Genomic DNA, 57,440 nt, shown 5'->3' on the forward strand with positions numbered 1-57,440 from the left:
TGGTACTGCAGGGGGGACCCTGTGGGAGAGTAGGACACCGCCGGACTTCTTTTAAACAGAAAAGCCACCCAATGTTGGGTGGCTTTTCTGCGTTAACGTGCGTTCGAGATGTGAGCATGCGTCAGCGTGATCGCGACAAGACTCGCCGTCGGAGCTCTGCGTGGGCTCTTATCGCTTGAGCCGCGACTCGAGCACGGATGCGGTCTCGCGCACGGCGTCGGCGAGCACGCTCTCGTCGAGATCCGCCCCCGCCCAGGTCACCGCGACAGCGGCGACTGGCCAGCCGGCGTGATCGCAGACGACCGCACCGACGCTCCGCAGACCCTCTGCCACCTCACTTTCCTCCGTCGCATAGCCGCGTGCGCGCACCGTGCGCAGCAGTTCGCGCAGCTCAGACGGCTTCCGTGGACCGAGTCCGGTGCGATCGGGGAAGGCAGAGGCGCTCGGATAAAGAGCGCGGACCTGCTCGCGGGGGAGCGCCGCCAGCATCGCTCGCCCCGACGCGGTCAGGTGGGCCGGAAGCCGCACTCCGACATCGGTGATGAGGGCCTGGCGTCGAGGCGCACGCTCCTCGACGATGTAGAGCACATCCCCGCCGCTCATCACCGCGAGGTGCGCGCTCTCGCCGAGGCGGTCCGACAGCGCCGCGACGAGCGGACGACCGAGACGAGCGAGGGGCTGCTGCCTGGCATACCCGCCGGCGAGTTCGAACGCCGAGGTGCCGAGTCCCCAGCGCTGGTCCTCGCGCAGGTGAAGGACGAACCCGTGCGCCGCGAGCGTGGCCAGCAGGTGATAGACGGTCGAGCGCGGCAACCCGAGTTCGCGGGCGATGGCCGACGCGGCGACCGGGGCAGGGCGCCCGGCCAGATAGCGCAGGATCCGCAGCGTATTGTCGGCCGCCGGGACCTGCGTTGCGGCATCCGCTCTGTCTGGGATCACAGACACAGGATGTCACGAACCGCTGTCGCCCGCGACCCGGCGGGTGTGGAATCGAGACATGACCGAACTGCCCCCCGTCCTCGTCGGCGATGCCCCGCTGAGCCACGCCGATGTCGTCGCGGTCGCCCGACACGGCGCCCCCGTCACGATCAGTCCCGCAGCCCTCGACCGCGTCGCGGCGACGCGATCGGTCATCGACGGACTCGCTGCCGATCCGAACCCGCACTACGGCGTCTCCACCGGATTCGGCGCGCTGGCCACGACGTTCATCGCCCCGGATCGCCGACTGCAGCTGCAGGCCAGTCTGATCCGCTCGCACGCGGCAGGGACCGGTGCCGAGGTCGAGCGCGAGGTCGTGCGCGGGCTCCAGCTGCTGCGACTGCAGACCCTCACGTCTGGGCGCACGGGCGTGCGGCCGGTCGTCGTCGAGACCTACGCGGCGCTGTTGAACGCCGACATCACGCCGGTCGTCCGGGAGTACGGCTCGCTCGGCTGCTCGGGCGACCTGGCACCTCTCGCTCATATCGCGCTCGCCACGATGGGGGAGGGAGACGTGCGTGACGCAACCGGCGATCTGATCCCGGCATCCGAGGCTCTCGCTGCCGTGGGTATCGAGCCCCTCACCCTCGTCGAGAAGGAGGGGCTCGCGCTCATCAACGGCACCGACGGCATGCTGGGCATGCTCATCTTGGCGCTGCACGATCTCGAGACCCTGCTGCTCACGGCCGACATGGCGGCGGCGATGTCGGTGGAGTCGCAGATGGGCACGGACGCCGTGTTCGCAGCCGACCTCATGGCGCTGCGCCCCCAGCCCGGACAGGCCGAGTCGGCCTCGAACCTGCGGTCGTTCCTGCGCGATTCACCGATCGTACACAGCCACAAGGGGCCCGAGGACGGCCGCGTGCAGGATGCGTACTCGCTGCGCTGCTCGCCCCAGGTCCATGGAACCGCGCGCGACACCATGGGCTATGCCTCGACCATCGCCGAGCGAGAGCTCGCCAGCGTGATCGACAACCCGGTCATCACTGTCGACGGCCGCATCGAGTCGAACGGCAACTTCCACGGCGCCCCTGTCGCTGCCGTCCTCGACTTCCTGGCGATCTCCGTGGCCGATGTCGCCTCGATCTCCGAGCGGCGCACAGACCGGGCTCTCGATCCGGCACGCAACCACGGTCTGCCTCCGTTCCTCGCAGACGAGGTCGGCGTCGACTCGGGGCTGATGATCGCTCAGTACGCCTCCGCCGGCATCGTCTCCGAGCTCAAGCGCCTCGCCGTGCCGGCATCCGTCGATTCGATCCCCTCATCGGCCATGCAGGAGGACCACGTGTCGATGGGCTGGGCCGCGGCTCGCAAGCTCCGTCGGGCGATCGACGGACTCGGCCGTGTCATCGCGATCGAGATCCTCACCGGCGCTCGCGCCCTCGACCTGCGTGCCCCGCTGCAAGCAGGGCCCGCGACCGGCGCCGTGCGCGATCTCGTGCGCACCGTCGCCGCAGGGCCTGGACCCGACCGATTCCTCTCCCCAGACATGGAAGCCGTGACCGCAATCGTGCAGTCCGGCGCAATCGCCCGCATCGCAAAGGAGCACGCGCATGACTGACACCACGACTCCCGACTCGACGGCGACCCCTGCCGGATCGCGCGTGGTTCGCGCCACCCGCGGCAACCAGCGCACCGCCAAGAGCTGGGGTGCGGAAGCCGCCAAGCGGATGCTGATGAACAACCTCGACGCCGAAGTCGCCGAGCACCCCGAAGACCTCGTCGTCTACGGCGGCACCGGCAAGGCCGCGCGCAGCTGGGAGGCGTACGACGCGATCGTCCGCACCCTCGACGAGCTCGAACCCGACGAGACGCTGCTGGTGCAGTCGGGCAAGCCCGTCGGCGTCTTCCGCACGCACGAGTGGGCGCCGCGGGTGCTCATCGCGAACTCGAACCTCGTGGGCGACTGGGCGAACTGGCCCGAGTTCCGCAAGCTCGAAGAGCTGGGTCTGATCATGTACGGCCAGATGACCGCAGGGTCGTGGATCTACATCGGAACGCAGGGAATCCTGCAGGGCACGTACGAGACGTTCTCGGCTGTCGCCCGATCCCTCGGCCGGGAATCGCTGAAGGGCACACTGACGCTTACGGGTGGTGCCGGCGGAATGGGCGGCGCGCAGCCGCTCGCCGTCACACTCAACGACGGGGTCGCGCTGATCGTCGACGTCGACGAGTCGCGCCTCGCACGCCGGGTTCAGCACGGATACCTCGACGAGTACACGACCGATCTCGACGCGGCCGTCGCCCGGGTAGTCGCAGCCAAGCAGGACGGCGAGGCGCTCTCGGTCGGCGTCGTCGGCAACGCGGCAGAGGTCTTCCCCGAGCTGCTGCGTCGGGGCGTGCCGATCGACATCGTCACCGACCAGACCAGCGCGCACGATCCGCTCGCCTACCTGCCGGTGGGCATCTCGGTCGCCGAGTGGAAGGCCGAGGCCGAGCGGGATGCCGAGGAGTTCACCCGGCGCTCGCGCGAATCGATGGCGCAGCACGTCGCCGCGATGGTGGCCTTCCAGGATGCCGGGGCCGCGGTGTTCGACTACGGCAACTCGATCCGGGCCGAGGCGCAGCTGGGCGGCTTCGACCGGGCGTTCGAGTTCCCCGGTTTCGTGCCGGCGTACATCCGCCCGCAGTTCGAAGAGGGCCGCGGACCCTTCCGCTGGGCCGCGCTCTCGGGAGACCCCGAAGACATCTACAAGACCGATCGCGCGATCGCCGAGCTGTTCCCCGAAGACAAGGCGCTGCATCGCTGGCTCGAGAAGGCCGGTGAGAAGGTGCACTTCGAGGGATTGCCCGCCCGCATCTGCTGGCTCGGCTACAAGGAGCGTCACCTCGCGGGCCTCAAGTTCAACGAGATGGTGGCGTCGGGCGAGCTGGCCGCGCCGATCGTCATCGGCCGCGACCACCTCGACTCGGGGTCGGTCGCCTCGCCGTACCGCGAGACCGAGGCCATGAAGGACGGCTCTGATGCGATCGCCGACTGGCCGCTGCTGAACGCGCTGCTCAACACGGCATCCGGTGCGTCGTGGGTGTCGCTGCACCATGGTGGCGGCGTCGGGATCGGCCGCTCGATCCACGCGGGGCAGGTCACGGTGGCCGACGGCTCGGCGCTCGCCGCGGAGAAGCTCGAGCGTGTGCTCACGAACGACCCGGGCACCGGCGTCATGCGTCATGTCGATGCCGGATACGAGCACGCTCGCGACATCGCCCGTGAGCGCGGCCTGAAGGTGCCGATGCTGTGAGCACCTCGCTGATCACGAACATCGGTGAGCTGACGACCAACGTCGGCTCACCGGGTGGCGAGCGCTTCGGCACTCTGCACGAGGCGGCGGTGCTCATCGACGGCGATCGGATCGCCTGGGTCGGATCCGCCGCGGACGCCCCGGATGCCGACGAGACCGTCGACGCGGCCGGTCGAGCGGTCATCCCGGGGTTCGTCGACAGCCATAGCCATCTCGTGTTCGGCGGCGATCGCGCCGCCGAGTTCGAGGCGCGCATGGCCGGGCAGAAGTACGCGGCCGGCGGCATCCGCTCGACCGTCGCGGCGACCCGAGCGGCGAGCGACGCGGAGCTGCGCGCGCGGCTGCGCGGATTCGTCGACGAGTTGCTCGCCCAGGGAACGACCACGGTCGAGATCAAGAGCGGCTACGGGCTGAGCGTCGCCGACGAGGAGCGCCTGGTGCGCCTCGCGGCCGAGGTCACGCCGGAGGTCACTTTTCTCGGCGCGCATGTGGTTCCCGCGGACTATGCCGAGCGTGCCGACGAGTACGTCGATCTGGTGGCCGGCGCGATGCTCGACGCGTGCGCGCCGCATTCGAAGTGGATCGACGTGTTCTGCGAGACCGGGGCGTTCTCGGTCGAGCAGTCGCGGCGCGTGCTCGAGGCGGGCATCGCGAAGGGCCTGATGCCCCGCGTGCACGCGAGCCAGCTCGGTCCGGGTGACGGCGTCCGTCTCGCGGTCGAGCTCGGCGCGGCCTCCGTCGACCACGGCACCTACCTGACGGATGCTGACATCGCGGCGCTCGCCGCATCCGACACCGTGCTCACGCTTCTGCCCGGGGTCGAGTTCTCGACCCGCCAGCCGTATCCGGATGCCCGTCGACTCATCGACGCCGGGGTCGCGGTGGCGATCGCGTGCGATACGAACCCGGGGTCGAGCTTCACCTCGTCGATGCCATTCTGCATCGCGATCGCCGTGCGCGACATGGGGATGACGCCCGCCGAGGCCGTGTGGGCGGCGACCGCGGGTGGCGCTCTGGCGCTGCGGCGCGACGACGTCGGCGTGATCACGCCGGGGGCGCGGGCCGATCTCGTGCTCCTGAAGGCGCCCACGCGCATCCACCTGGCCTACCGTCCGGGTGTGCCCCTCGTCGAGCAGGTCTGGAAAGACGGTGTCGCGGTCTTCGCGGCTCACGGAACGGAGAATCATGGCTCTGTCGCACGATGACCTCTGGCCGCGCGCCGGTTCGTGGCACGCGTTCGCTGCGGGGGATGACGCGGATGCCGTGCTGCTCGGCGTGCCCACCTGGCGCACCTCGCTGTCGCCGACCGGCGCGTACGCGACACCCGCAGCGATCCGCGATGCGCTCACCCGTTACAGCTCCACCCTCATGGGGCCGCCGGTCGTCGAACTCGCCGAGGCGCTGCGCGTGCTCGACGCCGGTGACGTGGTCGAGCCGGACGGCGAGCCCGGCATCGCCGCGACGGTCGCCCGGGTTCGTGAGCTCGCAGACGCCGCGCGTCTCGTCATCGCGCTCGGCGGTGACAACGCGCTGACCTACCCGGTCGCGCGGGGCGCTCGGGCCACCGGACTCATCACGATCGACGCCCACTTCGACCTGCGCGACGGTGTCTCGAACGGCTCACCCGTGCGCCGGCTCGTCGAGGATGCGCCGGAGGGCGAGCGGATCGATCCGACGCGGATCGTGCAGATCGGGATCGCGGACTTCGCGAACTCCGCCGCGTACGCCGCGCGCGCGGCCGACTGGGGCATCCGCGTGATCACCCTCGACGAGGTGCGCCGACGTGGCATCGCCGAGGTCGTCGCCGAAGCCACGCGCATAGCCGGAGCGGGCGCAGGCGCCCGCATCCACCTCGATGTCGACGTCGACGCGGCCGATCGGGCCGCGGCACCCGGCTGTCCGGCATCCGTCCCCGGAGGTTTCGCCGCGTGGGAGCTGCGCGGTCTCGTGCGCTCGATCGTCGCGGACCCGCGCGTCGTCAGCGCGGACCTCGCCGAGGTCGACGCGACGGCCGACACCGACGACATGCGCACGGTGCGGCTTGCCGCGCTGTGCGTGCTCGAGATGCTCGCGGCCCTCGCGGGGCGCTGACCTGCCGCGGCGTGCGATCGCGGCAACAAGGCATCGGGCATTCGCTCGTTCGCATCGGGTTGTTACGCTCGAGCGATGTTCGACGATGAGGTTGCTCTCCCCGGCGGGAACGCTTCGGGCGAAGACACCGTGCGCGTCGGTGCGACGGTGCGAAAGCCGTGGTCGAACTCCACGGAATCGGCGTCACGGTACATGAGCTGGATCCGCAGCGCAGGAGTGGATGTGCCGGACTGGCGCGGTCGCGACAATGATGGGCGTCAGGTGCTCGAGTTCGTGTCGGGAGATCTGGCGATGAATCTGGGTCCGCTCGCCGACAGTATGCTGCGACGGGTCGGGGCGATGGTCCGGCAGATTCACGATGCCAGCAGCTCGTACGAAGACAGCGCCGCCACCTGGGACGTTCTGATTCCCCCGCCTGGCCCGGCGGATCTGGTCTGTCACAACGACCTCGCTCCCTGGAACCTCATCGTCGGCGAGGGGCGACTGGTGTTCATCGACTGGGACGGGGCCGGTCCCAGCACTCGGCTCTGGGACCTTGCGTATGCGGCGCAATCGTTCGCAGTTCTGGATGAGTCTCAACCGGTATCCCATGCCGCGCGCCGTCTTCGTGCCTTCGTCGATGGGTACGCCGCCGACGCGGATCTCCGGGCTGCGCTGCCGGATGCGATGCTCCAGCGGACTCAGGCGATGTACGAGCTGCTCCACGACGCGCACACGCGCGGCCGCCAGCCGTGGGGGACGATGTTCGTCGAAGGACATGGCGACTTCTGGTCGTCGACCGCGCAGTACGTCGCGCGCAACATCGACGCCTGGCACGACGCCCTCACAGACGACGGACGGCCGTCGCGGCGAGCAGCCCCGCGGCCGGGATGAGGTTGATGCTCAGCCCGGGTTGTAGAACCGTTGCGACGATCAGCATGACGGTCGCGACGATCCCCAGAATCCACGAAAGCGGCCCGGTCGGCACGGGGCTCAGCAGGCCGATCACCACACCGATGACGCTGAGGAGCGCTGCAGGGCCGACCGCGCCCAACCAGTACTCCGCGCCCGTCATAGGTGCGTACTCGTCGTGAACGTGCATCGTCGACCCGTACCAGGTCAGTCCGAGGATCCACGCGGTGGACAGAGCAGCGAGAAGCACAAGAGCCAGTCGCGCCGGGCGATCGTGAGGGACGAACAGGGCGATGAGAGGGCCGACGACCACGACGACGAGCCACATGATGCCGAGGAGCCCCGCAATGCTGAGGTATCCGATGCTGTCGCTGCAGATCCAGGTGCCCGCTCCCTCAGAGCCGGGCGGCTGCATCCCGCAGTTGTGGTGCAGCTGGTCTCGCACGAGCTCCAGGGCCGAGCTCGCGAGGACGAAGGCGATGACGCCGCTGGCGAGCACAGCCAGTGCTGCAAGTGCTCGGCGCCCCCATCGTCCACCCGCTTCCCTGCGGGATGAACTGGTGACTGTGTCGGTGGCGCCCATAGGTGTGGACCCTAGCAACACGACCTGGATCGGGAGCATCCACCCGACGGATGCTGCGGCGTCAGACCCCGGGGATGACCAGGTGCGCGATCGTGAAGATGGCAAGACCCGCGAGCGCACCGACGAACGTGCCGTTCAAGCGGATGTACTGCAGGTCACGGCCGACCATGAGCTCGATCTTCTCGGTGGTCTCGACCGGGTCCCATCGCTCGACGGTGTCGGTGATGATCGACGCGATGTCGTGGCGGTAGCGGTCGACGAGGAACACCGCGGCATCCGACACCCACGTGTCGACGCGGTGCTGCAGCGCGGCATCCGTCGTCAGCCGTTGGCCGACCTCCTGCAGGGCCTGAGCCGCGCGCACGCGCAGTCCGCTCTCGGGGTCGGCGAGGGCGGCGAGCAGTCCATTCTTCGCCGTGTTCCACGCCTCGGCGGCGAGGGCGCCCACGCGCGGGCTGTCGAAGAGCGACGACTTGGCGTTCTCGAGCTTGGCCCGGGTCTCCGGGTCGTTCTGCAGGCTGTCCGCGAGGCGGGCGAGGTAGCCGTCGACAGCGATGCGAGCCGGATGCTGCGGGTCCGCCTGCACAGCACGCACGAACTTCACGGCTTCGTTGTAGGCGGTGTCGTCGACGAAACGGTGCGCGAGCTTCGGCACCCATCCCGGGAGCCTCCGCGAGATGAGCCCCGAGAACGACTCGGCGTTCGCGTCGAGCCAACGGCCGATGCTGTCGGCGGCGAGGTCGACGGCTCCGTGGTGGGCGCCGGCCTCGACGATCTTCTCTAGCCAGGCGCCGGCGGGCGGGCCCCACTCGGGGGAGACGAGGTGCTCACGAGCCAGGTCGGTGATGAGGTCGCGCACGTCGTCGTCGCTGAGGGCGTTGAGCACCGCAGTCGCGATCGTCGCTCCCTCGGCGCCCACGCGCTCGGCGTGGGCGGGCTCGCTCAGCCATTCGCCAGCGCGCTGGGCGATCGCGGTGCTGGCGAGCTTGGTGCGCACGACGCTCGCCTCGAGGAAGTTCGTCTCGACGAACTCGCCGAGGGTGCGGCCGATCTCGTCTTTGCGGCTGGGGATGATCGCGGTGTGCGGGATCGGCAGGCCGAGAGGGCGCCGGAACAGCGCGGTGACTGCGAACCAGTCGGCGAGGGCGCCGACCATCCCGCCCTCCGCGGCGGCACGGACGTAGCTCAGCCACGGCTGCCGCTCCTGGAACGCGAACGCTATGACGAACACGACGGCCATGAAGATCAGCGCACCGAGCGCCACCGCCTTCATCCGTCGGAGGGCGCGCAGGCGCACCTGATCTGCGGGAGACAGTAGCGCCATCGGTGTTCGCGGCATGACGTCATCCTTTCACGGGGAGTTCTCGGTGAGGTCGGCTTCCGGCGTCGCGGCGACCGACGTATCGCCGGGAAGACACTGTGTAGTACTCTCACTACATTGAGAATCGGGGTCGATCATGGTCACCATGAGTGCGCGAGAATTCAACCAATCGGTAGCGAGAGCGCAGCGGCTCTCCGAAAGCGAACCGGTGATCGTCACCCGGCGTGGTGAGCCCGCGTACGTCCTGTTGAGCATCGAGGACTACGACCGAATGGTGGCGTCCTCCCCGCAGCGCGCGTCTCGATCCTTCCTCGACATCGTGGGGCCACCGCCTGGAGTGGTTTTCGATGACGGCGACGAGTTCGAGCGAATTCTCACCGACATCCGGAAGAACACTCCAGATCGCCCACCGTTCGAGTTCGACTGATGTACCTGCTCGACACGAATGTCATCTCTGAGGGTCGGCGCCCCGACAGAGGTGACCGCGGCGCGCTGGCGTGGTTGGATGCGCTGGACGCCGACCAGTGGTGGGTGAGCGTCGTCACGGACTACGAGCTGGAGCTCGGCGCGGCCGGGATGCGTTATCGCGACCCTCGACAGGCCGCGCTGCTAGATCTGTGGCTCGCGCACGCCCGACGTGGGTATGCGGCACAGATACTCCCGGTCACCTCGGAGATCGGTCGGATCTGCGCAACGATCCAGGTGCCGAACCGGCGCCCGTTGACCGATGCCCTCATCGCGGCCACCGCGCTGCATCACGGGCTGACACTGGTCACCCGAAACGAGAGGGACTTCGACATCCCGGGGCTCGCCGTGATCAACCCGTTCTCGGGCTGACAGTCGCAGGACCCGAGTACCCTCGAAACGTGATCGAAGACATCAAGAAGCGTGCATTGCACCGCACCAGCATCCTCGAGGGTCAGATGCGCGGTGTCGCGCGGATGATCGAGAACGAGGAGTACTGCATGGACATCATCACGCAGTCGCGCGCGATCCAGCGCTCACTGGAGTCCCTCAACCGCCTGCTGCTCGAGAACCACCTGCGCACGCACGTGACGCACATGTTCGACGAGGGTGGGGAGGAGCGCGACAAGGCCGTCGACGAGCTGCTCAAGGCGTTCGACTTCGACCGCAAGTAGAGCCGCGCTCCTCCGTTCCGATCAGCGCCCTCCGTCGAAGACCTCGCCTTCCATGGCGTCGTAGCCCTCGGCCTGCGGGTCGCCATGCGAACCGCCCGACAGTGCGTACTCCTCCTCGGGGGAGAGGATGAGCCGGTGCCGGAAGAACAGGCCGAATCCGAGAAGGATGATCGCGTAGACGATCGCGATCGCGATGATCGCCGGGCCGAAGGTCGGGTTCAGCAGGAAGCCCACGAAGATCAGCACGGCGATCACCAGAGCGATGACGGCACCCGGGATGCCCCACGGGCTGACGTACGGCCGGTCGACGTTCGGGAACTTCTTGCGCAGGATGATGAACGACACGAGCTGCAGGGCGTAGGCGACGACGGCTCCCCAGACGGCGATGTTCAGCACGATCGCACCGGCGACGGTGCCCGCGCCCTCGGAGTCGACCGCGGTGAGCACGTCGAGCACGATCAGGGCGACGAAGCCGATGGCGGCCCCGACGGTGAGCGCGACCCACGGCGTCTGCCGCTTGCCCGTCAGCGAGAGGAACCGCGGGTAGTAGCCGGCGCGAGACAGCGAGTACATGTTGCGTCCGTAGGCGAACATGATGCCCTGCAGCGAGGCGAGCAGGCCGATGAGTGCGAACAGTGCGAGCACGGCGGCGAGCTGGTCGCCGACGATCGCGCGGAAGCCGTCGAGCAGCGGTTCGCCGGCGGTTCCGGTCGCTTCGGCGCCGAGCACGCCGGTGTTGAGGAAGAGCACCAGGAGGCCGGTGACGATGAGGGTGCCGCGAGCCCAGAACCCCGCCTTGGGGATGTCGCGCGTCGGGTTGTGCGATTCCTCCGCAGCGAGCGGGAGCTCTTCGATGCCGAGGAAGAACCACATCGCGAACGGCAGTGCGAACAGGATCGGGAGGACGCCGTGGGGGAGGAATGCCGTCTGGCCTTCGTCGGGAACGATGTCCCACAGGGCATCCCACGAGAACGCGCCCGAGAAGATCGCCATGGCGGAGAAGACGAGGATGATGCCGATCGAGATCACCGACACGATGATCGCGAAGCGGAACGAGATGGCGGCGCCCGCGGAGTTCAGGGCGATGAAGACGATGTAGAGGATGAGGTACCAGACCCATCCGGGCAGTTCGAGTCCCAGCAGCTCGCTGGTGATCCCATTCGCATACGACGCCGAGAAGTAGACGATCACCGCCGTGGTCGCGACGTATTCGATGGTCTCGGCCGCGCCGGTGACGAGGCCGCCCCAGGGGCCCATGGCGGAGCGCGCGAACGAGTAGGCGCCGCCGGTGTGCGGCATCGCGGCCGCCATCTCGCCGATGGCGAAGATCATGCCGTAGTACATCGCGACGAGGATCGCGAAGGCGATGAGCATCCCGCCGAAGCCGGCGAAGTCGATGCCGAAGTTCCACCCGGAGAAGTCGCCCGAGATCACCGCGGCGACCGCGAGCCCCCACAGACCCCAGACTCCAGCAGACCTCTTCAGGGTGCGTTTCTCGAAATAATCACTCCCGGCGCGTGTATAGGTCGCTCCGGCGACCTTGCGGGATTCATTGCTCTGCTGGGACATCCGCTCTCCGTTCGCATGCGTGCAGGCGCCGGGTGCACCTTGCGGACGATTGTGACAGTCAATGGTGGTTTCGTCTACCTTTAAACGTCGAGGTGATCTACTCTGAGGGCGAAGCCGGTCGGCCGATCGCTTCACAGCACGAGAACGGAGCGTCAGATGGCGGGCAACCTGAGCATCGAACAGCTGGATGCCGGCATCGCCGCCGGCGAGATCGACACGGTGATCGTGGCATTCGCCGACGCGCAGGGTCGACTGGTCGGCAAGCGCGTGTCGGCGCGGCTGTTCCAGGAGGACATCCTGGCCCACGGTGCCGAGGCGTGCGACTACCTGCTCTCGGTCGATGTCGACATGAACACGGTCGACGGCTACGCGATGTCGGGCTGGGATCGCGGTTACGGCGACATGGTGCTCAAACCAGACGCCGAGACGCTGCGCAACATCCCGTGGCTCGACGGCACCGTGCTGGTCATGGCCGATCTGGTGTGGCAGAACGGCGAGCCCGTCGGGCCGTCGCCCCGGGCCATCCTCGACCGCCAGCGCGACCGTCTCGCCGAGCGCGGGTGGACCGCGTACTCGGGCACCGAGCTCGAGTTCATCGTCTTCGACAACACCTATCGCGATGCGTGGGGGCGCAAGTACGAGGGACTGACACCTGCCACCGACTACAACGTCGACTACAACCTGCTCGCGTCGACCCGCATGGAGCCGCTGCTGCGCGACATCCGCAACAGCATGGACGGCGCGGGGATGTACTGCGAGGGCGTGAAGGGCGAGTGCAACTTCGGTCAGCAGGAGATCGCGTTCCGCTATGCGGAGGTGCGCGAGACGGCCGACCAGCACGCGATCTACAAGAACGGTGCCAAGGAGATCGCGGAGCAGCACGGTCAGGCGCTCACGTTCATGGCCAAGTTCAACGAGCGCGAGGGCAACAGCTGTCACATCCACCTGTCGCTGCGCGATGAGTCGGGCGCTCCGGTGATGGCGGGCGACGGCGAGCACGGCTTCAGTCCGGTCATGGAGCACTGGATCGCCGGCATCCTCGCCACTCTGCGCGAGTTCACCCTGCTGCTCGCGCCGAACATCAACTCCTACAAACGGTTCGCGAAGGGCAGCTTCGCCCCGACCGGCGTGGCGTGGGGCATCGACAACCGCACATGCGCGCTGCGCGTGGTCGGCTCAGGCTCGGGCCTCCGTGTCGAGAACCGGGTGCCCGGCGGTGATGTGAACCCCTACCTCGCCATCTCGGCGATCATCGCGGGCGGTCTGCACGGCATCGAGAACGAGCTGCCGCTGCCCGAGCGGTTCACGGGCAACGCCTATGAGGCGGGCGTCGATCATCTGCCGACGACGCTGCGCGAAGCCGCGAAGCTCTTCAGCGAGTCGACCATCGCGCGTGCGGCGTTCGGCGACGACGTGGTCGAGCACTACCTGAACCAGGCGCGCATCGAGGTCGAGGCCTACGACGCGGCCGTCACCGACTGGGAGCGCATCCGTGGCTTCGAGCGCCTCTGACCCGGCGCCGCTGATCGGCGTCACGACGTACCTCGAGCGGGCGCAGCAGGGGGTGTGGGACGTCAGGGCGGCGTTCCTGCCCGAGCAGTACCTCACCAGCGTCACCTCCGTCGGCGGCATCGCGCTGCTTCTGCCTCCGCAGGATCCGGATGCCGCTGATGCGGCGATCTCGGGCATGGACGGCCTCGTGCTCTCCGGAGGGGCGGACGTCGCGCCCGAGCTGTACGGCGAGGACCGGCATCCGCTCACCGACCCCGCCCGGGTCGACCGAGACGCGTGGGAGCTCGCGCTGTTCCACGCTGCTGAGCGCCGCGGCATCCCGGTGCTCGCGATCTGCCGAGGTCTGCAGCTCGTGAACGTCGCCCGCGGAGGCACCCTGCAGCAGCATCTGCCCGAGTCGCTCGGCACCGAGAAGTACCGCATCGGCGGGGGTGTCTTCGCCGAGAACGACGTCGAGGTGTCGACCGAGACGCCGCTCGCCGAGATCATCGGCGAGACCGAGATGCGGGTGCACAGCTACCACCACCAGGGCGTCGATCGCCTGGGCGAGGGTCTCGTCGCCGCAGCGCACTCAGACGACGGACTCGTGCAGGCCTTCGTCGACACGTCGGCCGGTCACATCGTCGGCGTTCAATGGCACCCCGAGGAGAACGCCGAGGACCGGCGACTCTTCACCGATCTCGTCTCACAGGCCCGTGCGTTCGCCGCACGGCGGAAGGAGGACGCACGATGAGCGCGTTCACAGTCATCAACCCGTCGACCGGTGCGTCGATCCGCGAGATCGCGCGCGCCGACATCGGCGAGACGGATGCCGCGATCGCCCGCGCCGTCGCGGCGCAGCGCCGGTGGGCGGCGCTCGCCCCTGTCGCGCGGGCCGATGCCCTCCGCGCGTTCGCGCGCACGGTCGAGGCCGCGGTCGAGGAGTTGGCTCAGCTCGAGGTGCTGAACTCCGGGCATCCGATCGGGTCGGCCCGGTGGGAGGCGGGCCACGTCGCGCAGGTGCTCAACTACTACTCGGCCGACCCCGAGCGGCTCTCGGGGCGGCAGATCCCCGTGGCTGGCGGCCTCGACGTCACGTTCCACGATCCCTACGGGGTCGTCGGCGTCATCGTGCCGTGGAACTTCCCGATGACGATCGCCGCCTGGGCGTTCGCGCCGGCGCTCGCCGCGGGCAACGCCGTGGTGCTGAAGCCGGCCGAGCTCACGCCGCTCACGGCCATGCGCATCGGTGAGCTCGCTCTCGAAGCGGGCCTCCCCGAAGGGCTCTTCGAGGTCGTCACCGGGTCGGGTTCGGTCGTCGGGCAGCGGCTCGTCGAGCATCCGGATGTCCGCAAGGTGGTGTTCACCGGCTCGACCGAGGTCGGCATCGAGGTCGCCGCCGGCTGTGCGCGTGCGCTCAAGCCGGTGACCCTCGAGCTCGGCGGCAAGAGCGCCAACATCGTCTTCGCGGATGCCGACCTCGAGAAGGCCGTCGCCGCGGTTCCCGGATCGGTGTTCGACAACGCGGGGCAGGACTGCTGCGCGCGGAGCCGGCTGCTCGTGCAGCGCTCGGTGTACGACCGGTTCCTCGAGATGCTCGAGCCGGCTGTCGCGGCGTGGCGGGTCGGCGACCCGTCGAGTGCCGACACCGACATGGGGCCGCTGATCTCGGCCGCGCACCGCGACACCGTGTCGGGGTTCCTCGACGACGCGAACATCGCGTTCCGGGGCAGCGCACCGCAGGGTGATGGGTTCTGGTTCGCACCCGCCGTGGTGCTCGCCGACCCTGCCGATCGGATCGCCCAGCAGGAGGTGTTCGGCCCCGTGGTCGCGGTGATGCCCTTCGACGACGAGGCCGACGCGATCCGCCTGGCCAACGACACCGCCTACGGCCTCGCCGGATCGATCTGGACCGAGAGCCTGGGCCGCGCGGTGCGCGTGTCTCGCGGGGTGCAGAGCGGCGTGCTCTCGGTGAACTCGCACTCATCGGTGCGCTACGCGACGCCCTTCGGCGGCATGAAGGCCTCCGGTCTCGGGCGCGAACTCGGACCCGACGCCGCCGAGCACTTCACCGAGACCAAGAACGTCTTCTTCGCGACCGACGAATCCTGACAGCGACACCCGGCCCGACCTTTTCACTGCAACGGAGAACACACATGAGCATCGATCTGACCCAGCGCCTCAAGGACCGCGTCGCGATCATCACCGGCGGCGCGAGCGGCATCGGCTTCGCCACAGCCCAGCGATTCGCCGCCGAGGGCGCGTTCGTCGTCATCGCCGACGTCGACCCCGTCACGGGTGAGAAGGCGGCAGCCGAGGTCGGCGGAGCGTTCCGCACGGTCGATGTGGCCGACGAGACCAAGGTGAACACGCTCTTCGACGGCGTCGCCGCAGAGTTCGGACGCATCGACATCGCGTTCAACAACGCGGGCATCTCACCTGCCGACGACGACTCGATCGAGACGACCGAGTTGCCGGCCTGGGATCGCGTGCAGGACGTGAACCTCAAGAGCGTGTACCTGTGCAGCCGGGCGGCGCTTCGCCACATGGTGCCGGCAGGTCGGGGTTCGATCATCAACACGGCCTCGTTCGTGGCGCTGCTGGGGTCGGCGACCTCGCAGATCAGCTACACCGCGTCGAAGGGCGGCGTGCTCGCGATGTCACGCGAGCTGGGCGTGCAGTTCGCGCGGCAGGGTGTGCGCGTCAACGCGCTGTGCCCGGGACCGGTGAACACGCCTCTGCTGCAGGAGCTGTTCGCCAAGGACCCCGAGCGGGCGCAGCGTCGACTCGTGCACGTGCCGATGGGGCGCTTCGCCGAACCGTCCGAGCTGGCGGCGGCCGTGGCGTTCCTCGCCTCGGATGACTCGTCGTTCATCACCGCAAGTGCCTTCGTCGTCGACGGTGGCATCACGAACGCCTACGTCACCCCGCTGTGAAGCGGGATCATGTCGCTGTGACAAGGTGAAAGCATGAGCGAGCACCCTCCAGACGGCGATCTCGTCGAGGTGCGCCGGGCGGTCTACCGTCCGCTGCGCCGAGGCAACGCCCTCGAGGATGCGGTCGCTCGCCTCGTGCAGACGATCCGTCTCGGCGTGGTCGCCCCGGGGGAGTCACTGCCGCCCGAGCGCGAGCTCGCGGCATCCTTCGGGGTGAGCCGCGACACCGTACGCGAGGCGATCCGCGAGCTGGCGGACACCGGCTACCTCGTGCCGAAGCGCGGTCGATACGGCGGCACTTTCGTCGCCGATCCGCTGCCCCAGCCGTCGGATGCCGGGGCCGTGACCACTGCCGAGTTCGACGACGTGCTGGGTCTGCGGCGCGTGCTCGAGACCGGAGCGGTGCGGGCGGCCGCGAGTCGTTCGCTGGACGCCGCGACGCGCGCCGACCTGTGGGCGCGACACGAGGCGGCGCTGCCGGCCGGACCCGAGGAGTACCGCCGACTCGACACTCTGCTGCACCTCGCGATCGCCGAGGCCGCCGGCATCCCGTCTCTCGTCGCTCTGGTCGCCGAGAACAGGGCCGATGTCAACGCGTGGCTCGACACGTTCCCGCTGATGCCGCGCAACATCCAGCACTCGGGAGAGCAGCACGAGCGCATCGTCACGGCGATCCTCGCCGGGCGGCCGGAGGTCGCTGAAGCCGCGATGCGCGATCACCTCGCGGGCTCCGAGGCACTGCTGCGCGGCTTCCTGATCTGAACCCGCGCAGCAGCGGCAGGGTCAGGCGTCGGCGTGCTCGTCGGCGACGGCGAGGGCCTCGTCGATCACGGAGAGACCGCGCACGAGCTCCTCCTCGCTGATCACGAGCGGCGGTGCGATGTGCACGCGGTTGAAGTGCGTGAACGGCCAGACACCGGCCTTCTTGGCGGCGGTGGCGAAGGCGGCGACCGGCGCAGCATCCGCTCCACTCGCGTTGAACGGAACCAGCGGCTCTCGTGTCTGCTTGTCGCGCACCAGCTCGACGGCCCAGAAGAGGCCGCGACCGCGCACCTCTCCGACGCTCGGGTGCGCGTCTACCCACGAGCGCAGGGTCGGCTCGACGATGCGCTCGCCGAGGTCGCGCACGCGCTCGAGGATGCCGTCGCGGCGGAACACCTCGAACGTCGCGACACCTGCGGCGCAGGCGAGCGGATGCCCCGAATAGGTGAGTCCGCCGGCGAAGGGCGTGGTGTCGAAGACCCGTGCGATGCGCTCCGAGATGACGACCCCGCCGAGCGGCACGTATCCCGAGTTCACGCCCTTGGCGAAGGTGATCAGGTCGGGGCGCCCGTCGTAGGCGTCGATGCCGAACCACTCGCCGAGTCGTCCGAAGCCGACCATGACCTCGTCAGCGATGTAGACGATCCCGTAGCGATCGCACAGCTCGCGCACGCCCTGCAGGTATCCGGGGGGCGGCACGAGCACGCCGTTCGTGCCGACGACGGTCTCGATGATGATCGCGGCGATCGTCTGCGGGCCCTCGAGCTGGATCGTCTGCTCGAGGTGGGCGAGCGCCCGCTCGGATTCCTGCTCCGGGGTCTCGGCGTGGAAGGGCGAGCGATACAGGTAAGGCCCGAAGAAGCGCACGGCAGCCGAGTCGCCCGTGTCGTTCGCCCAGCGCCGGGGGTCACCCGTCAGCGAGATCGCGGTCGCGGTCGAGCCGTGGTAGCTGCGGTACATCGACAGCACCTTGCGGCGACCCGTCGACTGGCGGGCCATGCGCACCGCATACTCGTTGGCCTCAGCGCCGCCGTTCGTGAAGAACACCTTCTCGAAGCCCTCGGGCGCGACCTCGACGATGAGTCGGGCGAGCTCGCCGCGCACATCGTTCGCGATCGCGGGCTGGATGGTCGAGAGCCGGCCCGCCTGCTGCTGGATCGCGGCGACGAGGTCGGGATGCTGGTGGCCGAGGTTCAGGTTGACCAGCTGGCTCGAGAAGTCGAGGTAGGCGTTGCCGGCGTAGTCCCAGAACGTCGAGCCCTCGCCCGCGGCGACAGGAAGCGGATCGATCAGGCCCTGCGCGCTCCACGAGTGGAACACGTGACCGCGGTCGTCGGCGCGCACCTGCGCCTCGGCCTCGGGAGCGGGCAACGGGTGGGATACGCCATGGCGGTCGGTGAAGTTCGTCATGTCTCGTGTCTCTCTCTGAGCGTTCAGTGGTTGCTCGGGAAGCCCAGGTCGATCTGCGAGGGCGTGTGGTCGGGCCAACGAGTGGTGACCACCTTCGACCGGGTGTAGAAGTGCACCGACTCGGGGCCGTAGATGTGCGAGTCGCCGAACAGCGAGTCCTTCCAGCCGCCGAACGAGTAGGCGCCGATCGGCACGGGGATCGGCACGTTGACGCCGACCATGCCGACCTCGATGTCGAACTCGTACTGACGGGCGGTGCCGCCGTCACGCGTGAAGATCGCCGTTCCGTTGCCGTACGCGTTGGCGTTGACGAGCTCGACCGCCTCGGCATACGTCTCGACGCGAACCACCGAGAGCACCGGACCGAAGATCTCGTCGTCGTAGACCTTCATGCCGGGGGCGACCTGATCGATCAGGCTGACTCCGATGAAGAATCCCTCCGAGTCGAACTGCTTCGTCGTGCCGTCGACCACGACCGTCGCGCCCTCTGCGGCGGCTCCGGTGACATACGAGGCGACGCGGTCGCGGTGTTCGCGGGTGATGAGCGGGCCCATCTCGCTCGCAGCATCCGTGCCGGGTCCGATCGAGAGACCGCCGATGCGCGAGGCGATGGCGGCGACCAGGTCATCGGCGATGTCGCCCACGGCCACCAGCACCGAGACGGCCATGCAGCGCTCGCCGGCCGACCCGTACGCGGCCGAGATCGCGGCGTCGGCGGCGGCATCGATGTCGGCATCCGGCATCACGACCATGTGGTTCTTCGCTCCGCCGAGCGCCTGCACGCGCTTGCCCGCCGTCGAGGCGCGCTGGTAGATCGAGCGGGCGATGGGGGTCGAACCCACGAAGCTGATGGCGTTCACCCGCGGCGACTCGAGCAGCGCGTCGACGGCTTCTTTGTCGCCGTGCACGACGTTCAGGACGCCATCCGGAAGCCCTGCCTCCTGGAAGAGCTTCGCGAGCCAGACAGCCGCCGAAGGATCCTTCTCGCTGGGCTTGAGCACCACGGTGTTGCCGCACGCGATCGCCGAGGCGACCATCCACAGCGGCACCATCACCGGGAAGTTGAACGGGGTGATCGCCGCGACGACGCCGACCGGCTGCTTGACCGAGTGCACGTCGACACCACGCGAGACCTGCTCGCTGCGCTCGCCCTTGAGCAGGTGCACGAGACCGGCCGCGAACTCGATGTTCTCGATGCCGCGCGAGACCTCGCCGGCAGCGTCCGAGAGCACCTTGCCGTGCTCCGACGTGACGATCGCGGCGAGCTCGGGCGTGCGCTCCTTGAGCAGCTGGCGCAGGCGGAAGAACACATCGGCGCGCTTGATGAGGCTCGTCTCGCGCCACGCGGGCAGAGCGGATGCCGCGGCGGCGATCGCCTGGTCGACCTCGGCCGTCGAGGCGAAGGCGACCTGCTTGGTCACCTGTCCGGTGGCGGGGTCGAAGATCTGACCCGTGCGTGCCGCCTCGGCGGTCTCTGCTCCATTGATGATGTGACGGACGGTGTCCACGGGGCTCCCTCGCAGTGCGTGATCCGCATCGAACACTCTGACCGGGGTTCGATACGCTGGCTTCCTCCCATGATCACAGAGCGCGAAGGGCGGTTCGGGTGTCAGAGCGTAGCGAGATCGGCGGTATCCGGACAGATCGTCCGGTTCGGGGCGTGTATCTCACCGTCGCCGATGTGCTGGCCGAGCCCGCCGTGCAGGCGGGCGAGCCCGACGTGCTCGTCGGGGGTGCGACGTTGGATGCCGCGGTGCGGTGGGTGCACGTCTCCGACAGCGTCGGCGTCGCGCGTCTGCTCGACGGCGGAGAACTGCTGCTGACGACGGGTGCAGGGTGGCCGTTCGACGACGGAGAGCTGCGCGCCTTCGCGTCGAGCCTGCATCGAGCGGGCATCGCGGGAATCGTCTTCGAGCTGAGTGCGGCCCGCGCGGCGGTGCCGCAGCCGGTCGTCGATGCCTGCGCGACGGTGGGTCTCGCCCTCGTCGCCCTGACCCGCGAGGTGAAGTTCGTCGCCGTGACCGAGGCCGTGCACCACGCCCTGATCGCCGCGCAGACCCAGGCGCTGCATGAGCGCCAGCATCTGCACGAGCTGTTCACCGCACTGAGCCTGCAGGGGGCGCCCGCCGATGTCGTGGTGGCCGAGACAGCCAGGGCCCTCGGTGCTCCTGTGGTGCTCGAGAACCTCGCGCGCGAGGTGATCGCGGCCGAAGGGCTCGGGATGCCGATCGCCCAGGTGCTCGACGAGCGAGGCGGCGCCGAGCAGGTTGCCGTGCAGGCGAGAGGAGTGCGCTGGGGCACGTTGCTCGCGCTTCCGGGCCCGCCGCACCCCGCCGGCCGCGTCACCGTGCTCGAGCAGGGGGCGACGGCGCTCGCGTTCGGCTGCATCGCCGACGGCGGCGACGCGGAATGGTCGCTGCTCGCGCAGCGCGCCGTGATCGACGACCTGCTCGGCGCGCGCTTCGCCAGGGCGGAGGACATCGACGCCCGGCTGCGCGCAGGGGGCTTCGCGCTCGCCGAGTGCCAGTGCCACGGCATCGTGGCGCGGGGATCGCGATCGATCAGCGAGCTCGCGTATCGCGCGCGGCAGGCGGGCTTCGCGGTGGTCGCCGCCCGCGTGGCCGACGACGACGTCGCGCTGCTGTCTCTGCCCGCATCCGCTGCGCTGTCCGACGAGGTGCTGCTGCGCATCGCCGGCCCCGACCGTGCCGTCTTCGTGGGCCCGGTCGCCGACGACGTCACGGGTCTTCTCGCCTCGCTGCGCGCCGCGCGCGACCTCGCCGACAGCGACAGGGCCGAGGGTGGGGCGAGGGTGCGCCGCGTCGACGACCGCCCGCTCGAGCGACTCGTCGCCACTCTGCGCGACGACCACCGACTGCACGAGCACAGCGAGCGGATGCTGGCACCGCTGATCCGTCATGATCGCGAACGCCGGGGCGACCTGCTCGATGTGCTCGCCGCTCTCGTCGCGCACCCGGGCAACCGCTCCGCGGCGGCCGCGGCGAGCCACCTGTCGCGGTCGGTGTTCTATCAGCGGATCACGCTGATCAGTGATCTCCTGGGCGCCGACCTCGACGACGGCGAGACGATCGCGGCACTCCACCTCGCGCTGCTGGCGAGGCGGCGCACCGCGGCATCCGACTGACGTCAGAGAACCGACTGCGCGTCGGTGAGCACGCTCCGCAGGATCTGACCGATCTCGCGGAACTCGGCAGGGCCGACCGTCAGCGGCGGTGCGAGCTGGATCACTGGGTCGCCGCGGTCGTCGGCGCGGCAGTAGAGCCCGGCCTCGAACAGTGCGGGGGAGAGGAAGCCGCGCAGCAGCCGCTCGGACTCGTCATCGTCGAACGTCTCCCTCGTGGCCTTGTCCTTCACGAGCTCGATGCCGAAGAAGTAGCCGTCGCCGCGCACGTCGCCGACGATGGGCAGGTCGAGGAGCGTCTCGAGCTCGGCTCGGAACAGGGGTGAGTTCTCACGCACCCGCTCGTTGAGTCCCTCCTCGTCGAAGATGGCGAGGTTCTCGAGGGCGACTGCCGCCGAGACGGGGTGGCCGCCGAAGGTGTAGCCGTGCGGGAACGACACGTCGCCCTTCGAGAACGGCTCGTAGATGCGGTCGCTCACGATCGTGGCGCCGATCGGCGAGTAGCCGCTCGTCATGCCCTTGGCGCACGTGATCATGTCGGGCACGTAGCCCAGGCCGGTGCAGGCGAAGGTGTGGCCGAGGCGGCCGAACGCGCAGATGACCTCGTCGGAGACGAGGAGCACGTCGTGGCGGTCGCAGATCTCGCGCACTCGGGCGAAGTATCCGGGAGGGGGCGGGAAGCATCCGCCCGAGTTCTGCACCGGCTCGAGGAAGACGGCGGCGACGGTGTCTGCGCCCTCGAACAGGATCATCTCCTCGATGCGGTCGGCCGCCCAGCGGCCGAAGGCCTCGAGGTCATCGCTCGGGCCGCCCATCTCCGCCGCGCGGTAGAAGTTGGTGTTCGGCACCCGGAAGCCGCCGGGCGTGACGGGCTCGAACATCGATTTCATCGCCGGGATGCCGGTGATCGCCAGCGCGCCCTGCGGGGTGCCGTGGTAAGCGACGGAGCGCGAGATGACCTTGTGCTTGGTGGGCTTGCCCATCAGCTTCCAGTAGTGCTTCGCGAGCTTGAACGCGGTCTCGACCGCCTCGCCGCCTCCGGTCGAGAAGAACACGCGGTTGAGATCGCCGGGGGCCTCGTCGGCCAGGCGGTCGGCGAGCTCGATGGCCGCCGGGTGCGCATACGACCACAGCGGGAAGAACGACAGCTCGGATGCCTGCTTCGCGGCGGCCTCGGCGAGACGGCGGCGTCCGTGCCCGGCGTTGACGACGAAGAGGCCCGAGAGCCCGTCGAAGTAGTCCTTACCCTTCGAGTCCCAGATGCGGTGGCCGTCACCCTTGACGATGATCGGCACGCCGCTCTTCTCCATGGTCGACTGCCGCGTGAAGTGCATCCACAGGTGGTCTTTGGCCATGGCCTGGAGTTCGGCCTCGGACGGAGTCGTGCGTTGCGTGCTCATCTGGTCCCCCAGTTGTAGAGCTGCTTCTGCAGCTTGGCGTAGATGAAGGTCTCGGTCGACAGCACCCCGTCGATCGGGCGGATGTGGTCGTTGATGAGGGCGAGGAGGTCTTCGTCGTCCTCGCAGACGACCTCGGCGAGGATGTCGAAGGATCCGACCGTGATCACCACATAGTCGATGGCGGCGATCTCGGCGATGGCCTCCGCCACCACTCTGGTGTCGCCCGAGACGCGGATGCCGATCATGGCCTGCCGAGGGAAGCCCAGCTGCATCGGATCGGTCACGGCGACGATCTGCATCACGCCGGACTCGGTGAGACGCTGCACGCGCTGGCGCACGGCGGCCTCGCTCAGGCCGACCTCACGCCCGATATCGGAGTAGGAGCGCCGCCCATCCTCCTGCAGCAGCTCGATGATCGTCTTGGCGACACCGTCCAGCGGGGGATGCTTCTTTGAGGACGTCATGATGCGATCCTCGCACCGGAGCGGGCTGCCTTCAACCGATTCCGCAGAATTACCTGAGTCGCAGCGGGCAAACCGCAGAATATCGCGGTCAGGACTCGAGTGGACCCAACCAGGCGCTCGCCGCAGTGGAGTGCGCCGACTCGGGGTCTGAGGGGTGGAACGCCCCCGCCAGAACGTCGCGGTAAAGCCGCGACAGCTCGTTCGACGAGAAGTACGAGCCGCCGCCGGCGACGAGCATCGCCTGGTCGACGACGTGCTTCGACATCGTGATCGCCCGATGCTTGACGCCCGACAGCAGCGTGAACCACCGGGCGCCGTTGTCGACCTTCTCGTCGACATCGCGGGCGAGCACCGCGATCTGCGGGGGGAGGGCGTCGTACGCGAGGCCCATGTCGGCGATGCGCCAGCGGATGTCGGGGTCCTGGCTGTAGGCGGCACCCGTCTTCTTCGAGCGGCGCTTCTGCGCGGTGAGCACGGCCAGGTCGAGTGCGCGTCGGGCGATGCCGGTGTAGACCGAGGCGAGCAGGATCTCGAAGACCGAGAAGATGCCGAAGACGATCGGGTCGGGATTCGGGCCCGGGGCGATGCGGCGCACCACATGCGCGGCATCCGCAACGGCTCCGTCGAGTCGGGTCGTGCGGCTCTGGGTGCCCCGCATGCCGAGGGTGTCCCAGTCGTCGCCCGTGACGACCGCATCGGTGCGGTCGACGAAGGCGAAGACGAGCTTCGGGGCGTCGGCGCTCGTCGTGTCGAGTCCGTGCAGCCCGAGCTTCGTCCAGACCGGCGCCAGCGAGGTGAAGATCTTCGTGCCGGTGAACGCGTAGCCGCCGTCGGCCGTAGGCGCGGCCTCGGTGTCGCTGCCGAACAGCACCAGATCGTTGCCGCCCTCGCTGATGCCGAAGGCGAAGACCTCGCCGGCCACCGCGCCGTCCTGCACGAACTCGAGGCCGGGCACCCCGCGGTCGGAGAAGACCTTGGCGACGCCCGTCCACACGAGATGCATGTTGATCGCGAGCGCCGTCGCGGGGGCGGCGGTCGCCAGGCGCTGCTGGAGGATCGCAGCCTCGGCGAGTCCGAGACCCGCGCCCCCGCGGTCGGCGGGGACGAGGATCGACAGGTATCCGGCGTCGCGCAGCTCGTCGAGGTCGTGCTGGGGGAACGTGTTGTCGCGGTCGTGGATCGGGGCCCGCTCGCGGATGCGCTCGAGAAGATCGTCAGGAAGGTACGCGGTCGGGTCGAACGTCATGCGAGGGCCTCCGTCAGCTGCCTGATCGTCTCTTCGGGCTTGTCGCGGTGCAGCGAATGCCCCGCGCCCTCGACGACCGACATGGTGATGAGCGGGTTGGCGGCGAGCACCGCGGCTGCGACGTCGCCGGTGAAGATGCTGTAGACCTCAGGATCCGAGCCGATCACATGGGTGGGAACGGTCAGCCGCGCGGCATCCGCCGTGACATCCCAGGGAGTGTTCTGCGCACTCGTCTGCTCGACGGCCCAGGCGCTCGCTCTGTGCACGGCGTCGACCTTGAGCTCCCAATCCTGCGGATGCCAGTGCGGATGCTCCTGCTGAACCAGCTCGACCCTGTTGTCGGCGAAGGCGCGCTCCTGGCTTCGGCGCACGATCGCGGCATCACGGCCGCCGACCAGGATCGCCGGGTCGAGCAGTACGAGACGGCGGGTCCACCCGGGAGCGGATGCTGCCGCCGCCGTGCCGGCGGCTCCACCGAGCGAGTGGCCGACCACGGCATCCCACGGGCCGCCGCCGTCGGGCGCGGTCGCGATCAGATCTGCCGCGTAGGCGGCGACTGAGTAGTCGAGGGCGCGAGGGGCGTCGCCGTGGCCACGCAGATCGACGGCGGTCGCGTGCCATCCGGCGTCGGCGAGGGCGGTGCCCACTCGCCACATCAGAGCAGCGGACGAGCCGAGGCCGTGCACGAGGAGCACTCGGCGGTCGGAGGCCGGGTCACCCCAGGAGATGCGAGGCAGCGTGAGCGGAGCAGGCATGCAGCAAGCCTACGACCGGGTCGTGTGGGCGGGGCGTGCGGAGTTCAGGGCAGCGGTGGCAGGTCGCCGTGGGTGGTCAGCACGCGCGCGGCGGCCGCGTGGCCTGCGCTCAGTCGCGTTGCGAGCTCTGCACCCTCGAGCGTCGCGGCGAGGAACCCGGCAGCGAAGGCGTCACCCGCGCCGACGGGCTCGACGACCTCCACCCGCGGGGCCGGCACGAACACCGGCTCGTCGTCGCCCGAGAATGCGGTGGCGCCCACATCGCCGTCCTTCACGATGAGGAGCGCGCACCGGGGGAGGTGAGCGCGGATCTCGGCCGGGGTCACGGTGCCCCAGATGCGTTCGGCCTCGTCGCGGCCGACGAAGGCGATGTCGGCGGCATCCGCGAGGCGGGTCAGCGTCTCGGCTGCGTCCTGCATCGTCCACAGCGCCCTGCGATCGTTTACGTCGAACGAGACGAGGGCGCCGGCTGCGCGAGCGTCGACGAACAGCTGATCGACCATCGCGCGGCACGAGGGGGAGAGCGCCGGGGTGATGCCTGTCGTGTGCACGATCCGCACGCCGGCGAGCTGCGCGGCGTCGAGGAAGCCGGGCGCCATCAGCGACGCCGCCGACCCGCGACGGTAGTAGTAGACCGACGATGACTCGGTGCCCGGATCCTTGAACATCACGCCGGTCGGAGCATCCGCATCGGTCGCCACCCAGAGGTCGACGCCCCGACGTTCGAGCTCGGTCGAGATGCGCACGCCGATCGGGTCGTCGCCCAGACGCGAGGCCCAGGCGGCCCGGTGCCCTGCCGAGACGAGTCCGACCGCGACGTTGCCCTCCGCGCCGGCGAGCCCCAGGGCCGCCGTCTCGGTCTCGGCGAGCGGGGCGCCCAGGGCGGTGACGAGGCCCATGGACTCGCCGATGCAGATGACCTCGGGGGCGACGGATGCGGGGGAGGGGGCAGAGCTCATGAAGGGGTGACCGCCAGGGGTTCGGTATCGGGGTGAGGACTCGCATCGCGATGACGCAGATCGGGGAAGGAGCGGACGAAGACGATCGAGACGACGAGTCCGGCCGCGGCGAAGAGTGTCGCAGCGAGATAGGCGCCGCGAGGATCCGTCGCATCGACGAGGAAGCCGGCGACGGCTGAGCCGGCCGCGGCGCCGATCAGCTGACCGGTGCCCGCCCATCCGAATGCCTCGGCGGTCTCGCTGAACTTGACGCTCGCGGTCGTGATGGCGAACAGCACGGCGAGGGCCGGCGCGACTCCGATGCCGGCGACGATCAGGGTGCCGCCGAGCCAGAACTCGTTGAGGGAGAACATGGTGAGTGCGAGGCCGACCGTGACGATGGTGAGGCGGCGGGCCATCGCCCAGGGCCCGATGGGGATGTGTCCGAACGAGAGTCCTCCGGCGAGGCTGCCGACGGCGAACACCGCGAGCACGAGGCCGGCCGCCAGGCTGCCGTGCTCGAACGTCGCGACGACGCCGACCTCGACCGCGGAGCAGGCGCCGATGAGCAGGAATCCGATGACCGTGGCGAGCAGCACCGGCGGCTTGAGCACGACCTTGCCGAGCGCGCTGCGGCTTCGCGGGATGCGCACGCGGCCGACCTCGGGCGAGAGGATGAACCACGCGCCGCCGCCGACCAGCACGATCGCCACGAGCAGCAGCCCCACGGCTGTGCCGATCTGCGTCGAGACGAGCGTGATCACGACAGGGGCGAGCACCCAGATGATCTCCTGCAGGGAGGCATCGAGAGAGAAGAGAGGGGTGAGCTGTGTCGAGTTCACGAGCTTCGGATAGATGGTGCGCACCGCGGCCTGCACCGGAGGCGTCGAGAGGCCGGCGATCATGCCGAGCACCATGTAACCCGGGACGTTCAGGGGGAGGAGCGCGAGGCCCAGCACGGCGACCACGCACACGCTGAGCGTGAGGGTGAGCACGCGGCGCATGCCCCAGGCGCCCATCCATCGACTCGTGATCGGGCCGGCGACGGCCTGCCCGACGCTGGTCGCGGCGAGCACGAGGCCCGCCGAGCCGTATGAGCCGGTCTGCTGTTCGACGTGCAGCAGGATCGCGAGCGAGGTCATCCCGTTGGGGAAGCGAGCGGTCAGCTGTGCAGCGATCATGCGCGCCACTCCGGGCGTGCGAAGAAGGTCCTGATATCCCGCCACGGGTCAACGCTACCGGGAGCTGCCGACGCCGGTCGAAGCGGCTCCTCCCCGACACGCCGCGACACGCCCAAACCGAGTTTCCACAGAAAATCCGATGTCCGAGGTCACCCGTATGGTCGCACCTGTGGATGGATCTCTCGCAGGTCGATTCCAGCCGCGATTTCTCGCGGTTCGGAGGTGCTCTCGAGGGGCCTCAGCCTGTGGAAGAAACGGTGGAGAACCTGTGTTGTACCAGTGGCGAGCGGTGGAAAACTACACGTCTGTAACTACTACCCCTAGTGGTCACCCTGAATGTCCGTACCTATATGTAGTATTGAGATCCCGGTGAGGGTCTACCGGAAAACAGCCTGATTCAGATGCAGGCCAGAGATTTGAGGGGAAGCGAAAAGATGTCGATCACGGTCTACACGAAGCCGTCCTGCGTTCAGTGCAACGCCACCTACCGCGCGCTCGACGCCAAGGGCATCGAGTACGAAATCCTCGACCTGTCGGAAGACGCGAGTGCACTCGAGCAGGTCAAGGCGCTCGGCTACATGCAGGCGCCGGTCGTCGTCACCGACGAGGGCCACTGGTCGGGCTTCCGTCCCGACAAGATCGACGAGCTCGCCTCGCGTCTGGCGTGATCCGCCATGAGCGCCGTCGCGACCGCCGCGCCGCTCCTGGTCTACTTCTCGAGCGCCTCGGGTAACACCGCGCGTTTCGTCGAGAAGCTCGGGCTCCCGGCCCGACGCATTCCCCTTCTCCGACAGCAGGAAGATCTCGTCGTCGACGAGCCCTTCGTGCTGGTCACTCCCACCTACGGCGGGGGTGAGGGGCGCGGCGTCGAACGAGGCGCGGTGCCCAAGCAGGTCATCCGGTTCCTCAACGACGAGCGCAACCGGAATCACATCCGCGGAGTCATCTCTGCGGGGAACACCAACTTCGGCGACTCGTTCTGTCTCGCCGGTGACATCATCAGCCGCAAGTGCAACGTGCCTCACTTGTATCGGCTCGAGATCTTCGGCACACAAGACGATGTAGATCGCGTGAGCGACGGATTGGAGCGACGGTGGGTACCGCAGTTGACGAGCAGGCAGGAACAGACTCAGTGACAGACACGGTGGCGTTCAAGATGAACCCGACCTACGAGGGCCTGGACTATCACGCCCTCAACGCGATGCTGAACCTGTACGACGCGAACGGGAAGATCCAGTTCGACGCCGACAAGCGGGCGGCGCGCGAGTACTTCCTGCAGCACGTCAATCAGAACACGGTGTTCTTCCACTCGCTCAAGGAGCGTCTCGATTACCTGGTCGAGAAGGAGTACTACGAGCCGGCCGTGATCGAGCAGTACTCGCTCGAGTTCATCCAGAAGCTCAACGACCTCGCCTACGGCAAGAAGTTCCGCTTCGAGACGTTCCTCGGCGCCTTCAAGTACTACACGAGCTACACGCTCAAGACGTTCGACGGCAAGCGCTACCTCGAGCGCTTCGAAGACCGCGTCGTGATGACGGCCCTCGGCCTCGCCGGCGGTGACGAGAACCTCGCAGTGGCACTGGTCGAGGAGATCATCTCCGGTCGTTTCCAGCCCGCGACGCCGACCTTCCTCAACTCGGGCAAGGCCCAGCGCGGCGAGCTCGTCAGCTGCTTCCTGCTGCGCATCGAAGACAACATGGAGTCGATCGCCCGCGGCATCAACTCCGCTCTGCAGCTCTCCAAGCGCGGCGGCGGCGTGGCGCTGCTGCTCTCGAACATCCGTGAGGCCGGGGCACCGATCAAGCAGATCGAGAACCAGTCCTCGGGCATCATCCCCGTGATGAAGCTCCTCGAAGACAGCTTCAGCTACGCCAACCAGCTCGGCGCCCGTCAGGGTGCAGGAGCCGTGTACCTCAACGCGCACCACCCCGACATCATGCGGTTCCTCGACACCAAGCGTGAGAACGCCGACGAGAAGATCCGCATCAAGACGCTGTCGCTCGGCGTCGTGGTTCCCGACATCACGTTCGAACTCGCCAAGAACGGCGAGGACATGTACCTCTTCTCGCCGTACGACGTCGAGAAGGTCTACGGCGTTCCCTTCGGCGACATCTCGGTCACCGAGAAGTACCGCGAGATGGTCGACAACCCGCGCATCAAGAAGACGAAGATCAACGCCCGCGAGTTCTTCCAGACGGTCGCCGAGATCCAGTTCGAGTCGGGCTACCCGTACATCATGTTCGAAGACACGGTGAACAAGGCCAACCCGATCAAGGGCCGCATCAACATGTCCAACCTCTGCAGCGAGATCCTGCAGGTGAACACGCCGACCACGTACAACGACGACCTCTCGTACGACCAGATCGGCAAGGACATCTCCTGCAACCTCGGCTCGATGAACATCGCGCTGTCGATGGATGCCGATGACCTGGGCCAGACGGTCGAGACGGCGATCCGTGCGCTGAGCGCGGTGAGCGACCAGAGCCACATCCGCTCTGTCCGCTCGATCGAAGACGGCAACGACCGTTCGCACGCGATCGGCCTCGGCCAGATGAACCTGCACGGGTTCCTCGCTCGCGAGCACGTCTACTACGGGTCCGACGAGGGCATCGACTTCACGAACATCTACTTCTACACGGTGCTGTTCCACGCGCTGCGCGCCTCGAACAACATCGCGATCGAGCGCAAGCAGGCCTTCGACGGCTTCGAGGACTCGACGTACGCGTCGGGTGAGTTCTTCGACAAGTACATCGAGCGCGCCTGGGTGCCCGAGACCGAGAAGGTCAAGGAGCTCTTCGCGGGCAAGCACATCCCGACGCAGGCTGACTGGGTGGCGCTGAAGTCGTCGATCCAGGAGCACGGCATCTACAACCAGAACCTGCAGGCAGTGCCCCCGACCGGCTCGATCTCGTACATCAACAACTCGACGTCGTCGATCCACCCGATCGCGTCGAAGATCGAGATCCGCAAGGAAGGCAAGCTCGGCCGCGTCTACTACCCGGCGCCGTTCATGACGAACGACAACCTGGAGTACTACCAGGACGCATACGAGATCGGCTACGAGAAGGTCATCGACACGTACGCCGCCGCCACCCAGCACGTCGACCAGGGCCTGTCGCTGACGCTGTTCTTCAAGGACACCGCCACGACGCGTGACATCAACAAGGCTCAGATCTACGCATGGCGCAAGGGCATCAAGACGATCTACTACATCCGTCTGCGTCAGATGGCGCTCGAGGGCACCGACATGACCGAGTGCGTCTCGTGCATGCTCTGATCCGGCTCTGACCACAAGAAACGACGAAGAACAATGACTCCTCACCCCCCGATCAAGCTGGTCGACAGCGTTCAGGCGATCAACTGGAACCGCATCCAGGACGACAAGGACCTCGAGGTCTGGAACCGTCTGGTGAACAACTTCTGGCTGCCCGAGAAGGTGCCGCTGTCGAACGACGTCCAGTCGTGGAACACGCTGACGCCCGAAGAGCAGCTGCTCACCATGCGCGTCTTCACCGGTCTGACGCTCCTCGACACGATCCAGGGCACTGTCGGCGCTGTCTCGCTGATCCCTGACGCGATCACGCCTCACGAAGAGGCCGTCTACACGAACATCGCGTTCATGGAGTCGGTGCACGCCAAGAGCTACTCCTCGATCTTCTCGACGCTCGCGTCGACGAAGGAGATCGACGAGGCGTTCCGCTGGTCCACCGAGAACCCGAACCTTCAGAAGAAGGCTCAGATCATCATGGACTACTACCAGGGCGACGACCCGCTCAAGCGCAAGGTCGCGTCGACCCTGCTCGAGTCGTTCCTGTTCTACTCGGGCTTCTACCTGCCGATCTACTGGTCGTCCAAGGCGAAGCTCACGAACACGGCAGACCTGATCCGCCTCATCATCCGCGACGAGGCCGTGCACGGGTACTACATCGGCTACAAGTTCCAGAAGGGTCTCGAGAAGGAGACCGAAGAGCGCCGCCAGGAGCTGAAGGACTACACCTTCAACCTGCTGTTCGAGCTCTACGACAACGAGGTGCAGTACACGCAGGACCTCTACGACGGCGTCGGCCTGACCGAGGACGTCAAGAAGTTCCTGCACTACAACGCCAACAAGGCGCTGATGAACCTCGGCTACGAAGCGATGTTCCCCTCCACCGTCACGAACGTGAACCCGGCGATCCTGTCGGCGCTCTCGCCGAACGCCGACGAGAACCACGACTTCTTCTCGGGGTCGGGCTCCTCCTACGTCATCGGCAAGGCCGAGGCGACGGAAGACGACGACTGGGACTTCTGAGAACTTCTCTCTGAGGTTCCAGCGAAACAGCTGGTCAGAGGCCCGGATCCGCGAAATCTCGCGGGTTCGGGCCTCTTTCGTGCCCTCTTCGAAATGACAGAGGAGGACAGAGATGACGAGGAATACCCGTTCGGTGGGGCACGCCGGTGGCACTAGCACACCTCCCTCATGGAGGCGAGAGAGTCCGGCACCCGAAATTCGGGTTGGCGAGCGGCCGGGGGCGCGCCACTTCGTGCCACAGGTGACCTACGGAAGCCCTCACGATGCGCGGAAATATGCGGATCCTGGGTCTCGAGGGCGTCGAGTGGCACGGAGTGGCACGACGGTCCACGCTCGTCCGTTCAAGTCCACGGGAGGGCACGATGACTGCATCTAAGCGAGAGCCGTGGGGCAGTCTGCGCAAGCTCCCTTCTGGCCGCTGGCAAGCGCGCTATCCCGGACCCGACGGGAGGACCTACACGGCTCGGACCGAGGGCGACAAAGCGCTGACATTCCACACGAAGACGGACGCGCGGACGTGGCTTGCCGCCGTGCACACGAAGATCTCGCTCGGCCAGTGGAACCCGCCAGCGGCCGTAGCGGCACGGAATCGCGCCGAAGCCGCTACTGAGAAAGCGCGGTCGATGGGGTTCGAAGAGTACTCGGAGCGATGGGTGCAGATGATCAAGACCGAGCCCTTGCTTGAGCGCGGCGTCCCGGCGCCTGACCGATGACGGCGACGCGCGCAGCCGCACCCACCGTATAGATGGGGCCCATGCCCTGCTGTCGCAGCGCATCGTTGGTGGCATCGTGTATCAGTTCATCATGGATGAGCGCGAAGGGATCAGGGGCACCGTACTGCGGGGTTCCCACGATTCGCACGCGACCTGGTTCACTGCTTCTTGACGACGGTTAGGAGGATGACTGAGTCCTCGTTGGCGTCAAGTGAGTGGAGCCCGTCCGGGATGGTGAGGAGGTCTCCTGGAGATCCATTCCACGACACGTCTCCGAATTTGAGCAGGACGCGGCCCTCGAGGACTTGCAGTGTCGCCTCTCCGGGGCTTTCGTGTTCGGCCAGACTTTCGCCGGCCCTGAGAGCAATGAGTGTTTGTCGGAGTTGATGCTCGTGACCTCCGAAGACGGTCTTTGCGCTTCTGCCGCTGGACGCTTCCTTCGCCTGAGAGAGTTCGTGCCGCGCGAGGGCGATGAGGGAGGTCTTCTGCATGGCGTTTCCGATGTTCAGGTGTCACCGTGCGCGGGGTTTCTCGGCCTTTGGGGAACCAGCCTGACCGACACGGTTTGGGTAGAGCTCGTATCCATTATCTGATCGCCATCCGATTGACTGTGCGAACCTGCCTGTGACGTTGATCACTGGATGGTGGCATTCTCTGATCGCTTAGCGGCGGTTCGCCGCGCGTGAGCCGATTCCTACCAGACGCCCCGGGAGAGTCGGTAACCTCGAGTTCATGGAAGCTGACTGGATCGAGCATCGACGCTCAGACGACGGCGAGCGACTGGGATGGATGGAGCCGGCGGAAGACGGATTCATCGCGATCGACCTTCTTGGACGGCGACGGACTCATGTCGTCGACTGGATGATCGCCGAAGAAACCCTCGACAGGATCGGTCTCAGCTATCTGGCCGAACCACATGAGCTGCGATTGGACGACGGATCATGGCTCCGGGTCCGAATAGCCGAGGTCTCTCCTGACGCGATTCTCCTGAAGAAGGACGACTGGGGTGACACGAGAGCCACTCAGTTGCAGTACTCGATTTCGTTTCCGATCACCGAGGAACAGCTGCGTCCTCTTTATCGGTGAAGGATTTCCCAGTAGGCGGCCGGAACGGTCAGCGACGTTGGTCAGACGAATGCATATTGAAATTTGCATGCCGAGCGTACGGCACTGATCGCCTGCTCGAGCCGTACATCAATGCGTGGGGACCTCGCGGCGACCGCGACGCTAGGCACTATGCTCCTCGCCGATCGGTTCCGTGCCGTCTTCTAACCCCGAGGTCCTCTGCCGACCCAGAGATCTCATGCACGACATCGACCGCTGTCATACAAAAATCGAGACCTGCGCCGACGGACACCTCCGCTCTCGTGAGACCGAACCGACCACCAGGGCAATAGGCATGTCTCACCTAGTTGATCTCGATCAGATCCGACAAGGCTGAATCTCCCTGCCAGCGCCGAATGCACATGGGGACCGGCGAAGCTTCACGCGTCGTCATCCATCGACTATGCGGTGCACCGTGATTACGCCCCGCTCCGAGTGCCGTTGCAGCGCCCGCGAAGAGCTCGACGTGGATTGTGGCGATTCTCTGAGCGGCCAGCCGGGAACGATCGTTCTTGGGCGGGCCGGCGGCCCGGTTGTTGGTGAAGTGTGCCGCAAGCGTTGTACGGGGCCTCGTTTCGGCGGCTACTTTCGGCCGGCTCGCAGGGGTCGGCTCCCGCTTAACGAACGTTAGGCACTCGCCTTCAAGGAGGCGGGATGCGTTGCTCCTGCGCGGAGCCACTCTTTGCGGGATGCTGCGCGCGCCGCAGCGTGTCGGCCGCTCTCAAAGCGCGGAAGGCGTCGACACCCGCGATCGAGGCTCCGCTGTCTAGGCCCGCTGGGTCGTCTCGCTGATGCGGGCCAAGCGTGGCTAATGCTCGGGCCTGGCCGCATGACCGGCGAGATCGCGCGCTACCTGCGCGGTCTCGAATTCATCTCGAAGGATTCCCTTACCCCAGTCAGGGGAATAATGTGTGACGTACTATTGAGGTTGGCACTGCAACGAAGCATCCAGGAGGACAACATGAAGATCCGCACCCCGCGTCTGCGACGCACTCTGACTCTCGCCGCTGCGATCGGCCTGATTACCCTCACTGCTGGCTGTTCGGGTGGCCTCGGCTCCGACGGCGACGACGGTAGCAGCACGGACGGCCCGATCAAACTGGGCATGCTCGCCCCGTTCTCCGGAAGCGAATCGGCGTTCGGCGACTATATGAAGAACGGCGCACAGCTCGCCATCGACGAGATCAATGCCGACGGGGGCATCGGCGGCCGTGAGCTCGAGCTGGTCTACGAGGATGACGCCTGCGACGCGACCGCCGCGGTGGCCGCAGCGAACAAGCTGGTCACGGCGGGCGTCGTCGCCTCAGTGGGCGGCTACTGCTCGGGTGCCACTCTGCCGACCTTACCGATCTTCGACGAAGCCGGTATCCCGATGGTCATACCTGCGGCGAACTCGAACGAGCTCGTCGAACAGCAGCTGCCCGGTGTCTTTCTGATCAACGGGACGGGCACGCAGCAGGCCAAGGCCGCGGTGGCTTATGCCGAGAAGATGGGCGCCGAATCGGTTGCCGCCATTGACGACGCTACCGCCTACTCTTCAGATTTGGCGTCGTCGTTCGTGCAGCAGGCGGAGGATGCCGGCCTCACCGTTGCCTTCGAGACGACCGTCACGCCGGGTGAGAACGACTACGCGTCGGTCGCCACCGAGCTCGCGGCCGCGCGACCAGATCTCGTTTACTGGACGGGCTACTACCAGGAGGGGGGTCTGATCGTCCGGCAGTCGACAGATGCCGGATATGAGGGAGCCTTCCTTGTTGGAGACGGCTCGGTTGACGCGAAGTTCGCCGAGATCGCGGGGGACGGCTACACCGACAACGTGGTGGGCACGTTCACCCAGACGCCGGACATGATCGAGGGCGCAGACGAGTGGATCGCAGACTACGAAAAGCTGGCGGGGGGCAAGCCCGGCCCATACTCCACGCAGTCGTATGACGCCGTGCGCGTGGTGGCCGAGGCGATCGACGTGGCAGGCGGCACCGACTTCGATAAGGTGGTCGCCGCGCTCGAGGGGCTAAAGGACTTCGAGACGTTCGCTGGGCCGCTAACCTTCACCGACGACCACACGCTCTCGGGCGGCGGCTTTGTCATCGTGGGCGTCGATCCCGCGAGCGGGAGCTTCGTTCTCGAGGACGACCTCCAGGGTTGAGAGCGACCGGCGGGGCGGCGCGAGCCGTCCCGCCGGTCGCCATCGCAGCCCCTGACACGCAAGGACATCCCCTCGTGATGCAACTCATCTGGAACGGCCTCATCGTCGGCTCGTTCTACGCTCTCGTCGCGCTCGGCTACAGCATGGTTTACGGGATCATCAAACTGCTGAACTTCGCGCACGGTGACATCTACATGCTCGGTGCCTTTACGGGGTTCGCCACCCTGTCGGCGTTCGGCATCTCCAAAGAATCGTCAATCCCGTTGCTGCTGGTCATCCTTCTGCTGTCGATGGTGACCACGGGGCTCATCGGCGTCGGCATCGAGCGCATCGCCTACCGGCCGCTTCGCAAGAGCCCCCGGCTGGCGGTACTGATCACTGCGATCGGCGTCTCGTTCACCCTCGAGTACGCGGTCCGGCAGATCTTCGGGCCGAACCCCGAGGCCTTCCCGGTGCGTCTGGAGTCGACCGGCTTCGCCTTCGCCGGTATGCGGATCACCGCCGCGCAGATCGTCCTCGTGGCGATCGCCGCTGCCCTTATGCTCGTCCTCGCCCACATCGTCGAGCGCACCCGCCAGGGGCGTGCGATGCGCGCGATCGCCCTCGACCCGCAGGGCGCGCAGCTGATGGGCATCAACGTCAACCGCGTGATCTCCACCGTCTTCTTCATCGGCTCGGCGCTCGCCGGTGCCGCTGGCGTGATGGCCGGCGCGTACTACGGATCGATCGACTTCCTGATGGGCTTCATCATCGGGTTGAAGGCCTTCACGGCGGCCGTCATCGGCGGGATCGGAAACCTGTACGGCGCGATGCTGGGCGGACTGCTGCTGGGGATGCTGGAATCATTCGGTTCGTCGTGGTTCGGCGGCGAATGGCGAGACGTCTTCTCGTTCGCCTTCCTCATCCTGTTCCTCACGTTCAAACCGACCGGGCTCCTCGGTGCTCGCGTCGTCGAAAGGATGTGACATGCCCCGTTCCGCATTCAGAGACGGCTCGGCTCTTCGCGCCCCGGCACCCCGCTTCGACCGCCCGGCCGCTCCCTCCGGTATTCTGTCGTCCAACGCGGGTTTCTTACGGTCACTCGCGACGCTCAGCGTCGTGGTGCTCGCAGTGCTGCCATTCCTCGACGCGTCTCGGTACACGATGTCGATCGCGACCAGCGCGCTGATCTACATCATGCTGTGCATGGGTCTGAACGTCGTCGTCGGCTACGCCGGTCTGCTCGATCTCGGCTACATCGCGTTCTTCGCGGTCGGTGCCTACACGTCCGGCATCTTCACCACCGTGCTCGGCTGGCCGATGTGGGCTGCGCTTCCCGCGACGATCCTCGCCTGCATCATCGCCGGCATTATTATTGGCGCGCCCACGCTGCGGCTTCGCAGCGACTACCTCGCGATCGTCACTCTCGGGTTCGGCGAGATCATCCGCATCACGGCCAACAACCTCGACATCACCGGCGGCCCCTCGGGAATTCACGGCATCCCCACCTGGAGCTTTGGCGATTGGAGCTTCGCCGACGGTTTCACAATCTTCGGCGTCGAGTTCCCGCAGCGCGTGGTGTTCTACTACTTCGTCGCCGCCGTGGTCGTGCTCGTCGGCGTCATCGGTGCGGGACGCCTCGCCAAGGGCCGACTCGGCCGGGCCTGGAAGGCAGTGCGCGACGACGAGGATGCCGCGGAGGCGATGGGCATCAACACCTACATCGCCAAGATCATGGCCTACATCATCGGCGCTGTCTGGGCCGGAGTGGCTGGACAACTGATGGCGACGCATCTGTCGGCGATCAGCCCGAACAGCTTCCATTTCCTGTACTCGGCGTTGATCCTCATGGCGGTGGTGCTCGGTGGTATGGGCTCGACCCCGGGCGTCATCGTCGGCGCTCTGTTCGTCTCACTCGCGCCTGAGCTGCTGCGCGACTTCGCCGAGTGGCGGTTCCTCATCTTCGGCGTGCTGCTGGTCGTCGTCATGCTGTTCCGTCCGTCCGGCCTGTGGCCGGCGACAGCCGTGCTGCCTTGGCTAAAGAAACGAACGCCCGTGCCGCCCGCGACAGCGGGATTCATGGCCGTTCCTCCGCCAGCGGTAAACGAGGATCTCGAGACCGTGGAAGGCGAGGAGAGCCGATGAGCGCCCTGCTGGAAGTAAAGGACCTGCGCCTCCAGTTCGGTGGCGTGAAGGCTGTCGACGGTCTCAGCTTCTCCGTAGAGGTGGGTGAGATCCTGGCTGTCATCGGACCCAACGGCGCTGGCAAGACCAGCGCATTCAACTGCATCTCGGCTTTCTATCTGCCGACATCGGGATCGGTCGTGTTCGACGACAACGCCATCGTGCGCGATGCGCCGGGGTTCCTGCGTCGTCTGCGTCTGGTCGACCTGCTGCAGAGTTTCGGGTTCTACCGGGTGCTGCCCTCGCGCGTGACCCGGTGGGGCATGGCGCGGACCTTTCAGAACCTGCGCCTTTTCCGCGAGCTCAGCGTCCTCGACAATGTTAAAACGGCGATGCACGCGAATCTGCGGGAAGGGTTCTGGGCGACGCTGCTACACACGCCCGCCTATCGTCGCGCCGAGCAGGAGTGCGCCGAACAGGCGCGGGGATGGCTGGACTTCGTCGGCTTCACCGACGACGAGAACCTTTACGTCACTCAGCTGCCCTATGGGGAGCAACGTCGGGTCGAGATCGCCCGAGCGCTCGCCACGAAACCGAAGCTGTTGCTGCTCGACGAGCCGGCTGCCGGTCTGAATTTCAACGAGAAGCAGGCGCTGATGCGGCTCATCCGCCGTATCCGCGACCTCGGCATCGCGGTGGTGCTCATCGAGCACGATATGGGCCTGATTATGGAGCTTGCCGAGCGCATCGTCGTACTCAACTACGGCAAGGAGATCGCGGTAGGTACGCCTGAGCAGATCAAGAACAACCCGATCGTTATCGAGGCGTACCTGGGTGCGGAGGACGAGGCCATCGACGACTCTCGGCTGCCGACCGGTACGGTCGACCTATCTCTGCTGGACCCAGCCCGCAAGGAGAAGCGCTCGTGAGCAGTCTTACGGTCGATGCGGCGGACGTCTATTATGGTCGCGTGCACGCCCTGCGTGGCCTGAGCTTCGAAGTGAGGGAGGGCGAGATCGTCTGCCTGCTCGGCAACAACGGTGCGGGCAAGTCGACGACGATGAACATGCTCTCGGGTCTCGTGCGGCCCAAGTCTGGGGCGGTGCGCTGGGGGGAGCTGGACCTCGTCACTGCCAAGCCGTGGAACATCGTCTCCGCGGGCCTCGTCCATGTTCCCGAGGGGCGCCGGATCTTCTCCACCATGACCGTGCACGAGAACCTGTTGCTGGGTGGGTACACCGTGCGCGATCAAAAGCTGATCGGGCAGCGGGTGGAGCAGGTGTACGGACTGATGCCCCGGCTCGCCGAGCGACGCCGGCAGCAGGGCGGAACGCTCTCGGGTGGCGAGCAGCAGATGGTCGCGATCGGGCGGGCCATCATCGGGGGACCACGACTGCTGCTGCTCGACGAGCCGTCGATGGGGCTGGCGCCTCTGGTCGTGAAGCAGGTCATGGAGACGATCCAGGCAGTAAACGCCCAAGGCACGACGGTGCTGCTCGTGGAGCAGAACGCGAGGGCCGCTTTGAAGATCGCCGACCGCGCCTATGTCGTCGAGAGCGGGCGGACGACGCTCTCCGGCCCGGCCGCAGAGCTCGCCGCCGATGCCCGGGTCATCGACGCCTATCTTGGCGGATGACGGCACCGCATCATGTAAGTATGTGACATGGCACTAAACTATTTCGAGGAGGAGGTGTGTTCGATGCGGATCATCGTCATCGGTGCAGGTGCGGTCGGTGCCGCCTGTGCCCTGAGCCTCGCCGAAGCGGGAGCCGACGTGGTCGTGATCGACCGCACCGGCGTCGCGGGTGAGACTTCCAGTCGATGCGAGGGGAACATCCTTGTGTCCGACAAGCAGCCGGGTGCTGAGGCGGTGATGGCGATCGAGGCCAACCGCGCGTGGCGTGAACTCGCGGCGCGCCTCGATGCTGAGCGAGTGCCCGGCCAGCCCGCGACCGAGTTCGAGGCGAAAGGCGGCGTCGTCGTTGCTTTCGGCGGCGGCAGCGCGACGCTGGAACGCTTCGCCGCCGCGCAACGCGAGATCGGCATCCGCGCCGAGGTGCTGGATGCCTCGGCCCTGCGGGCGGCGGAACCGCATCTCGCCGCCGACGTCGCCCTCGGCGTGTACTACCCGGATGACGCTCAGGTGCAGCCGAGTCTCGCCACACAGGCGATGCTCGCCGGCGCGCGCCGAGCGGGTGCGCGGCTACGTATCGCCGAGGTCACTGACGCCGTCGTCGAAGCCGGTCGAGTGCGCGGTGTGCGTACACGGACAGACCTCATCGACGCGGATGCCGTGGTGAACTGTGCCGGGCCCTGGGCGGGGGAGATCGCCGCTCTGTTCAGCGCCGCCCTCGACATCCGGCCCCGGCGCGGCACGATCCTGGTGACCACGGCCATGCCGCAGCGCGTCTTTCACAAGGTGTACGACGCCGACTACGTCGGCGCCGTCGGCTCGGGAGAGGCGGCGCTGCAGACGTCCACGGTCGTGGAGTCGACACCGGCGGGAACGGTGCTGATCGGATCCAGCCGCGAGCGCGTCGGCTTCTCGGAGGACGGGCTGCTCGCTCCGCTCGCCGAAGTGGCGGCGAAGGCGACGCGGCTGTTCCCGTTCCTGCGCGACACGATGCTCCTGCGTACGTACTTCGGGTTCCGTCCCTACACCCCGGACCACCTGCCCGCCATCGGCGCCGACGCTCACGTGGCGGGGCTGTTCCATGCGGCCGGCCACGAAGGCGCGGGCATCGGTCTTGCTCCGACAACGGGGATGCTGATCGCGCACGCGGTTCTCGGCACGGCGGCGTCTCTCGACCCGAGCCCCTTCCTGCCCTCGCGCAGCACGCTGCAGGGTGTGGCTGCATGAGAGTTGGCGTGCACTTCGACGGTGTGCTGCTCCAGGGGCGTGAGGGCCAGAGCATCGCGGGGATTCTGCTGTCGAACGGCCAGCGAACCTGGCGCAGCACGGGAGGCGGCGACCGGGGCATTTTCTGCGGCATCGGCATCTGCCAGGACTGCGTGCTGACGGTCAACGGTGTCGAGGGCGTCCGAGCCTGCCAGCGCACGGCGTGCGAGGGCGACGTGGTCGAGCGAGAGGGGCAGGGATGAGCAGTACGGCGACGCATCGACGGGTGATGGTTATCGGTGCTGGTCCCGCGGGCCTGGCTGCCGCGGCCTCCGCCTCGGCGGCAGGAGCCCAGGTCGTGCTCATCGACGAGGGTGAGCGCTTCGGCGGCCAGTTCTGGCGGCACCATCCCGATCTCACCGATCCCCGCCTGCAGCATCAGCGACGTCGCTTCGCCGATCTGTCCACGTCCCTGGAGGGCGTGCGGGTCGTGTCGTCAGCGAGCGTCTGGCGGGTCGAGCCAGGGTCGCCCTTGCGTGCCCATGTGCTCGTTGGTCCTGCAGACGGAGCCCAGAGGCTGGCCGAAACTTTCGAGGCAGACGCCGTCGTCGTCGCTACCGGCGCGCACGACCGTGTGCTCCCTGTGCCGGGATGGACCCTTCCTGGTGTCACCTCGGCTGGCGCCGCACAGGCCATCGCCAAACGCGACGGGCTCGCCCCGGGTGTGCGCACGGTGGTCGCCGGTGCCGGACCTTTCCTGCTCCCCGTCGGGCAGAGCGTGACAATGCTCGGTGGCGAGGTCGCGGAAGTCGTGGAGGCGGCCAGCGCCGGCCGGATCCTCCGCGGTTGGGGCAGACGCCCCTGGGAACTGACCGCGGCCGCCGGCAAGGCAGGGGAGCTCGGCTCGTATCTGCTCTCGCTGGCGCGGCACCGCATTCCCTATCGGTTTGGCAGCGCCGTCACCCGCATCCACGGCGAGGGCGGGGTCGAGGCGGTCACCGTGCAGCGCATCGATGCGGAGTGGCGCCCGATCGCGGGCACTGAGCGCACCGTCGAATGCGACTCGGTCGCCCTCGGACACGGCTTCACCCCGCGGTTGGAAGTGGCCATCCAGCTCGGCTGCGAGATCGGATCCGATCGCTTCGTGCGGACCGACTCGCAGCAGGGTACCTCCGTCGCGCGGGTCTACGTCGCCGGGGAGATCACCGGCATCGGCGGTGCCGACGCCGCGCTCTCAGAGGGGGAGATCGCTGGCCTCGCCGCGGCCGGAGTACCGGCGTCGGATGCACGATACCGTTCGCCATTCGCCGCACGTCGCGGCATGCGCGCGTTCGCCGCACGACTGGACGTGCACCGTATCGGCGTCGGATGGACGGCCTGGCTTGAGGATGACACCATCGTGTGCCGATGCGAGACCGTGGCCAAGGCGACGCTCGACGAATACGCCACCGCGTCGTCGCGCGCGATGCGTCTAGCCACCCGTGCTGGTCTCGGCGCCTGTCAGGGGCGCACCTGCGGCCGCAGCGTGGAGGACGTGCTCGGTACGACCTTCAGCATCGATCGGCGCCCCGTGCTCTCGTCGGTGCGCATTGGAGAGCTCGCCGTCGCGATTGCCTCCGACGTCGACCACCGCGCCGACGGCGGACCCTGTCAATCCTCGCTCGAGCCCGGAGGTTCCTGATGCGCGCCCGTCGAACGATCCAAGCCGTGGACTCGCACACCGAGGGGATGCCGACACGTGTGGTCACCGGCGGCGTGGGACGTATTCCCGGCGCCACCATGAATGACCGCCGGCTCTATGCGATGGAACATCTTGACGGATTGCGCGGCTTCCTCATGAGCGAGCCCCGCGGCCACGCCGCGATGTCGGGAGTGCTGCTGCAGCCGCCGGCGCGTGACGACGCCGACTGGGGCATTGTCTTCATCGAAGCATCAGGATTCCTGCCGATGTGCGGTCACGGCACGATCGGCGCCGCCACCGTGCTCGTTGAGACGGGCATGGTCGAGGTCATCGAGCCGGTCACCGAGATCCGCCTCGACGTGCCGGCGGGACTTGTCATTGCCCGTGTGAGGGTGGAGGACGGCCGCGCCGTGGACGTGACCATCGAGAACGTGCCGAGCTTCGTGGATCGCCTCGACGCGCGCGTCCACGTGCCGGGTCTGGGGGAGATCACCTATTCGGTCGCTTTCGGTGGTAATTATTACGCGCTCGTAGACCTCCAGCAGCTCGACTTGCCGTTCGAACGATCGCGGCAGGACGAAATCCTAACGGCGGGACTGGCGATCATGGAGGCCATCAACACCCTTGCACCTCCTGTGCACCCCGTTTTGCGTGGTGCGGATCACGTGCACCACGTTGAGTTCATCGCACCCGGATCTGATGCCGTGCGGTCACGGCATGCGATGGCGATCTACCCGGGCTGGTTCGACCGCTCGCCCTGCGGCACCGGAACCAGCGCGCGCATGGCCGAGCTTCATGCTCGGGGGGAGCTCGGGCTGGGCGTCCCGTTCGTGAACGAGTCCTTCATTGGCACCGAGTTCACGGGCACGCTGGTGGCGGAGACGATGGTCGGAGAACGTCCGGCCGTGGTGCCGACCATCACCGGGCGCGCGTGGGTGACCGGGCTCGGACAGTACCTGCTCGACCCCGACGACCCGTTCCCAGAAGGCTTCGTGTTCTGACATCGCTCCACGTGCGCGAAACCTGCATTCCCTACCGCATCTGGCACGACATTCCGCGCGCCGACACGACACTCAACACCGACACGAGGAGACCACTGTGACTCAGAAGTCCATCGACGAGGTCGCTGCAACGGCCGTCCGCGCTGCACGTCCTTTCGCCCGCACCCCTCTTCACCAGCGCGGTGCCGCACTCGTGGCCGTCGCCCAGGCGCTGGAGGCCGCGGGCTCGGAGCTCATCGACATCGCCAGGCGCGAGACGGGGCTCAGTGAGGCGCGTCTTGAAGGTGAATTGCGACGCACCGCCTGGCAGCTGCGTCTGTTCGCCGAGACGGTCGTCGACGGCGGCTACCTCGACGTCCGCATCGACGCCGCCGACCCCGACTACGTGATCGGGCCGCGACCCGATGTGCGCCGGATGCTAGAGCCGATCGGTCCAGTGCTGAACTTCGCAGCATCCAACTTCCCCTTCGCTTTCTCGGTGGCCGGCGGCGATTCGGCGGCAGCCCTCGCGGCAGGATGCCCGGTCGTGCTCAAGGCGCACTCCGGGCATCCGGAGCTGTCCCGTCGCACCGCGGAGATCGTCGCCGAGGCGCTGGAGAGTGCAGGAATGCCCGAGGGGGTCTTCCAGCTCATCGCCGGGCAGGAGAACGGCGTCGCCCTACTGAGGGACGAGCGCATCCGTGCCGGGGCGTTCACCGGCTCCACTCACATCGGCCGCATGCTGGCCGACATCGCCGCGTCCCGCCCCGTGCCGATCCCGTTCTATGGGGAGCTCGGCAGCGTCAATCCCGTCTACGCGACTTATGCGGATTCTGCTCTGCTCGAGGCGTTCGTCACCTCGATGTCGGGTTCGGCGGGGCAGCTGTGCACGAAGCCGGGGTTCTTGTTCGTCCCGGAGGGGGCCGACCTCACTGCCGTCGCGGATACCGCCGCCTCGGTCGCAGAGCACCGCCTGCTCAACCCCGGCATTGGTCGTGCGTTCTCGCAGCGACGAGACGCCGTGCTCGGGGCGACAGGAGTGACGGTGCTCTCGCGCGGCGAGGCACATTCCGACGATGCCGGTCAGGTGTACGCGACGCCGACCGTGGTCAGCGTCGACGTCGACACGCTTACGCAGAACCGTGACACCCTGCTCGAGGAGTCTTTTGGACCGCTGTCGGTGATCGTGCGCTACCCCGACCGAGAGTCCCTACCGGCGCTCCACGCCGAGCTGTTCCCCGGCAACCTCACCTCCACGGTGCACGCCCGCGCAGAAGAGCTCGTAGATGGCTCGCTGACACCGTTGGTGGACGCACTGGCCGAGACGAGCGGGCGGGTGCTGTTCGGTGGCTGGCCCACGGGTGTCTCGGTGACTCCGGCCATGCAACACGGCGGCCCGTACCCGGCCACCACCGCCGACGCCACCAGCGTGGGCACGGCGGCCATCACCCGCTTCCTTCGGGGCGTCTCTTATCAAGGCGCACCGCAGGAGCTGTTACCGCCGCCCTTGCGAGACGATAACCCTTGGAATGTGCCGCAGCGACGCGACGAGCCCGGGCACTCGCACGAGTGGGGCTCGTTCGTCGGCTGACGAGCAAGGCGCGGCGCATCGACCGCCGATCCGATGGGGTGGGCGCCTCCCGGACGCTGTCGCTGTGGGAACATCACGAGAGTGTTCCGGGATCGTTCACCGCAGAGTGAAACCGTCGGGGAGCGGGTCGCCGGCGTCGAGCTCAAAGGTGCAGGAGCCGACCCGGTATGCGTTTCCCCGCACCTCGGGGATGACGCCGACTGCCGTGCGCTCAGCGATGCGGGCGTGGAAGCGCGTGCCGATGATCGAGTCGTGTGTGAGGGTCTCTCCGTCAGCCAGCTCGCCAGTGGCGGCAAGCAGGGCGACGCGTGCCGCCGTGCCCGATCCGCACGGGCTGCGGTCGACCTCGCCATCGGCGAAGACGGTGACGTTGCGCTGCCGAGGGCCGGCGTCGGTGCGACCGAGATCGTCGAAGAGGACGGTGCCGTACACCCCCGAGAGTCGCGGATCCGCGAGCTGAGCCGACGGGTGGTCATCGAGCGCCCATTTGATCTCACGCCCCGTGGCGATCAGATCGGTGGCGTGCGCCGGGATAACCTCGAGATGGACGGCCGAGGCTGGCAGGGTCGCATAGACTGCGCCTCCGAAGATCAGGTCGACCTCGACGTCGCCGCGCGAGGTGCGCAGCGGGATGCCGCGGGCCAGCACCCGGCTCTCGACGTTGCGGAAGACGATCTCGTCGATGCGCCCGTCGCTCTGGCGCACCAGCGCCTGAACGCGGCCGCTCGGCACGTCGATCGTCACGATGGTGACGCCGTTCGGAGTGTTGGGTACGCGGCCGGTTCGCACGGCCCAGGCGCCGAGGGCTATCGTTCCGTGGCCGCAGGCGGTTGAGAAGCCGTCCTTGTGCCAGAAGAGCACACCGAAGTCTGCACCCGCGTCATCGGGCGGGGTGATGAACCCGCCGTACATGTCGTCGTGGCCGCGAGGTTCCAGACAGAGAAACCGCCGCACGGCATCCGCTTCGCCGGCGATCGCCTCGATGCGCCTCTCGGCCACCGTCGCGCCATGCGTTGGTACGCCTTCGACGATCCGGAACGGCTCGCCGGCGGTGTGCCAGTCCTCGGTGCTCCAGCGCATGCGTCTCCTCAAGTTTCTATGCGGTTCACACGGCGAGCCGGGCGATGGCGAGGTCCTGCCAACCCATGCCGCAGGTCTTGACGATGCGCGGACGATCGGATGCCGCCTGCACCGCCCCTGTGAAGAGCTGGTGCATGGTGACCACGGCGTCCATCTCCAGCGCCGCCGCCGCCACGGCGACGAGGACGTCTCCCGCTTCGGTGGCGGCAACCCGGCGGCTCTCGACGATCACCTGAGATCGAGCGAGCAGGGCCGGGTCGAGTTCGGCTCGGTCGGGTTCGTGCGACCCAATCGCGACGACCGTCGCGTCCTCGCGTGCGGCATCGGCGGGGAAAAGGGGAGTGGATGCAGTGGTCGCGCAGATGATGAGGTCGGCGTCCGGGATGTCATCGATGCTGCCCGGCCGCATGTCGGCTTCCGGCGCATAGGTGCGGGCGGCATCGACGGCGGCGGCTACGCGGGCGTCGTCGCGGCCCACGATGCGCACTGAGCGAAGAGCGCGAATGGCGGCGAACGCCTCGACGTGACGGACGGCTTGCGGACCGGTGCCGATGACGACGAGATCCCCGGCGTTCTTCTCTGCGAGTCGGTCTGCGCAGGCGGCCGAGACGGCTGGGGTGCGCAGGCTTGTCAGGGCCGTGCCGTCGAGGATCGCGGTCGGGGTGAGGGTGTCACCGTTGACCAGGATGTACACACCCTGGATGCGCTCGAGTCCGCGGGACGGGTTGCTGGGGGCGACGGTGGCAAACTTCTGGCCGACAGCCCCGTCGATCGCGGCTGGCATCAACAGAAGCTGCCCGTTCGGAACGTCAAGGATGCGGCGAGCGAAGTCGTCATCGGGGTCGAAGCCGCTGCTCAACGTGGTCTGGACGGCAGCAATCGCAGCGCGCATGCTTACGCGTTCGGCGAGCTGCTGCGCGGTCACGAGAGCGAGATCGGCGATGACATCGGACATGATCCCAACCTTACTAGGAATGTAATATGTCACACATCCCTAAGATGGGTGTATATCGTCGCCCTCCAAGCCGACCTCAGCCCGCGGCCTCGGGCCTTCCTGCCCACCAGCCGATGACATGACCGATGTGCTGGTGCATGAGGCGTTCGGCTCGCTCGCCGTCGCCAGCGGCGAGCAGATCCAGCAGCTCGTGGTGCTCCGTCGCGGACTTCGACAACTCTTCGGTGGCGATGAGATCCGCGAGTCCGGGCAGGCGCGTCTCCTTGCGCAACTGGGAGATGAGCATTGCCAGTCGCGGGTTGCCGCTGTGCGCGTTGATCGCCTCGTGGAAGGCACGATCCGCCTCGAGGTACGTCGTCAGGTCGCCACTGGCAGCGCCGTTGACGATGGCATCCGCCGTCGAGCGCAGCCGCTCGAATGCGGAGTCCGGGATCCTCCCTGCCAGCTCGCGCATGACCGGCGGCTCGAGCAACCTCCGCACGGCGACAATGTTGGCCAGCTCGTCATCGCGGATGGCGGTCACACGGAAACCTTTGTTACGCACGGCCTCGACAAAACCAAGCTTTTCGAGATTCAACATCGCTTCGCGCACCGGCGTCGCGGAGACGTTGAAGCGTGCGGCGAGAACGGGCGCCGAGAACAGCTCGCCGGGTGCCATCTCTCCGGACCGGATCGCCGACTCGAGCGCTACCTCGACTCGCTCCCGAAGACTCATCATCGGCTGCAGGGCAGTGACGACGGAGGGAAGTGTCATGAGCGACCACCGATCAAGAGCGCGGGTAGTGCCATGCGGCATGGCACTACCCACAAAAGTACCCGAAGCCGCGCGAGCGGCACAGCAGCGCGCCGGAAAGCGCCGGGCGCCGGTTCAGGAATCGTATCCCTTGGCGGCGACCTCTTCGGTGTCGGCGATAATCCGGTCGGCAACGTCCTTCGACAGCGACAGGCGCGGCGGGCGGCACGGTCCCCCGTAGAGGCCCAGCACGTCCATCGATAGCTTGATCGACTCGACGAACTCGGTCTTCGAGTCCCAGCGCAGTAGCTTGTGCAGGTCGCGGTAGATGACCTTCGCACGCTCGAGATCCCGGACGTCGCCGGAGGTCGACAGGCGGAACAGCTCGACGGTGGCTCGCGGAATCGCGTTGGGATAGCCAGCCACCCATCCCACGGCTCCGGCGAAGCCGACTTCGAGGACGCTGTCATCGGTGCCGATGAGGATGTCGATATCCGGAGCAAGCTCCTTGATCTCGTAGATTCGGCGGGGATCGCCGGTGAACTCTTTCACGCCCACCATGTGGCCTGCCCCGTGAATCTCCGCGATGAGCTCGGGTACGAGGTCGACCTTCGTGTCGATCGGGTTGTTGTATCCGACGATGGGCAGGCCCACCTTCGCGACCGAGGCGTAATGGTGCTTCACCTGCTCGCGGTTCGCCCGGTAGCTGTTCGGAGGCAACAGCATGACGCAGTCCGCTCCCGCCTTCGCGGCCTGCTCGGCCCAGTGCGCCGACTGGAGCGCTCCGTACGCGCCGACTCCCGCCATCACCGAGAAACCCTTGGGCGCGGCATCCACTGCGACCTTGATGACTTGCGCGCGCTCCTGCTCGCTCAGATTCTGGTATTCGCCGAGAGAGCCGTTCGGCGCGATGCCGTCGCATCCGTTTTCAGCGAGGAAGCGGACGTGGTCGGCGAAACGGTCGTAGTCGACCGAGAGGTCATCTTTGAACGGCAGCGCGGATGCGACGATCACGCCATGCCAGGGAGCCTTTTGAGACATCATTGTTCCTTCCAGCGGATGAGGTATTCAATGCTAAGCATATGTGACATATTACAGAGTGCTCGCCATCCACAGTTCCAACCCCGCCGCGTCGATCGGCAGGCCGCTGCTGAGCACGTCGATGCCGTCGTCGGTCACCACGATGTCGTCCTCGATGCGGACGCCGATGCCACGCAGCTCGGGAGGCAGCGTCTCGTCCCAGGCATGGAAATACAGGCCGGGTTCCACTGTCAGCGCCATGCCGGGACGCATCTTCGCTTCGAAGTATTGCGTGTACGACGAGGCGCCGCAATCGTGCACGTCGAGACCGAGGTGGTGGCCAACCCCGCAGACGATGTAGCGCCGGTGCTGCTGCCCGTCGGGCGAGAGTGCCTCGTCGACAGAGACCGGCAGCAATCCCCAATCGGACAGCCCTTGAGCCAGCACCTCCATGCAGGCGACGTGAAAGTCGCGCCAGTCGCGACCCGGCCCAACTGCTTCCAGACCAGCGCGGTGCGACCGCTCGACGAGATCATGCACCTCGCGTTGCGCGGTATTGAAGCGCCCGCTGGCCGGAAGAGTCCGGGTCACGTCTGCCGTGTAGCCGCTGCGGTTCTCCACGCCCATGTCCAGCAGCAGCAGGGCATCCGGATCGACTGCACCGTCGGCGCGCACCCAGTGCAGGATCGGCGCATTCGCGCCGGAGCCGACGATGCTCGCATAACCCGGCGCCTGCCCGACCGTCCGCGCGTGACGGTCAAAGGTGCCCTGCAGCCAGCGCTCGCCCCCCTGCTCCACCGCACGGGGGATCTGTCGACGCACCTCCGCGAAACCATCGACGGTGTGCAGCACAGCTGCCCGCAGTTCGGCGAGCTCCCACGCATCCTTCTGCATCCGCAGCGCCGAGAGGGTGCGGGCGAGCTCGTTCGAGCGTCGCCGACCGCCGAGGACCCGGCCCGGTGCCACACCGACGACCGGGCTTCCAGCGATGAGGGCGTCGTCAGCGACAGCGAGCGCGTCCAGCTCCTGCACACGCAGATCGAGGGCGTCTGCGAACTCGGCCGCACCGGCGAGAGGACCGACCCACAGCTCGCCATGTGCGGAATCGGCATGGAACGCGGCAGCTCCGGGGCGTGCCGGTGGTGTGATGTAGAGTGCCGCGTCGTGGCCGCCCGCGGTGGGAGTGAGGACGAGCACCCCGTCCTCGATGCCGTAGCCCACGAGCCATAGGAAATCGCTGTGGGCACGGAACTCGAAGAAGCAGTCGTTCACTCGCGCCTGGGCGCGTCCCGCGGCGATCACGAGGGTCCGTCCCGGCAGTGCGGCGGAGAGTCGATTCCGGTGACGGCGAGCGGCCTCAGCCGCACCGGCCTCGGCCCGTGGCGCGCGATCGGCATCGCCCCAGCCCGTCCTCATCCACTCCGTGAATCCCGTGGCTCCGGCGAGCGACGGCATCCGCGGATCCCGCACGCCCGAGCGGGCGTCGGCGATCCCACTCTCCCAGTCAACGACGTGCACTTCCGCGCCGTACCCTGCGGGCTGATTCTCATTGCTCATGTCACTCTCCAGTCGGTCGTCGGGCCGGCTATCTGCGCCGGTTCGGAATGCCACCGAGGCGCCACTCCAGTGCGGTGAAAAGGCGTTCGGCGACTCCGTTGTCCACGATGCCGTCGTGCTCGTACTCATTGGTGACCCAGGCGTGGAGCCCACCTACGGCCTTCGCGGTGCCCATCGACAAACCGGCGTCCACGTACATGTCGTCGAGGTATACGACCGCCTCGATCGGCACGTCGTTGGCAGCGAGGCGATGGTTGTCGTATAGCTCGATGGGCCATTCCCGCGAGGCTAGCTGCTCCACACCCGCCTGGAAACCGCGGAGGGCTCGGATCTCTCCGAACATCCAGGGGAAGACCATCTCGCCGGTGAACAGCAGTGGCTGTGCATCCTCATCGAACGCAGTGCGGCGGTCCCGCTCGTGCTGCGCCGCCCAGCCGGTGGGACCGGCGCCGTAGATGCTCTCCTGTAAGGCGATGAACAGAGGGTTGGTGGCGAATGCCGTCGCTGCGCCCACTGCGCTGAGGAAGGTGTCGCTCAGGCGGGTCTCCGAACGGTCGGCGAAAGCTTCGTCGAACAACCAGTGCACTCGCTCAAATCCGGGCCCCATCCCGAAGTCGAAGCCAAGTGTCTGCAGGCGGCGGACGGTGAGCTGATCACCGTCCGGGAGTCGGACGCCCTCTGCCCGCAGAATCTCGGCCACCCGGGCGATGCGGTCGACGAGGTGCGGCGCGCGCTCACGGAAAAGCGTGTTCTTCTCCTGCACGCGCGGGAAGGTACGACGGTACACCTCGGCGGGATCTGGATCCAGCGACGGCAGGCCACCTGCGATCACCGAGGCGACGACTGCCTCGGGAGCGTGGGAGAGGTAGTGCAGCGTAAGGAAGCCGCCGTAGCTCTGCCCGAGGGTCCACCATTGGCGGTCATCGAAGTGCGTGGCGCGTAGCGCCTCGAAGTCGCGAACGATGGAGTCGGCGCGGTACAGCGAGAGCAACCGTGCCGACTCCTTAGCCGACATGGGTGCGAACATCGAGCCGGAGAGGGGAGTGGATCTGCCGGTACCGCGCTGGTCCGGCACGATGAGTCGGAATCGTGATAGCGCTGTAGCGACCCAGGAGTCGCGTCGCACCGGGCGCGGGCCCTTGCCGCCCGGCCCTCCCTGCAGGTGGAGCAGCAGGGGCAGATCGTCGTTGCGGTGTTCGGCGGCGACGAACTCGCGCGCGAAGATTTCGATGGTCTCGCCGTCGGGGTTGTTCCAGTCCAGCGGCACGGTGGTCCACAGATCGCGGGCCACGATGTTTCTGCTGACGAAGTATCCGGGAGGAGGGATCACGAGCCGTCACCTGGCTTTCTCGGGAGTGTGCGGGTGATTAACCCACCAGTGATCAGTGGGCACGGGTGCGCACCCGCGAGTCGAGCAGGGCATAGAAGAGGTCGACAATGAGGTTCGACAGCACCACAAACAACCCGCCCAGGAGCACGATCGCGATCACGATCGGCCGGTCCTGCATAGCCACGCTCGTCACGGCGAGTGCGCCGACACCCTGCAGACCGAACACCTGCTCGATAACGATCACGCCGCCCAGAAGCAGGCCGATATCGATGCCCAGCTGGGTCACGAGTGGCGGCATGGCGCTGCGGAAGGCGTGCACGTAGATCACGCGACGCTCCGTCAGTCCCTTCGCGCGGGCTGTGCGGACGTAGTCCTCGCCGAGCACGTCGAGCATCTGCCCCCGGGTGAGTCGCGCGTACACGGCGGCGGTGACCATGGCCAGCGTCAGCCAGGGGAGGGCGAGATGCCAGGCCCACTGCAGCGGGTCGACGGTGAACGGCACGTACCCCGACGGTGGGAACACATTCACGCCCACACGGGTGGGCAGGTAGTACAACAGGTACAGCGCTATCATGCCCAGCACGAAGGTGGGGAAACTGATGCCGACCAGCGCGAAGCCCTGACCCAGGCGGTCGCGGACGCTGCCGGGGCGCTTCGCCGAGGCGATACCGATCGGGATGCCGATGGCCAGCCAGACCACGACCGCACCGAAAACCAGCGACATCGTTGCCGGAATGCGGGCGAGCACGAGGTCGGCCACGGGCAGGTTCGAGCGGTAAGAGAAGCCGAGATCGCCCTGCAGCAGATTGCCGATGAAGATCAGGTACTGCTCCCAGATCGGCTTGTCCAGACCGAGGTTGGCCCTGATCTGGTTCATCAGCGCTTCCGTCGCTTTGTCGCCGGCGATGATGCGGGCGGGGTCGGAAGGCGTGACGTAGAACAGCAGGAAGATGAAGATGCTCAGCAGGAACAGCACGAGCAGTCCGAAGCCGATGCGCGACAGCAGAAAGCGGATCACGACTTCGCTCCCGTCGTGGAGGAAGGATCGAGGGCGTCACGCAATCCGTCGCCGAGCAGGTTGAACGTGAGTGTGAGCGTGAGCAGGGCGAGACCGGGCACGAGCACCATCCACGGAGCGACGATATACATAGATCCGTTCGCAGCGTCGGCGAGCATGTTCCCCCAGCTCGGAGTGGGGGGTACGGTGCCGAGACCGAGGAACGACAGGGTTGCCTCGAACACGATCGCTGCCGGGATCATCAGGGTCGTGTAGACGACGATCGGGACGACCAGGTTGGGTAGCACGTCGCGGAACATGGTGGCGATGCCGGACTGTCCGAGCGAGCGTGCCGTCTCGATGAACTCGCGTTCGCGCAGTGCCAGGACCTGTCCGCGGATTACACGGGCGAGTCCGGCCCAGCTGAAGAAGACGATAACCGAGATGGAGAGCTGCTGGCTGGGGCCGAGAACCGAGACGGTGGCGATCGCGACGAGCAGGAACGGCACGCTCATGACCAGGTCGATGACCCGGCTGAGCACGGTGTCGACGACGCCTCCGAAGAATCCGGCCGTCATCCCGATCAGGATGCCGATGACCGACGCGGCCAGAGACGCGACGACGCCCACGAGTAGTGAGACTTGGGCGCCGTACGCCAGCCGTACCAGCAAGTCGCGGCCGAGCTGGTCGGTTCCCAACAGGAATTCCGCGTTCGGCGCCACCGGCATCCCAGCGGGAGAGAGGCCCGTCTCGCGAAGCTGCGCGGTGGGGCCGTGGCCGGTCCAGTGCGCGAGCAAGGGAGCCGCGAGGGCGAAGGCGACGATGAGCACGATAGCGACGGCCGCTCCGACGCTCGCCGGGTCTCTGCGCAGTCGGCGCAGGGTGAGATGCCACGAACTCTTGACGCCGGCTGCCGCGTCCGCCGCTCCTCGCGACGGGATCATCAGTGTGAGGGTCTCCTTGGAGAACGGGCTCATGTCAAGGCCTCCGATGTCGTGGCATCGTCTGCGTCGTCGATGCTGAGCGCGCTGAGGAAGGAGGCGGCCAGAAGTTTCTTGGTGAATGCTTCCCGTGGCGCACGATAGATGGTCTCGGCATCTTCGAGCTCCACGATGCGCCCGTGCTCCATGACCGCAATGCGGTCGCACATGTGCCTGACGACGGCGAGATCGTGTGAGATGAACAGGTATGTGAGCCCGAGTTCGCGCTGCAGGTCGTCAAGCAGCTGCAGAACCTGCGCCTGCACGGTCACGTCGAGAGCGGACACCGGTTCGTCGAGGATGATCAGGTCGGGCTTAAGGGCGATGGCGCGCGCGATGCCGATGCGCTGACGCTGACCGCCGGAGAACTGGGAGGGAAAGCGGTTGTAGTGGTCGGGGTCGAGTCCGACCTGCTCCAGAAGCTTGAGTACACGCGTCTCGCGCTCTCGAGGGGTGCCGACGCCGTGGATCCGCAGCGGGTCGCCGATGATCGATCCGACCCGCCGCTTCGGGTTCAGCGAGGAGAAAGGATCCTGGAAGACGACCTGAACGCGTTGACGCATTTTCCGCCACTGCGCGCCGCTGATCCGGCTGATGTCGGTGCCGTCGAAGTGCACGGTGCCTTCTGATGGTTTGACGAGACCGGCGATGGTGCGCGCCAGGGTCGTCTTGCCGCATCCGCTCTCGCCAACGAGGCCGAGCGTCTCGCCCCGCCGCACTTCGAGGCTGATGCCGTCGAGAACTCGCCGTTCGACCCTGCGTCGCGCCGAGAACGAGAGGCTTACGTCGGACACGGCAGCAATGGCCCCGCGCGCTGGATCGGAAAGTCGGTGGGGCACCGGGCGGCGTTTGCTTTGTGTGAACGAGGATGACGCGATTAGCGCTCGTGTGTACGGTTCGCGGGGGCGGCGGAGCACCTCGTCGCTGGTCCCGAGTTCGACCTGCTCGCCGCGGTGCATCACCATCACGCGGTCGGCGACGCTGGCCATGACGCTGAGGTCGTGGCTGATCATCAGCACCGTGGCACCGAAGTCCTCCTTCATCTCCGCGAGGAGCTGAAGGATCTGCGCCTGCACGGTGGAGTCGAGCGCGGTGGTCGGCTCATCCGCGATGAGCAGCGCGGGGTCGAGAGAGAGGCTCATGGCGATCATGACTCGCTGACGCATGCCACCCGAGAACTGGTGGGGGTAGGCGTCGAAACGTGACGCCGCGTCGGCGATGTGCACCTTGTCCAGTAGTTGAATGGCTCGAGCCTTCGCGGCCTTCTGCGTGACGTTCTCATGCGCACGGATCTGCTCTACGATCTGCCACCCGACGGTGTACTGCGGGTGCAGGCTCGACAGAGGATCCTGGAAGATCATGCTGATCTTCTTGCCCCGCGTACGTCGTAGGTGCTCAGCGCCGAGCGAGAGCAGATCCTCGCCCTGGAACCGCACCGACCCCGCGGTGCGGGCCTGCGGGACGAGCCCCATGACTGACTGCACGAGCACAGACTTGCCCGAGCCGGATTCCCCGACGATGCCGAAGAATTCCCCCTCTCCGACGTCGAAGGAGACGTCCTTGACGGCATGCACGTCGCCGCCCTCAGTAGGGATATTGACCCGCAGGTGGGACACCTCAAGAATAGGCATTCGTTCTCTTCCGTTCGCAGTGCGAGCTGCTGTGGCGTGAGCGGATCACGCCACAGCAGCAGGGCGTTCGTGCGGCTACTTCGTCAGCCAGACGTTGGCCCAGTCGCCGTTCTGGGAGAGCGCGTAGATCGAGAAGTCCTGCACACGATCGGAGTGATAGTTGGCCTTCTTCTTAGCGGCGATGCTGACGATCGGCGAGTCCGCCATGACGGTCTCGTCCACCTGGTGCCACAGCTCCGCGGCCTCTTCAGGCGTACCTGCAGCGAGGGCCTCGTCGGCGAGGGCGTTTGCCTCGGCATTGTCGTAGTCGACGTAGTTGTACGCCTGCGGGGTGCCGTCGAAGGTGAACTGCGGCTGGTAGACGCTGCGTGCCGCGCCGCCGACCCAGTCCGGCGACCAGCCGACCAGAGCGATGTCCCACTCGCCGCTCGTCGCGTTCTCGGTGTTGGTCATGAAGTTGGCGTAGTAATCGGTGGGCGGAACCGGGAACAGCTCGACCGTGATGCCGGCCTTCTGCAGGCTCTCCTGAACCGTCTGCGCGATGTCGGGCTGCGATCCGAGATTACGATATGGCAACTTCAGAGTGAGGTTCTCCACGCCGGCCTGCGCGAGCAACTGCTTCGCCTTGTCAGGGTCCGCCTTGCCGTTCGAATCGCCATACGGCGCGTACTCCTCGTAACCGTTGATGCCGGGACCGAAGATGCCGTTCGTCACCGTGGCGATCTCCTCGCCGCCCATGACCTGGACGACGGCGCTCTTGTCGATGGCGTACTGCAGCGCCTGGCGGACTTCGAGCTTCTGCAGTGCTCCGCCGTTGTTGTCAGTCTTGGTGTTGATCCACATGAACTGGTCGATGCCGCCGTTCTCAAGAGTGGAGAACTTCTTGTCGTTGGCCGCCGTCAGCTGTTGGATGCTCGCGGGGCCGGGCTGGATGTCGAACAGCATGTCGGCGGAGCCGGCCTGCAACTGCTGCATCGCGGCATCCACCTCCACCCCCATCGTCATCTCGATGCTGTCGACGTACGCCTTGCGCAGCGGATCGCTCTCCGCATCCCATGAGGGATTGCGTACGAGGGTGAGCTTCACGTCGGGCTTGTGCTCATCGATCATGTACGGCCCGGAGGAGACGAAGTTGTTGCGGTACTCGGGGGAGTCGGGAATGTAGTCGAGGACCTCGACCGGCGCGGGATTGGCAGTCGCCAGACTCAGCATCGACGTGAAGTCCGAAGCGGGCTCGGTGAGGTGGAAGACGACGGTCTTGTCGTCCGGGGTCTCGATACCCGCGATGTCGTTCGCTTCGATGTACTCCTTCATCGGGCCGATCTCGGGTGCTACGCCGGCGAAGCCGTCGCAGAACTCAGCCATGCCGTCAATGAGAGTAATGAAATAACTGCCGAGCGCAGCGCCGAGGTACGGATTGCAGATGCGCTCGATACCGCGCTCTACATCGCCCGAGACGATCGGCCGGGCGCCCTCGGCGGCGTTCCAACTCGCGCCGTCGCGCAGGGTGATGGTGTACGTCAGCCCGCTATCAGCGGGCTCCGGCACCTCGGTAGCGAGATCACCGACGAGGGTCGAGCGGTCTTCCGCATCGTTCGAAGCCTCGTAGCTCAGCAGAGAGCGGGAGATGACCCGGGTGATGCTATTAGCCGGCACATACGCGAGCAGCTGCGGGTCGATATGGTCAGCGTCGCCGTTGGCAAGCACCTTGAGAGTGCCGCCGGTCTGCGGTTCGCCGGCGTCGCCGTCACCACCGCCTGCGGCGGCGCAGCCGTTAAGCGTCAGCGCGACGATCGAGCTGACGACCAGGAGTGGAACCACCGTGAATATCTTGTTACGAGCCATAGAATCGTCCTTGAGTCTTGGGTTCGGCCTTGCGCCCGGATCTTCGTCGGGCGGCGAGGGAACAAAGCTAGCTGTAGTGAGCTGTAACATAGCACATGTCAAATAACGGTAGCGCCCGGCGTTTCTTGGCCGAAACGGCGCGCGCGGCCAGTTGGGCCAGGCCGCCCAGATCCGCTGATGCCACCTAGTTTTGGATACGCAGATGACTCTCTTGCATACGGGCGCCGACATGGATAGCGACACCGAGAACGACTCGCGGTTGCGTGGCCGCACGCTCGCCTCCTGGTCCATAAAACAGCTCAGTTGCACGTGATGACAGATCGACCCT

The 57,440-nt window shown here is 67.1% G+C and carries 52 protein-coding genes; 29 read left to right on the plus strand and 23 right to left on the minus strand.

The annotated features are described in order from the left end of the window. Positions 1-168: 168 nt before the first annotated feature. Positions 169-945 carry an IclR family transcriptional regulator gene (locus tag RQG82_RS06695; RefSeq protein WP_311258331.1) on the minus strand — a complete coding sequence of 259 codons (777 nt, stop codon included), beginning with the start codon at positions 943-945 and terminating at the stop codon, positions 169-171. A gap of 52 nt (positions 946-997) precedes the next feature. On the opposite strand from RQG82_RS06695, the gene hutH reads away from it, so the two are divergent. The 5 genes from hutH (at position 998) to RQG82_RS06720 (ending at position 7,181) form a co-directional block, all read left to right on the plus strand. Continuing rightward, a complete protein-coding gene (gene hutH, locus RQG82_RS06700; protein ID WP_311258332.1) occupies positions 998-2,539 on the plus strand; it encodes a histidine ammonia-lyase in 1,542 nt (513 codons plus the stop codon). Then, the gene (hutU, locus tag RQG82_RS06705; RefSeq protein WP_311258333.1) at positions 2,532-4,217 is read left to right on the plus strand and encodes a urocanate hydratase; all 1,686 of its coding nucleotides are present in this window, start codon (positions 2,532-2,534) and stop codon (positions 4,215-4,217) included. Before hutH ends, hutU begins: the two co-directional genes overlap by 8 nt. Beyond that, positions 4,214-5,422: an imidazolonepropionase gene (hutI, locus tag RQG82_RS06710; RefSeq protein WP_311258334.1), complete on the plus strand. Its 1,209-nt coding sequence runs from the start codon at positions 4,214-4,216 to the stop codon at positions 5,420-5,422. Before hutU ends, hutI begins: the two co-directional genes overlap by 4 nt. Then, positions 5,403-6,308, plus strand: a complete 906-nt coding sequence (locus RQG82_RS06715) for an arginase family protein (protein ID WP_311258335.1) — start codon at positions 5,403-5,405, stop codon at positions 6,306-6,308. The genes hutI and RQG82_RS06715 overlap by 20 nt, the downstream gene beginning before the upstream one ends. 75 nt (positions 6,309-6,383) lie before the next feature. Next, the gene (locus tag RQG82_RS06720) at positions 6,384-7,181 is read left to right on the plus strand and encodes a phosphotransferase (protein WP_311258336.1); all 798 of its coding nucleotides are present in this window, start codon (positions 6,384-6,386) and stop codon (positions 7,179-7,181) included. Here RQG82_RS06720 and RQG82_RS06725 read toward each other — a convergent pair. Together RQG82_RS06725 and RQG82_RS06730 are read right to left on the minus strand one after the other, a co-directional pair. Further along, the gene (locus RQG82_RS06725) at positions 7,132-7,782 is read right to left on the minus strand and encodes a hypothetical protein (protein WP_311258337.1); all 651 of its coding nucleotides are present in this window, start codon (positions 7,780-7,782) and stop codon (positions 7,132-7,134) included. The two genes, RQG82_RS06720 and RQG82_RS06725, sit on opposite strands and share 50 nt — an antisense overlap. A 61-nt stretch (positions 7,783-7,843) precedes the next feature. Then, positions 7,844-9,121, minus strand: coding sequence for a DUF445 family protein (locus RQG82_RS06730; RefSeq protein ID WP_311258338.1), 1,278 nt, complete (start codon positions 9,119-9,121; stop codon positions 7,844-7,846). 118 nt (positions 9,122-9,239) lie between these two features. Between RQG82_RS06730 and RQG82_RS06735 the strand changes: the two genes are divergently transcribed. Genes RQG82_RS06735 through RQG82_RS06745 form a run of 3 tightly spaced genes read left to right on the plus strand, consistent with a single transcriptional unit; the run spans position 9,240 to position 10,242 of the window. After that, positions 9,240-9,530 carry a type II toxin-antitoxin system Phd/YefM family antitoxin gene (locus RQG82_RS06735; RefSeq protein WP_311258339.1) on the plus strand — a complete coding sequence of 97 codons (291 nt, stop codon included), beginning with the start codon at positions 9,240-9,242 and terminating at the stop codon, positions 9,528-9,530. Beyond that, entirely contained in the window at positions 9,530-9,940 is a 411-nt protein-coding gene (locus tag RQG82_RS06740; RefSeq protein ID WP_311258340.1) for a type II toxin-antitoxin system VapC family toxin, read from the plus strand. The genes RQG82_RS06735 and RQG82_RS06740 overlap by 1 nt, the downstream gene beginning before the upstream one ends. Before the next feature lie 29 nt (positions 9,941-9,969). Then, positions 9,970-10,242, plus strand: a complete 273-nt coding sequence (locus tag RQG82_RS06745; protein ID WP_042537810.1) for a metal-sensitive transcriptional regulator — start codon at positions 9,970-9,972, stop codon at positions 10,240-10,242. 21 nt (positions 10,243-10,263) lie between these two features. Here RQG82_RS06745 and RQG82_RS06750 read toward each other — a convergent pair whose 3' ends face one another. Further along, on the minus strand, positions 10,264-11,811 hold the full coding sequence (locus tag RQG82_RS06750) for an amino acid permease (protein ID WP_311258341.1): 1,548 nt from the start codon (positions 11,809-11,811) through the stop codon (positions 10,264-10,266). Between the two features lie 156 nt (positions 11,812-11,967). On the opposite strand from RQG82_RS06750, the gene RQG82_RS06755 reads away from it, so the two are divergent. The 5 genes from RQG82_RS06755 to RQG82_RS06775 are packed head-to-tail and all read left to right on the plus strand — an operon-like array spanning position 11,968 to position 17,000. Continuing rightward, positions 11,968-13,323, plus strand: a complete 1,356-nt coding sequence (locus RQG82_RS06755) for a glutamine synthetase family protein (protein ID WP_311258342.1) — start codon at positions 11,968-11,970, stop codon at positions 13,321-13,323. Then, complete coding sequence (locus RQG82_RS06760; RefSeq protein ID WP_311258343.1) at positions 13,304-14,056, plus strand: gamma-glutamyl-gamma-aminobutyrate hydrolase family protein; 753 nt, start codon at positions 13,304-13,306, stop codon at positions 14,054-14,056. The genes RQG82_RS06755 and RQG82_RS06760 overlap by 20 nt, the downstream gene beginning before the upstream one ends. Beyond that, positions 14,053-15,414, plus strand: a complete 1,362-nt coding sequence (locus RQG82_RS06765) for an aldehyde dehydrogenase family protein (RefSeq protein WP_311258344.1) — start codon at positions 14,053-14,055, stop codon at positions 15,412-15,414. The genes RQG82_RS06760 and RQG82_RS06765 overlap by 4 nt, the downstream gene beginning before the upstream one ends. Positions 15,415-15,458: 44 nt before the next feature. Further along, complete coding sequence (locus RQG82_RS06770; RefSeq protein WP_311258345.1) at positions 15,459-16,238, plus strand: 3-oxoacyl-ACP reductase; 780 nt, start codon at positions 15,459-15,461, stop codon at positions 16,236-16,238. 33 nt (positions 16,239-16,271) lie between these two features. After that, on the plus strand, positions 16,272-17,000 hold the full coding sequence (locus tag RQG82_RS06775; RefSeq protein WP_311258346.1) for a GntR family transcriptional regulator: 729 nt from the start codon (positions 16,272-16,274) through the stop codon (positions 16,998-17,000). A 21-nt stretch (positions 17,001-17,021) separates the two neighbouring features. On the opposite strand, the gene RQG82_RS06780 is transcribed toward RQG82_RS06775, so the two are convergent. Together RQG82_RS06780 and RQG82_RS06785 are read right to left on the minus strand one after the other, a co-directional pair. Beyond that, entirely contained in the window at positions 17,022-18,410 is a 1,389-nt protein-coding gene (locus RQG82_RS06780) for an aspartate aminotransferase family protein (RefSeq protein ID WP_311258347.1), read from the minus strand. A gap of 23 nt (positions 18,411-18,433) precedes the next feature. Further along, complete coding sequence (locus tag RQG82_RS06785) at positions 18,434-19,918, minus strand: CoA-acylating methylmalonate-semialdehyde dehydrogenase (protein WP_311258348.1); 1,485 nt, start codon at positions 19,916-19,918, stop codon at positions 18,434-18,436. A 152-nt stretch (positions 19,919-20,070) separates the two neighbouring features. Between RQG82_RS06785 and RQG82_RS06790 the strand changes: the two genes are divergently transcribed. Continuing rightward, positions 20,071-21,555: a PucR family transcriptional regulator ligand-binding domain-containing protein gene (locus RQG82_RS06790; RefSeq protein WP_311258349.1), complete on the plus strand. Its 1,485-nt coding sequence runs from the start codon at positions 20,071-20,073 to the stop codon at positions 21,553-21,555. 2 nt (positions 21,556-21,557) lie between these two features. Here the strand turns inward: RQG82_RS06790 and RQG82_RS06795 are convergent, their stop codons facing one another. The 6 genes from RQG82_RS06795 to RQG82_RS06820 form a co-directional block, all read right to left on the minus strand. Continuing rightward, positions 21,558-22,952, minus strand: coding sequence for an aspartate aminotransferase family protein (locus RQG82_RS06795; protein WP_311258350.1), 1,395 nt, complete (start codon positions 22,950-22,952; stop codon positions 21,558-21,560). Beyond that, the gene (locus tag RQG82_RS06800; RefSeq protein ID WP_311258351.1) at positions 22,949-23,416 is read right to left on the minus strand and encodes an Lrp/AsnC family transcriptional regulator; all 468 of its coding nucleotides are present in this window, start codon (positions 23,414-23,416) and stop codon (positions 22,949-22,951) included. Before RQG82_RS06800 ends, RQG82_RS06795 begins: the two co-directional genes overlap by 4 nt. An 88-nt stretch (positions 23,417-23,504) precedes the next feature. Beyond that, positions 23,505-24,662 carry an acyl-CoA dehydrogenase family protein gene (locus tag RQG82_RS06805; protein ID WP_311258352.1) on the minus strand — a complete coding sequence of 386 codons (1,158 nt, stop codon included), beginning with the start codon at positions 24,660-24,662 and terminating at the stop codon, positions 23,505-23,507. Continuing rightward, the gene (locus RQG82_RS06810; RefSeq protein ID WP_311258353.1) at positions 24,659-25,417 is read right to left on the minus strand and encodes an alpha/beta hydrolase; all 759 of its coding nucleotides are present in this window, start codon (positions 25,415-25,417) and stop codon (positions 24,659-24,661) included. Before RQG82_RS06810 ends, RQG82_RS06805 begins: the two co-directional genes overlap by 4 nt. A gap of 44 nt (positions 25,418-25,461) precedes the next feature. Then, positions 25,462-26,376, minus strand: coding sequence for a sugar kinase (locus RQG82_RS06815; RefSeq protein ID WP_311258354.1), 915 nt, complete (start codon positions 26,374-26,376; stop codon positions 25,462-25,464). Beyond that, the gene (locus RQG82_RS06820; protein ID WP_311258355.1) at positions 26,373-27,581 is read right to left on the minus strand and encodes an MFS transporter; all 1,209 of its coding nucleotides are present in this window, start codon (positions 27,579-27,581) and stop codon (positions 26,373-26,375) included. Before RQG82_RS06820 ends, RQG82_RS06815 begins: the two co-directional genes overlap by 4 nt. A 389-nt stretch (positions 27,582-27,970) precedes the next feature. On the opposite strand from RQG82_RS06820, the gene nrdH reads away from it, so the two are divergent. Genes nrdH through nrdF form a run of 4 tightly spaced genes read left to right on the plus strand, consistent with a single transcriptional unit; the run spans position 27,971 to position 31,827 of the window. Then, positions 27,971-28,204 carry a glutaredoxin-like protein NrdH gene (nrdH, locus tag RQG82_RS06825; protein ID WP_290163066.1) on the plus strand — a complete coding sequence of 78 codons (234 nt, stop codon included), beginning with the start codon at positions 27,971-27,973 and terminating at the stop codon, positions 28,202-28,204. A gap of 6 nt (positions 28,205-28,210) precedes the next feature. Continuing rightward, entirely contained in the window at positions 28,211-28,672 is a 462-nt protein-coding gene (gene nrdI / locus RQG82_RS06830; RefSeq protein ID WP_311258356.1) for a class Ib ribonucleoside-diphosphate reductase assembly flavoprotein NrdI, read from the plus strand. A 20-nt stretch (positions 28,673-28,692) separates the two neighbouring features. Further along, positions 28,693-30,813, plus strand: coding sequence for a class 1b ribonucleoside-diphosphate reductase subunit alpha (gene nrdE / locus RQG82_RS06835; protein WP_311258800.1), 2,121 nt, complete (start codon positions 28,693-28,695; stop codon positions 30,811-30,813). Between the two features lie 33 nt (positions 30,814-30,846). Beyond that, entirely contained in the window at positions 30,847-31,827 is a 981-nt protein-coding gene (nrdF, locus tag RQG82_RS06840; RefSeq protein ID WP_311258357.1) for a class 1b ribonucleoside-diphosphate reductase subunit beta, read from the plus strand. Positions 31,828-32,698: 871 nt separating this feature from the next. Here the strand turns inward: nrdF and RQG82_RS06845 are convergent. Continuing rightward, positions 32,699-33,031, minus strand: a complete 333-nt coding sequence (locus tag RQG82_RS06845) for a cupin domain-containing protein (protein WP_311258358.1) — start codon at positions 33,029-33,031, stop codon at positions 32,699-32,701. Between the two features lie 241 nt (positions 33,032-33,272). On the opposite strand from RQG82_RS06845, the gene RQG82_RS06850 reads away from it, so the two are divergent. The 11 genes from RQG82_RS06850 (at position 33,273) to RQG82_RS06900 (ending at position 44,984) form a co-directional block, all read left to right on the plus strand. Further along, a complete protein-coding gene (locus tag RQG82_RS06850; protein WP_311258359.1) occupies positions 33,273-33,626 on the plus strand; it encodes a hypothetical protein in 354 nt (117 codons plus the stop codon). 979 nt (positions 33,627-34,605) lie between these two features. Further along, positions 34,606-35,790 carry a branched-chain amino acid ABC transporter substrate-binding protein gene (locus RQG82_RS06855; RefSeq protein WP_311258360.1) on the plus strand — a complete coding sequence of 395 codons (1,185 nt, stop codon included), beginning with the start codon at positions 34,606-34,608 and terminating at the stop codon, positions 35,788-35,790. A gap of 77 nt (positions 35,791-35,867) precedes the next feature. Beyond that, the gene (locus RQG82_RS06860) at positions 35,868-36,755 is read left to right on the plus strand and encodes a branched-chain amino acid ABC transporter permease (RefSeq protein WP_311258801.1); all 888 of its coding nucleotides are present in this window, start codon (positions 35,868-35,870) and stop codon (positions 36,753-36,755) included. A gap of 1 nt (position 36,756) precedes the next feature. After that, positions 36,757-37,914, plus strand: a complete 1,158-nt coding sequence (locus tag RQG82_RS06865) for an ABC transporter permease subunit (protein WP_311258361.1) — start codon at positions 36,757-36,759, stop codon at positions 37,912-37,914. After that, positions 37,911-38,822 carry an ABC transporter ATP-binding protein gene (locus tag RQG82_RS06870; protein WP_311258362.1) on the plus strand — a complete coding sequence of 304 codons (912 nt, stop codon included), beginning with the start codon at positions 37,911-37,913 and terminating at the stop codon, positions 38,820-38,822. Before RQG82_RS06865 ends, RQG82_RS06870 begins: the two co-directional genes overlap by 4 nt. Next, positions 38,819-39,529 carry an ABC transporter ATP-binding protein gene (locus RQG82_RS06875; RefSeq protein ID WP_311258363.1) on the plus strand — a complete coding sequence of 237 codons (711 nt, stop codon included), beginning with the start codon at positions 38,819-38,821 and terminating at the stop codon, positions 39,527-39,529. Before RQG82_RS06870 ends, RQG82_RS06875 begins: the two co-directional genes overlap by 4 nt. A 27-nt stretch (positions 39,530-39,556) precedes the next feature. Continuing rightward, entirely contained in the window at positions 39,557-40,753 is a 1,197-nt protein-coding gene (locus tag RQG82_RS06880; RefSeq protein ID WP_311258364.1) for an FAD-binding oxidoreductase, read from the plus strand. Then, positions 40,750-40,995 carry a (2Fe-2S)-binding protein gene (locus tag RQG82_RS06885; protein WP_311258365.1) on the plus strand — a complete coding sequence of 82 codons (246 nt, stop codon included), beginning with the start codon at positions 40,750-40,752 and terminating at the stop codon, positions 40,993-40,995. The genes RQG82_RS06880 and RQG82_RS06885 overlap by 4 nt, the downstream gene beginning before the upstream one ends. Then, positions 40,992-42,413 carry an FAD-dependent oxidoreductase gene (locus tag RQG82_RS06890; RefSeq protein WP_311258366.1) on the plus strand — a complete coding sequence of 474 codons (1,422 nt, stop codon included), beginning with the start codon at positions 40,992-40,994 and terminating at the stop codon, positions 42,411-42,413. The genes RQG82_RS06885 and RQG82_RS06890 overlap by 4 nt, the downstream gene beginning before the upstream one ends. Beyond that, the gene (locus RQG82_RS06895; RefSeq protein ID WP_311258367.1) at positions 42,413-43,414 is read left to right on the plus strand and encodes a proline racemase family protein; all 1,002 of its coding nucleotides are present in this window, start codon (positions 42,413-42,415) and stop codon (positions 43,412-43,414) included. The genes RQG82_RS06890 and RQG82_RS06895 overlap by 1 nt, the downstream gene beginning before the upstream one ends. 97 nt (positions 43,415-43,511) lie before the next feature. Next, positions 43,512-44,984: an aldehyde dehydrogenase (NADP(+)) gene (locus RQG82_RS06900; protein WP_311258368.1), complete on the plus strand. Its 1,473-nt coding sequence runs from the start codon at positions 43,512-43,514 to the stop codon at positions 44,982-44,984. A gap of 96 nt (positions 44,985-45,080) precedes the next feature. On the opposite strand, the gene RQG82_RS06905 is transcribed toward RQG82_RS06900, so the two are convergent. From RQG82_RS06905 to RQG82_RS06950, 10 genes are all read right to left on the minus strand, one after another. Beyond that, entirely contained in the window at positions 45,081-46,064 is a 984-nt protein-coding gene (locus RQG82_RS06905) for a proline racemase family protein (protein ID WP_311258369.1), read from the minus strand. Between the two features lie 25 nt (positions 46,065-46,089). Beyond that, entirely contained in the window at positions 46,090-47,019 is a 930-nt protein-coding gene (locus RQG82_RS06910) for an ornithine cyclodeaminase family protein (protein ID WP_311258370.1), read from the minus strand. Positions 47,020-47,095: 76 nt separating this feature from the next. Continuing rightward, positions 47,096-47,815, minus strand: a complete 720-nt coding sequence (locus RQG82_RS06915) for a GntR family transcriptional regulator (protein ID WP_311258371.1) — start codon at positions 47,813-47,815, stop codon at positions 47,096-47,098. A gap of 72 nt (positions 47,816-47,887) precedes the next feature. Further along, on the minus strand, positions 47,888-48,793 hold the full coding sequence (locus RQG82_RS06920; RefSeq protein WP_311258802.1) for a dihydrodipicolinate synthase family protein: 906 nt from the start codon (positions 48,791-48,793) through the stop codon (positions 47,888-47,890). A 51-nt stretch (positions 48,794-48,844) separates the two neighbouring features. Continuing rightward, complete coding sequence (locus RQG82_RS06925) at positions 48,845-50,329, minus strand: Xaa-Pro aminopeptidase (RefSeq protein WP_311258372.1); 1,485 nt, start codon at positions 50,327-50,329, stop codon at positions 48,845-48,847. A 28-nt stretch (positions 50,330-50,357) separates the two neighbouring features. Then, on the minus strand, positions 50,358-51,659 hold the full coding sequence (locus RQG82_RS06930) for an alpha/beta fold hydrolase (protein WP_311258373.1): 1,302 nt from the start codon (positions 51,657-51,659) through the stop codon (positions 50,358-50,360). Positions 51,660-51,711: 52 nt separating this feature from the next. Continuing rightward, on the minus strand, positions 51,712-52,677 hold the full coding sequence (locus tag RQG82_RS06935; RefSeq protein WP_311258374.1) for an ABC transporter permease: 966 nt from the start codon (positions 52,675-52,677) through the stop codon (positions 51,712-51,714). Continuing rightward, positions 52,674-53,633, minus strand: coding sequence for an ABC transporter permease (locus RQG82_RS06940; RefSeq protein ID WP_311258375.1), 960 nt, complete (start codon positions 53,631-53,633; stop codon positions 52,674-52,676). Before RQG82_RS06940 ends, RQG82_RS06935 begins: the two co-directional genes overlap by 4 nt. Further along, positions 53,630-55,267 carry an ABC transporter ATP-binding protein gene (locus RQG82_RS06945; RefSeq protein WP_311258376.1) on the minus strand — a complete coding sequence of 546 codons (1,638 nt, stop codon included), beginning with the start codon at positions 55,265-55,267 and terminating at the stop codon, positions 53,630-53,632. Before RQG82_RS06945 ends, RQG82_RS06940 begins: the two co-directional genes overlap by 4 nt. 75 nt (positions 55,268-55,342) lie before the next feature. Beyond that, the gene (locus tag RQG82_RS06950) at positions 55,343-57,403 is read right to left on the minus strand and encodes an ABC transporter substrate-binding protein (RefSeq protein ID WP_311258377.1); all 2,061 of its coding nucleotides are present in this window, start codon (positions 57,401-57,403) and stop codon (positions 55,343-55,345) included. Positions 57,404-57,440 lie beyond the last annotated feature (37 nt).

Source organism: Microbacterium sp. WCS2018Hpa-9, assembly GCF_031843745.1.
GTDB lineage: Bacteria > Actinomycetota > Actinomycetes > Actinomycetales > Microbacteriaceae > Microbacterium.

Coding starts and splice junctions, on each gene's coding strand:
- hutH (WP_311258332.1), top strand. CDS start 998: ATGACCGAACTGCCCCCCGTCCTCGTCGGCGATGCCCCGCTGAGCCAC.
- hutU (WP_311258333.1), top strand. CDS start 2,532: ATGACTGACACCACGACTCCCGACTCGACGGCGACCCCTGCCGGATCG.
- RQG82_RS06715 (WP_311258335.1), top strand. CDS start 5,403: ATGGCTCTGTCGCACGATGACCTCTGGCCGCGCGCCGGTTCGTGGCAC.
- RQG82_RS06720 (WP_311258336.1), top strand. CDS start 6,384: ATGTTCGACGATGAGGTTGCTCTCCCCGGCGGGAACGCTTCGGGCGAA.
- RQG82_RS06725 (WP_311258337.1), bottom strand. CDS start 7,782: ATGGGCGCCACCGACACAGTCACCAGTTCATCCCGCAGGGAAGCGGGT.
- RQG82_RS06730 (WP_311258338.1), bottom strand. CDS start 9,121: ATGCCGCGAACACCGATGGCGCTACTGTCTCCCGCAGATCAGGTGCGC.
- RQG82_RS06735 (WP_311258339.1), top strand. CDS start 9,240: ATGGTCACCATGAGTGCGCGAGAATTCAACCAATCGGTAGCGAGAGCG.
- RQG82_RS06740 (WP_311258340.1), top strand. CDS start 9,530: ATGTACCTGCTCGACACGAATGTCATCTCTGAGGGTCGGCGCCCCGAC.
- RQG82_RS06750 (WP_311258341.1), bottom strand. CDS start 11,811: ATGTCCCAGCAGAGCAATGAATCCCGCAAGGTCGCCGGAGCGACCTAT.
- RQG82_RS06755 (WP_311258342.1), top strand. CDS start 11,968: ATGGCGGGCAACCTGAGCATCGAACAGCTGGATGCCGGCATCGCCGCC.
- RQG82_RS06765 (WP_311258344.1), top strand. CDS start 14,053: ATGAGCGCGTTCACAGTCATCAACCCGTCGACCGGTGCGTCGATCCGC.
- RQG82_RS06770 (WP_311258345.1), top strand. CDS start 15,459: ATGAGCATCGATCTGACCCAGCGCCTCAAGGACCGCGTCGCGATCATC.
- RQG82_RS06775 (WP_311258346.1), top strand. CDS start 16,272: ATGAGCGAGCACCCTCCAGACGGCGATCTCGTCGAGGTGCGCCGGGCG.
- RQG82_RS06780 (WP_311258347.1), bottom strand. CDS start 18,410: ATGACGAACTTCACCGACCGCCATGGCGTATCCCACCCGTTGCCCGCT.
- RQG82_RS06795 (WP_311258350.1), bottom strand. CDS start 22,952: ATGAGCACGCAACGCACGACTCCGTCCGAGGCCGAACTCCAGGCCATG.
- RQG82_RS06800 (WP_311258351.1), bottom strand. CDS start 23,416: ATGACGTCCTCAAAGAAGCATCCCCCGCTGGACGGTGTCGCCAAGACG.
- RQG82_RS06805 (WP_311258352.1), bottom strand. CDS start 24,662: ATGACGTTCGACCCGACCGCGTACCTTCCTGACGATCTTCTCGAGCGC.
- RQG82_RS06810 (WP_311258353.1), bottom strand. CDS start 25,417: ATGCCTGCTCCGCTCACGCTGCCTCGCATCTCCTGGGGTGACCCGGCC.
- RQG82_RS06815 (WP_311258354.1), bottom strand. CDS start 26,376: ATGAGCTCTGCCCCCTCCCCCGCATCCGTCGCCCCCGAGGTCATCTGC.
- nrdH (WP_290163066.1), top strand. CDS start 27,971: ATGTCGATCACGGTCTACACGAAGCCGTCCTGCGTTCAGTGCAACGCC.
- nrdI (WP_311258356.1), top strand. CDS start 28,211: ATGAGCGCCGTCGCGACCGCCGCGCCGCTCCTGGTCTACTTCTCGAGC.
- nrdE (WP_311258800.1), top strand. CDS start 28,693: ATGAACCCGACCTACGAGGGCCTGGACTATCACGCCCTCAACGCGATG.
- nrdF (WP_311258357.1), top strand. CDS start 30,847: ATGACTCCTCACCCCCCGATCAAGCTGGTCGACAGCGTTCAGGCGATC.
- RQG82_RS06845 (WP_311258358.1), bottom strand. CDS start 33,031: ATGCAGAAGACCTCCCTCATCGCCCTCGCGCGGCACGAACTCTCTCAG.
- RQG82_RS06850 (WP_311258359.1), top strand. CDS start 33,273: ATGGAAGCTGACTGGATCGAGCATCGACGCTCAGACGACGGCGAGCGA.
- RQG82_RS06855 (WP_311258360.1), top strand. CDS start 34,606: ATGAAGATCCGCACCCCGCGTCTGCGACGCACTCTGACTCTCGCCGCT.
- RQG82_RS06860 (WP_311258801.1), top strand. CDS start 35,868: ATGCAACTCATCTGGAACGGCCTCATCGTCGGCTCGTTCTACGCTCTC.
- RQG82_RS06865 (WP_311258361.1), top strand. CDS start 36,757: ATGCCCCGTTCCGCATTCAGAGACGGCTCGGCTCTTCGCGCCCCGGCA.
- RQG82_RS06870 (WP_311258362.1), top strand. CDS start 37,911: ATGAGCGCCCTGCTGGAAGTAAAGGACCTGCGCCTCCAGTTCGGTGGC.
- RQG82_RS06880 (WP_311258364.1), top strand. CDS start 39,557: ATGGCACTAAACTATTTCGAGGAGGAGGTGTGTTCGATGCGGATCATC.
- RQG82_RS06885 (WP_311258365.1), top strand. CDS start 40,750: ATGAGAGTTGGCGTGCACTTCGACGGTGTGCTGCTCCAGGGGCGTGAG.
- RQG82_RS06890 (WP_311258366.1), top strand. CDS start 40,992: ATGAGCAGTACGGCGACGCATCGACGGGTGATGGTTATCGGTGCTGGT.
- RQG82_RS06895 (WP_311258367.1), top strand. CDS start 42,413: ATGCGCGCCCGTCGAACGATCCAAGCCGTGGACTCGCACACCGAGGGG.
- RQG82_RS06905 (WP_311258369.1), bottom strand. CDS start 46,064: ATGCGCTGGAGCACCGAGGACTGGCACACCGCCGGCGAGCCGTTCCGG.
- RQG82_RS06910 (WP_311258370.1), bottom strand. CDS start 47,019: ATGTCCGATGTCATCGCCGATCTCGCTCTCGTGACCGCGCAGCAGCTC.
- RQG82_RS06915 (WP_311258371.1), bottom strand. CDS start 47,815: ATGCCGCATGGCACTACCCGCGCTCTTGATCGGTGGTCGCTCATGACA.
- RQG82_RS06920 (WP_311258802.1), bottom strand. CDS start 48,793: ATGTCTCAAAAGGCTCCCTGGCATGGCGTGATCGTCGCATCCGCGCTG.
- RQG82_RS06925 (WP_311258372.1), bottom strand. CDS start 50,329: ATGAGCAATGAGAATCAGCCCGCAGGGTACGGCGCGGAAGTGCACGTC.
- RQG82_RS06940 (WP_311258375.1), bottom strand. CDS start 53,633: ATGAGCCCGTTCTCCAAGGAGACCCTCACACTGATGATCCCGTCGCGA.
- RQG82_RS06945 (WP_311258376.1), bottom strand. CDS start 55,267: ATGCCTATTCTTGAGGTGTCCCACCTGCGGGTCAATATCCCTACTGAG.
- RQG82_RS06950 (WP_311258377.1), bottom strand. CDS start 57,403: ATGGACCAGGAGGCGAGCGTGCGGCCACGCAACCGCGAGTCGTTCTCG.